Annotated in this window: 49 protein-coding genes and 1 pseudogene (1 of these 50 only partly in view); 24 read left to right on the forward strand and 26 right to left on the reverse strand. The window is 61.6% G+C overall.

Going from position 1 to position 57,414, the window contains the following annotated elements:
- Positions 1–409 precede the first annotated feature (409 nt).
- Genes AACW30_RS17835 through AACW30_RS17845 form a run of 3 tightly spaced genes read right to left on the reverse strand, consistent with a single transcriptional unit; the run spans position 410 to position 1,840 of the window.
- On the reverse strand, positions 410–1,147 hold the full coding sequence (locus AACW30_RS17835; RefSeq protein ID WP_106578993.1) for a CPBP family intramembrane glutamic endopeptidase: 738 nt from the start codon (positions 1,145–1,147) through the stop codon (positions 410–412).
- Positions 1,148–1,154: 7 nt separating this feature from the next.
- The gene (locus AACW30_RS17840; protein WP_119740019.1) at positions 1,155–1,625 is read right to left on the reverse strand and encodes a RidA family protein; all 471 of its coding nucleotides are present in this window, start codon (positions 1,623–1,625) and stop codon (positions 1,155–1,157) included.
- A gap of 5 nt (positions 1,626–1,630) precedes the next feature.
- Positions 1,631–1,840: a DUF6434 domain-containing protein gene (locus tag AACW30_RS17845; protein WP_200625534.1), complete on the reverse strand. Its 210-nt coding sequence runs from the start codon at positions 1,838–1,840 to the stop codon at positions 1,631–1,633.
- A 258-nt stretch (positions 1,841–2,098) separates the two neighbouring features.
- Between AACW30_RS17845 and AACW30_RS17850 the strand changes: the two genes are divergently transcribed.
- Positions 2,099–2,530 carry a nuclear transport factor 2 family protein gene (locus AACW30_RS17850; RefSeq protein WP_106578990.1) on the forward strand — a complete coding sequence of 144 codons (432 nt, stop codon included), beginning with the start codon at positions 2,099–2,101 and terminating at the stop codon, positions 2,528–2,530.
- 29 nt (positions 2,531–2,559) lie between these two features.
- Here AACW30_RS17850 and AACW30_RS17855 read toward each other — a convergent pair whose 3' ends face one another.
- On the reverse strand, positions 2,560–3,885 hold the full coding sequence (locus AACW30_RS17855) for an aminotransferase-like domain-containing protein (protein ID WP_200625535.1): 1,326 nt from the start codon (positions 3,883–3,885) through the stop codon (positions 2,560–2,562).
- Between the two features lie 89 nt (positions 3,886–3,974).
- Between AACW30_RS17855 and AACW30_RS17860 the strand changes: the two genes are divergently transcribed.
- The gene (locus tag AACW30_RS17860) at positions 3,975–4,865 is read left to right on the forward strand and encodes a DMT family transporter (RefSeq protein WP_200625536.1); all 891 of its coding nucleotides are present in this window, start codon (positions 3,975–3,977) and stop codon (positions 4,863–4,865) included.
- Here AACW30_RS17860 and AACW30_RS17865 read toward each other — a convergent pair.
- The gene (locus AACW30_RS17865) at positions 4,862–5,428 is read right to left on the reverse strand and encodes a YceI family protein (protein WP_200625537.1); all 567 of its coding nucleotides are present in this window, start codon (positions 5,426–5,428) and stop codon (positions 4,862–4,864) included. The genes AACW30_RS17860 and AACW30_RS17865 overlap by 4 nt on opposite strands.
- A 121-nt stretch (positions 5,429–5,549) precedes the next feature.
- Between AACW30_RS17865 and AACW30_RS17870 the strand changes: the two genes are divergently transcribed.
- Both AACW30_RS17870 and yghX read left to right on the forward strand, forming a co-directional pair.
- Positions 5,550–6,044, forward strand: coding sequence for a PaaI family thioesterase (locus AACW30_RS17870; protein WP_200625538.1), 495 nt, complete (start codon positions 5,550–5,552; stop codon positions 6,042–6,044).
- Between the two features lie 44 nt (positions 6,045–6,088).
- On the forward strand, positions 6,089–6,976 hold the full coding sequence (gene yghX / locus AACW30_RS17875) for a YghX family hydrolase (RefSeq protein ID WP_106578985.1): 888 nt from the start codon (positions 6,089–6,091) through the stop codon (positions 6,974–6,976).
- 497 nt (positions 6,977–7,473) lie between these two features.
- On the opposite strand, the gene AACW30_RS17880 is transcribed toward yghX, so the two are convergent.
- Together AACW30_RS17880 and AACW30_RS17885 are read right to left on the reverse strand one after the other, a co-directional pair.
- Positions 7,474–8,658 carry a DUF2252 domain-containing protein gene (locus tag AACW30_RS17880; RefSeq protein WP_106578984.1) on the reverse strand — a complete coding sequence of 395 codons (1,185 nt, stop codon included), beginning with the start codon at positions 8,656–8,658 and terminating at the stop codon, positions 7,474–7,476.
- A 75-nt stretch (positions 8,659–8,733) separates the two neighbouring features.
- Positions 8,734–9,624, reverse strand: coding sequence for a LysR family transcriptional regulator (locus tag AACW30_RS17885; protein WP_200625539.1), 891 nt, complete (start codon positions 9,622–9,624; stop codon positions 8,734–8,736).
- A gap of 128 nt (positions 9,625–9,752) precedes the next feature.
- On the opposite strand from AACW30_RS17885, the gene ampC reads away from it, so the two are divergent.
- Complete coding sequence (gene ampC / locus AACW30_RS17890) at positions 9,753–10,907, forward strand: class C beta-lactamase (protein ID WP_200625540.1); 1,155 nt, start codon at positions 9,753–9,755, stop codon at positions 10,905–10,907.
- Positions 10,908–11,027: 120 nt separating this feature from the next.
- Here the strand turns inward: ampC and dctM are convergent, their stop codons facing one another.
- The 8 genes from dctM to AACW30_RS17930 all read right to left on the reverse strand — a co-directional run bounded on the left by dctM (position 11,028) and on the right by AACW30_RS17930 (position 19,761).
- Entirely contained in the window at positions 11,028–12,308 is a 1,281-nt protein-coding gene (dctM, locus tag AACW30_RS17895; RefSeq protein WP_106578981.1) for a C4-dicarboxylate TRAP transporter large permease protein DctM, read from the reverse strand.
- A complete protein-coding gene (locus AACW30_RS17900) occupies positions 12,308–12,940 on the reverse strand; it encodes a TRAP transporter small permease (protein WP_169366918.1) in 633 nt (210 codons plus the stop codon). Before AACW30_RS17900 ends, dctM begins: the two co-directional genes overlap by 1 nt.
- 193 nt (positions 12,941–13,133) lie before the next feature.
- Complete coding sequence (locus tag AACW30_RS17905) at positions 13,134–14,117, reverse strand: TRAP transporter substrate-binding protein (protein ID WP_119739998.1); 984 nt, start codon at positions 14,115–14,117, stop codon at positions 13,134–13,136.
- A 239-nt stretch (positions 14,118–14,356) separates the two neighbouring features.
- Positions 14,357–15,172 (reverse strand): HpcH/HpaI aldolase/citrate lyase family protein, encoded by an 816-nt coding sequence (locus AACW30_RS17910; RefSeq protein WP_119739996.1) that lies wholly within the window; start codon positions 15,170–15,172, stop codon positions 14,357–14,359.
- 15 nt (positions 15,173–15,187) lie between these two features.
- Positions 15,188–16,381 (reverse strand): CaiB/BaiF CoA transferase family protein, encoded by a 1,194-nt coding sequence (locus AACW30_RS17915; RefSeq protein WP_234452746.1) that lies wholly within the window; start codon positions 16,379–16,381, stop codon positions 15,188–15,190.
- A 9-nt stretch (positions 16,382–16,390) separates the two neighbouring features.
- On the reverse strand, positions 16,391–17,740 hold the full coding sequence (locus tag AACW30_RS17920) for an MmgE/PrpD family protein (protein ID WP_200625541.1): 1,350 nt from the start codon (positions 17,738–17,740) through the stop codon (positions 16,391–16,393).
- 10 nt (positions 17,741–17,750) lie between these two features.
- Positions 17,751–18,914, reverse strand: coding sequence for an acyl-CoA dehydrogenase family protein (locus tag AACW30_RS17925; RefSeq protein ID WP_179677312.1), 1,164 nt, complete (start codon positions 18,912–18,914; stop codon positions 17,751–17,753).
- Between the two features lie 28 nt (positions 18,915–18,942).
- Entirely contained in the window at positions 18,943–19,761 is an 819-nt protein-coding gene (locus AACW30_RS17930; RefSeq protein ID WP_106578974.1) for an FAS1-like dehydratase domain-containing protein, read from the reverse strand.
- A 258-nt stretch (positions 19,762–20,019) separates the two neighbouring features.
- Here AACW30_RS17930 and AACW30_RS17935 point away from each other — a divergent pair, with 258 nt between their 5' ends.
- The 4 genes from AACW30_RS17935 to AACW30_RS17950 all read left to right on the forward strand — a co-directional run bounded on the left by AACW30_RS17935 (position 20,020) and on the right by AACW30_RS17950 (position 24,158).
- A complete protein-coding gene (locus tag AACW30_RS17935) occupies positions 20,020–20,910 on the forward strand; it encodes a LysR family transcriptional regulator (protein WP_106578973.1) in 891 nt (296 codons plus the stop codon).
- Between the two features lie 32 nt (positions 20,911–20,942).
- The gene (locus AACW30_RS17940) at positions 20,943–21,431 is read left to right on the forward strand and encodes a GFA family protein (protein ID WP_106578972.1); all 489 of its coding nucleotides are present in this window, start codon (positions 20,943–20,945) and stop codon (positions 21,429–21,431) included.
- 94 nt (positions 21,432–21,525) lie between these two features.
- The gene (locus AACW30_RS17945; protein WP_200625542.1) at positions 21,526–23,349 is read left to right on the forward strand and encodes a serine hydrolase domain-containing protein; all 1,824 of its coding nucleotides are present in this window, start codon (positions 21,526–21,528) and stop codon (positions 23,347–23,349) included.
- Positions 23,350–23,366: 17 nt separating this feature from the next.
- On the forward strand, positions 23,367–24,158 hold the full coding sequence (locus AACW30_RS17950) for a MipA/OmpV family protein (RefSeq protein ID WP_200625543.1): 792 nt from the start codon (positions 23,367–23,369) through the stop codon (positions 24,156–24,158).
- Between the two features lie 1,506 nt (positions 24,159–25,664).
- Here the strand turns inward: AACW30_RS17950 and AACW30_RS17955 are convergent.
- Entirely contained in the window at positions 25,665–26,942 is a 1,278-nt protein-coding gene (locus AACW30_RS17955) for an ATP-binding protein (protein ID WP_200625544.1), read from the reverse strand.
- Entirely contained in the window at positions 26,943–27,650 is a 708-nt protein-coding gene (locus tag AACW30_RS17960) for a winged helix-turn-helix domain-containing protein (protein WP_106580465.1), read from the reverse strand. It abuts the gene before it with no gap.
- 157 nt (positions 27,651–27,807) lie between these two features.
- Here AACW30_RS17960 and AACW30_RS17965 point away from each other — a divergent pair, with 157 nt between their 5' ends.
- Positions 27,808–29,007 (forward strand): MFS transporter, encoded by a 1,200-nt coding sequence (locus tag AACW30_RS17965; RefSeq protein WP_169366926.1) that lies wholly within the window; start codon positions 27,808–27,810, stop codon positions 29,005–29,007.
- On the opposite strand, the gene AACW30_RS17970 is transcribed toward AACW30_RS17965, so the two are convergent.
- The gene (locus AACW30_RS17970) at positions 28,963–29,565 is read right to left on the reverse strand and encodes a tRNA-(ms[2]io[6]A)-hydroxylase (RefSeq protein WP_106580467.1); all 603 of its coding nucleotides are present in this window, start codon (positions 29,563–29,565) and stop codon (positions 28,963–28,965) included. The genes AACW30_RS17965 and AACW30_RS17970 overlap by 45 nt on opposite strands.
- 157 nt (positions 29,566–29,722) lie before the next feature.
- Between AACW30_RS17970 and AACW30_RS17975 the strand changes: the two genes are divergently transcribed.
- The gene (locus AACW30_RS17975; RefSeq protein ID WP_119739965.1) at positions 29,723–30,586 is read left to right on the forward strand and encodes a universal stress protein; all 864 of its coding nucleotides are present in this window, start codon (positions 29,723–29,725) and stop codon (positions 30,584–30,586) included.
- A gap of 122 nt (positions 30,587–30,708) precedes the next feature.
- Here AACW30_RS17975 and AACW30_RS17980 read toward each other — a convergent pair whose 3' ends face one another.
- Positions 30,709–31,179, reverse strand: a complete 471-nt coding sequence (locus AACW30_RS17980) for a DUF1289 domain-containing protein (RefSeq protein ID WP_106580469.1) — start codon at positions 31,177–31,179, stop codon at positions 30,709–30,711.
- A 396-nt stretch (positions 31,180–31,575) separates the two neighbouring features.
- Here AACW30_RS17980 and acnB point away from each other — a divergent pair, with 396 nt between their 5' ends.
- A complete protein-coding gene (gene acnB / locus AACW30_RS17985) occupies positions 31,576–34,185 on the forward strand; it encodes a bifunctional aconitate hydratase 2/2-methylisocitrate dehydratase (protein WP_106580470.1) in 2,610 nt (869 codons plus the stop codon).
- A 140-nt stretch (positions 34,186–34,325) separates the two neighbouring features.
- Here acnB and AACW30_RS17990 read toward each other — a convergent pair whose 3' ends face one another.
- The 3 genes from AACW30_RS17990 to AACW30_RS18000 form a co-directional block, all read right to left on the reverse strand.
- A complete protein-coding gene (locus tag AACW30_RS17990) occupies positions 34,326–35,972 on the reverse strand; it encodes a SulP family inorganic anion transporter (RefSeq protein ID WP_200625545.1) in 1,647 nt (548 codons plus the stop codon).
- A complete protein-coding gene (locus tag AACW30_RS17995) occupies positions 35,962–36,579 on the reverse strand; it encodes a ParB-like protein (RefSeq protein ID WP_179608362.1) in 618 nt (205 codons plus the stop codon). The genes AACW30_RS17990 and AACW30_RS17995 overlap by 11 nt, the downstream gene beginning before the upstream one ends.
- Before the next feature lie 141 nt (positions 36,580–36,720).
- A complete protein-coding gene (locus AACW30_RS18000) occupies positions 36,721–37,998 on the reverse strand; it encodes a serine/threonine transporter (protein ID WP_106580473.1) in 1,278 nt (425 codons plus the stop codon).
- Between the two features lie 283 nt (positions 37,999–38,281).
- Here AACW30_RS18000 and AACW30_RS18005 point away from each other — a divergent pair, with 283 nt between their 5' ends.
- The 6 genes and pseudogenes from AACW30_RS18005 to AACW30_RS18035 all read left to right on the forward strand — a co-directional run bounded on the left by AACW30_RS18005 (position 38,282) and on the right by AACW30_RS18035 (position 44,619).
- Positions 38,282–38,896 carry a TetR/AcrR family transcriptional regulator gene (locus AACW30_RS18005; RefSeq protein ID WP_106580474.1) on the forward strand — a complete coding sequence of 205 codons (615 nt, stop codon included), beginning with the start codon at positions 38,282–38,284 and terminating at the stop codon, positions 38,894–38,896.
- A 181-nt stretch (positions 38,897–39,077) separates the two neighbouring features.
- Positions 39,078–39,602, forward strand: a complete 525-nt coding sequence (locus AACW30_RS18010; RefSeq protein ID WP_200625546.1) for a cysteine hydrolase family protein — start codon at positions 39,078–39,080, stop codon at positions 39,600–39,602.
- A gap of 94 nt (positions 39,603–39,696) precedes the next feature.
- Positions 39,697–40,647, forward strand: coding sequence for a 2-hydroxyacid dehydrogenase (locus AACW30_RS18015; RefSeq protein ID WP_200625547.1), 951 nt, complete (start codon positions 39,697–39,699; stop codon positions 40,645–40,647).
- A gap of 91 nt (positions 40,648–40,738) precedes the next feature.
- Positions 40,739–42,631: pseudogene (locus tag AACW30_RS31580) on the forward strand (pilus assembly protein TadG-related protein).
- A 130-nt stretch (positions 42,632–42,761) separates the two neighbouring features.
- Positions 42,762–43,829, forward strand: coding sequence for a phosphotransferase family protein (locus tag AACW30_RS18030; RefSeq protein WP_119739951.1), 1,068 nt, complete (start codon positions 42,762–42,764; stop codon positions 43,827–43,829).
- Positions 43,830–43,851: 22 nt separating this feature from the next.
- Entirely contained in the window at positions 43,852–44,619 is a 768-nt protein-coding gene (locus AACW30_RS18035; protein ID WP_056860254.1) for an SDR family oxidoreductase, read from the forward strand.
- Here the strand turns inward: AACW30_RS18035 and AACW30_RS18040 are convergent, their stop codons facing one another.
- The gene (locus AACW30_RS18040; protein ID WP_106580479.1) at positions 44,620–45,063 is read right to left on the reverse strand and encodes a carboxymuconolactone decarboxylase family protein; all 444 of its coding nucleotides are present in this window, start codon (positions 45,061–45,063) and stop codon (positions 44,620–44,622) included.
- Between the two features lie 153 nt (positions 45,064–45,216).
- On the opposite strand from AACW30_RS18040, the gene pdxR reads away from it, so the two are divergent.
- Positions 45,217–46,650 carry a MocR-like pyridoxine biosynthesis transcription factor PdxR gene (pdxR, locus tag AACW30_RS18045; protein WP_169366934.1) on the forward strand — a complete coding sequence of 478 codons (1,434 nt, stop codon included), beginning with the start codon at positions 45,217–45,219 and terminating at the stop codon, positions 46,648–46,650.
- An 84-nt stretch (positions 46,651–46,734) separates the two neighbouring features.
- Complete coding sequence (locus AACW30_RS18050; RefSeq protein ID WP_200625548.1) at positions 46,735–47,136, forward strand: cupin domain-containing protein; 402 nt, start codon at positions 46,735–46,737, stop codon at positions 47,134–47,136.
- A gap of 136 nt (positions 47,137–47,272) precedes the next feature.
- Here AACW30_RS18050 and AACW30_RS18055 read toward each other — a convergent pair whose 3' ends face one another.
- Positions 47,273–47,902, reverse strand: a complete 630-nt coding sequence (locus tag AACW30_RS18055; RefSeq protein ID WP_200625549.1) for a DNA-3-methyladenine glycosylase I — start codon at positions 47,900–47,902, stop codon at positions 47,273–47,275.
- A gap of 217 nt (positions 47,903–48,119) precedes the next feature.
- Between AACW30_RS18055 and AACW30_RS18060 the strand changes: the two genes are divergently transcribed.
- The 3 genes from AACW30_RS18060 to AACW30_RS18070 all read left to right on the forward strand — a co-directional run bounded on the left by AACW30_RS18060 (position 48,120) and on the right by AACW30_RS18070 (position 51,022).
- Positions 48,120–49,445, forward strand: a complete 1,326-nt coding sequence (locus AACW30_RS18060) for a C4-dicarboxylate transporter DctA (RefSeq protein ID WP_177410144.1) — start codon at positions 48,120–48,122, stop codon at positions 49,443–49,445.
- A 171-nt stretch (positions 49,446–49,616) separates the two neighbouring features.
- Entirely contained in the window at positions 49,617–50,318 is a 702-nt protein-coding gene (locus tag AACW30_RS18065; protein ID WP_106580484.1) for a FadR/GntR family transcriptional regulator, read from the forward strand.
- Positions 50,319–50,335: 17 nt separating this feature from the next.
- On the forward strand, positions 50,336–51,022 hold the full coding sequence (locus AACW30_RS18070; protein ID WP_106580485.1) for a GntR family transcriptional regulator: 687 nt from the start codon (positions 50,336–50,338) through the stop codon (positions 51,020–51,022).
- 30 nt (positions 51,023–51,052) lie between these two features.
- Here AACW30_RS18070 and AACW30_RS18075 read toward each other — a convergent pair whose 3' ends face one another.
- Together AACW30_RS18075 and AACW30_RS18080 are read right to left on the reverse strand one after the other, a co-directional pair.
- Positions 51,053–51,631, reverse strand: coding sequence for an LOG family protein (locus AACW30_RS18075; protein ID WP_106580486.1), 579 nt, complete (start codon positions 51,629–51,631; stop codon positions 51,053–51,055).
- A gap of 298 nt (positions 51,632–51,929) precedes the next feature.
- A complete protein-coding gene (locus tag AACW30_RS18080; protein ID WP_119739935.1) occupies positions 51,930–56,798 on the reverse strand; it encodes an NAD-glutamate dehydrogenase in 4,869 nt (1,622 codons plus the stop codon).
- 480 nt (positions 56,799–57,278) lie between these two features.
- Here AACW30_RS18080 and AACW30_RS18085 point away from each other — a divergent pair, with 480 nt between their 5' ends.
- On the forward strand, positions 57,279–57,414 hold the start of the coding sequence (locus AACW30_RS18085) for a hypothetical protein (protein ID WP_200625550.1). Its footprint extends 218 nt past the window's final position; the window shows 136 of its 354 coding nt (coding positions 1–136); the start codon lies at positions 57,279–57,281; the stop codon falls past the right edge of the window.

The raw sequence follows: 57,414 nt of genomic DNA on the forward strand, positions 1-57,414 counted from the left end.
TGTTTTTCACTGACAGACCGCCTTCGCGAGCAAGCCCGCTCCCACAGTGTTGACTGCATTTCAGGCCGGGCCGGTCAGCAGCTGGCTAATCACGCTGCAAATGTGGGAGCTGGCTTGCCTGCGATAGCGGTGGGTCAGCCAACCTGTTTTTCACTGACAGACCGCCTTCGCGAGCAAGCCCGCTCCCACAGTGTTGACTGCATTTCAGGCCGGGCCGGTCAGCAGCTGGCTAATCACGCTGCAAATGTGGGAGCTGGCTTGCCTGCGATAGGGGCGGATCAGCCAACCTGTTTTTCACTGACAGACCGCCTTCGCGAGCAAGCCCGCTCCCACAGTGTTGACTGCATTTCAGGCCAGGCCGGTCAGCAGCTGGCTAAACACGCTCCCACAAGTTTTACTGCATTTCACATCAAGTCAGGTAGGGCACGGCAATCAACAGGATGGCCGTGCCATGGGCCACGGTTGCCGGCAACACGCCATAGCGCATGCGCACCAGCGCGCAGGCCAGGCCTTCGATCAGGGTGAACAGCAATACCGGCCAGCCCAACTGGGTGACACTCAAGGCCAGAAACGCGTGGCAGGCCGCAAAGGCTACGCCGCTGATCAATGCCGCGCGCAATGGCGTCACCTGCTGTTCGAGGTAGCCCTGCAAAAAACCGCGAAACAGCACCTCCTCCAACGCATTCGCGCCATAGGCCAGCACCACCATCCCCGGCAGCCAGACCCAGTAGCCGTGAATCTCGAACGCCTCGATGCCCTGGTAAACCCGCAGCGGCACACCGAGCAGACAGCCCACCACAAGCCCCACGGCCAAACCCAGCGCAGGATTGCCGATGGTCCAGCGCATCAGCCGCCATAACTCCGGCGCCGTGCGTGCAAGCACCATAATCAGCAGCACTGACATCCCACCCAGCGCCGCCAACACAAAGGCATTCGCGCTGAACGCGATCTGCACTTCGCTGCTGAGCGACCACATCCCGAGCGGCGTCATCGCGTCACGCATCAACACAAATGCCGTCAGCAGGATCAGGATGCGCATCGCCAGCATCGCCCTGGGCGTCAGCGCAAACCACAGCCCAAACAGCACCAGCCCCGGCGCCAGGTGAACGCCGTAGTTGGTCAGTACGCCCATGCCTTGGGTGATCATGCCGGCCTCAACCGTGGGCAACAGCAATCATGTCGATCTCGACCGCTGCCGATTTCGGCAACTGCATCACCCCCACCGACGTGCGGGTGTGCGTGCCGGCGCTGCCGAGAATTTCATGCAACAGGTCCGACGCACCGTTGGCCACCTCGCTTTGCTGATCAAAGTCTTCGGCGCTGCGCACGTACACGGTGATACGTGCGATGGCCTTGACTTGATCCAGCGAGCCCAATGCCTGCTTGAGCAAGCCCAGGCAACGCAGCGCGCTGATGCCGGCGGCGATTTGCGCCTGGGCCAGGGTTAGGCTTTCGCCGACTTTGCCGGGCAGCACGATCGTGTCGCCGACCCGGGGGATCTGGCCGCTGATGTACAGGTGGTGACCATCGCGCACCAAGGGTGTGTAGTTGCCACCGATTTTGAACTCGTCCAGTTGATAGCCGAGGCGCTGCTGGGCTGCCTGGTATTTTTCGTCTGCTGTCATGCTCGTCAAACCTCGTTGCGATGTTGCCACTCATCCACCACATCGCCCAGGGTCTTGGGGATGTCGCTGCGAATCCAGGCCATGAAGGGCCGGTCGAACTTGAACCCCGGGCCGCAGTGTTCAAGCATGAAACGGCGAACGTTCTGGGTAGTTTTGTAGTGTGGGGTGACGGGGGTGGCGCGGGTAATAACGTCGCTGTGCCAGTTAAAATCCATTTTTCCCTCGGGGGTTCTTGTTGTGTCGGCAGTAGCATAGCGATGTGCTACTTGAGCAGGAAGCGGCACGGAAAAACTCACACCCCTACACTATGTGTTGAGATGTCGTACAAGACTCTAAAGCGCTTATAACGCGTCATCGCCTAACCTTTTCAAGATATTTCAAAATTTCACTTTCCTTCCCCATCAGAAATATTGCATGGTTGTACGACGACTTAAATAATCGTGCCCGACCCTAACAACAATAAGGAAACACCCATGCAAAACGTCAAAGTGCTGATCGGTTTTCTGTGCCTGTTCACCGGCTACGTCGCAGCAGCGCCTGCCCCCGCCGAAAAGGATGTGGCCCAAGCGGTCGACCAACTGACCCAAGCCATGTTGCACCTGGACCTCAAGCAGCTTCATGCGTTGACCTCCGACAAACTCACCTACGGCCACTCCAGCGGCAAGGTGCAGAACAAAGCGCAATTCATTGCTGATCTGGAAACCCACACCAGCGCGTTCAAGACCCTTGAAATGCAGAACCAGACCATTACCCTCGACGGCGACACGGCCCTGGTGCGTAACCACTTTCACGCGCTGGCGGTGAACAGTGGCGTAGACACGCCGACCGACATCGACAACTTCCAGGTTTGGCAGAAGCAAAAAGGCAAGTGGCTGCTGATCGGGCGCCAGGCTTACAAATACTGATGACCGGTGGTGAGCTGGCGCGCGTCAGCTCACCATTGCACCACCTCGCGGACCTTCACCAGCGCCTCGCGCAGCGCCGACATGCTCACCGAGCCCAATGCCAAACGCAGCGCGTGGGGCACGGTTGCCGAAACCGCAAACGGCTCGGCGGTGGACACCGAAATACCTTCGCGCTGCAAGGCCATGGCGATTTGATCGGCCCTGGCCTCTTCACCCAGCGGCAACCACAGAAAATACGATGACGGGTGGCTGATGTAATGCACGCCCTTGAGCACGTGCGCCGCCAAAGCCTGTCGCGCTTTGGCATCCTGGCGCTTTTGCGCTTCCAGCTGGTCGACCGTGCCGTCCTCGATCCAGGCCACGGCCATCGCACTCATGACGCCGGGTACGTTCCAGGTGGTGGCCATGATGGTGCGTTCCAGTTTCTTTACCCAGGCCGGGGGCGCGGCAATAAAGCCGACCCGCAACCCGGTCGCGACGCTCTTGGAAAACCCGCCGACGTACACCGTGCGCTCAGGCGCCAGGGTTGCCAATGGGGGCCGCGCCTCCTGCGCCAGAAACGCGTAGGCCGCGTCCTCGATGATCATCAGATTGTGTTGTCGGGCAATGCCGACTAATCCCTCGCGCTGTTCCAGGCTCATCACCCAACCCAACGGGTTATGTAAGGTCGGAATGCTGTACACCGCGCGCACCGGCCGCTTGCTGCACAGGCGTTGCAGGGCGTCCAGGTCCGGGCCACTGGCGGTGACCGGGATCGCGACGATTTCCAGGTGCAGGGTTTCGGCCAGCACTTTAAAGCCTGAATACGTCAGGGCATCGACGGCAATCACATCCCCCGGCTTGAGCAATGCCATCATCGTCACCGCCAAGCCGTGCTGGGCACCGCTGACCACCAGCACTTGCTCGGCCTCCACCACCAGCCCTCGGCTCAACAGATGCCGCGCCACCGCTGCCCGCTCGTGCAGGCGGCCGGCATGGGGCTGGTAGCGCAGAAGCGCCTCCAGGTCGCCCGACAGCGCCAGTTGGCGCAACGCCGTACGCAGCAAATCGGCCTGGCCCGGCAGCGACGGGTAGTTGAAATTGAGGTCGAGCATGCCCGTCGCTACCGTCATCTGCCCACTGCCCTGCCCCGGCGGCAACGAGATTTCGCGCACGAACGTGCCGCGCCCGGTTTCGCCACTGACCAGGCCCATCGCCTCAAGCTCGCTGTACACACGGCTGGCCGTGACCAGCGCCAGGCCATGGTCGGCGGCCAATTGGCGGTGGGTGGGCAGACGCGTGCCGGGTGGCAGCGCACCGCTGCGGATATCCCCGGCAAACGCATCGACCAGCGACTTGTAGCGAGCACGTGGCATAAGCGATGTATCCATGACAATTTTTTGATTGTCTTAATCTTCGACCCTAGGATGGCCGAACGCAACTTATCCTTTTCAGGCACGCCCTCATGGAACGCACCTTTGGCCTCAACAGGCTCGACAGCAGCACTCAAGGTTGGATCAACGGTTTTATCGGCGTGCTCATTTTCAGCGGTTCACTGCCGGCCACGCGCCTGGCGGTGATGGAGTTCAACCCGGTGTTCCTGACCATGATCCGCGCCACCCTCGCCGCCGCGCTGGGGCTGTGCCTGCTGAGACTGTTCAAGGAGAAACGCCCATCGCGCGCGCAATGGTTGCCGCTGGCAATCGTCGCGCTCGGCGTGGTGATTGGCTTTCCGCTGCTCACGGCACTGGCGCTGCAATACGTCACCTCGGCGCACTCCATCGTCTTCATCGGCCTGCTGCCACTGGCCACGGCGGTGTTCGGCGTGCTGCGTGGCGGCGAGCGGCCGCGCCCGGTGTTCTGGCTGTTTTCGATACTCGGCAGCCTGTTGGTGATGGGCTACGCCGTCGCCCAAGGCTTGAGCGCCGCGCCCGTGGGTGACGTGCTGATGCTGTTGGCGGTGCTGGCATGCGGTTTGGGCTATGCCGAGGGCGCCAAATTGTCACGCACCCTGGGCGGGTGGCAGGTGATCTGCTGGGCACTGGTGGTGTCGCTGCCGGTGGTGGCGCCGCTGAGTCTGATCCTCGCCCCCGCGACCTTCAGCGGCATCAGCCTGCCGGCCTGGCTGAGCCTGGGCTATGTGGCGTTGTTCAGCATGCTCATCGGCTTTGTGTTCTGGTACCGCGGCCTGGCTCAGGGTGGCATCGCCGCCGTCGGCCAGTTGCAGTTGCTGCAACCCTTCTTCGGCCTGGCGCTGGCGGCGGGCCTGCTGCATGAGCAGGTCAGCCTGGGCATGGTGCTGGTAACGGTTGCGGTGATCGGCTGCGTGGCCGGCGCGAAACGGTTTGCACGTTAACGCTGCGGCGCGACCATCTTGAACTTGATGGTGATGTCGTTGGACACCACGCTGTTGCCCGCCCACTCACCTTCGCCAATCTTGAAGTCATCGCGCTTGAGCACGAACTCACCGTCGAACACGCCGATGCCGCTTTGCTCCTTGAGCAGCACAGTGATGTCCACCGGCCGCGTGATGCCCTTGATCGTCAGGTTGCCGGCGATCGTGTAGCGGTTGTCGCCCAGTGCGGTGGCGCCGTTGGATTCATACACGCCGACCGGATAGGCCGTGGTGTCGAACCACGCGGGCTGTTGCAGTTGGGTATTGGCGTCCGGGCTGCCGGCGTCGATGCTGGCGAGCTGGATTTTGAGCAACGCATGCGCCGCCTCGGGCTTTTGCGTATCGAACGTCAGGGTGCCTTCAAAGTCGCTGAAGGTGCCATACACTTGCTGCCCGAACTGTTGGAAGGTAAAGCTGATCTGGCTGGCGGTGCGGTTGACGTCTTTGTATTCCACAGCCTGCGCGCTGGAAAACCAACCGAAGACGAGGGCCAGCAAGAACACCTTGGACATTCGACGCTTCATGAAACGCTCCGCGAGAGAAAAGGACACACGTGCTGAGCTAACACGCCATGGCATGGATTTATTCCCATCGGGCGCGCGTCCTGCTAAACAGAGTAGTCGCGAAAAACAATAAGGACTTTTCATGCCCATCCCTTCTCTGCAGGACACCACCGCCCCCGAAGGCATCTGCTACGGCTGCGGCGGCAGCAACCCGCATGGCCTGCACATCAAAAGCCGTTGGGACGCCGATGGCATCCACGTCATCGCCGAGCATCAGCCCGAGGCCAAATACAGCGGCTGGCCCGACCTGGTCTACGGCGGCCTGATCGCCATGCTGGTGGACTGCCATTCCAACTGGACGGCCATGGCTTATCACTACCGCGCCGAGCAACGTGAACCCGGCAGCTCGCCGCGCATCGATTGCGTCACCGGCAACCTCGGCATCAAATTCATCAAGCCCACGCCCATGGGCGTCACGCTGAGCCTGCGCGCGCGGGTTGAGGGCGAGGTGGGGCGCAAGAGCCGCGTGGTCTGCGAGGTGTACGCCGGTGAGGTGCTCACCGCCATCGGTGACTCGGTGTTCGTGCGCGTCGATACCGGCCAACTGGCGGCTGCCGCCCATGGTCGCGCGGGCTGATCCTGGTCTACATTGATTGCCACCGCTAATCGAGGAATGCACCGATGACTCGTCTCACCGCGAAAGACTTTGCCCCCGAACTGCTGGAACTCTACGACGGCTACGCCCATGGCAAGCTCAACCGCCGCGAATTTCTCGACCGCGCCGCACTGTTCACCTTTGGCGGCCTCACCGCCTCTGCGCTGCTGGCGGCCCTGAGCCCCAACTACGCGCTGGCCGAACAGGTCAAGTTTACCGACCCGGAGATCATCGCCGACTACATCACCTACCCCTCGCCCAAAGGCAACGGCACGGTGCGCGGCTACCTGGTACGCCCGGCCAAGGCCAGCGGCAAGGTGCCGGCGGTGGTGGTGGTTCACGAAAACCGTGGCCTGAACCCCTACATCGAAGACGTCGCCCGCCGCCTGGCCAAAGCCGGCTTCATCGCCCTGGCGCCAGACGGCCTGACCTCGATGGGCGGCTACCCCGGCAACGATGAAAAAGGCGTGGAACTGCAACAGAAAGTCGACCCCGAAAAACTCATGAACGACTTCTTCGCCGCCATCGAATGGCTGATGCACCACGACAACAGCACCGGCAAAGTCGGGATTACCGGCTTCTGCTATGGCGGCGGCGTGACCAATGCGGCGGCGGTAGCCTATCCGGAGTTGGGCGCGGCGGTGTCGTTCTACGGCAAGCAGCCGGAGGCCAAAGATGTGCCGCGCATCAAGGCGCCGATCATGCTGCACTACGGCGAGCTGGATACGCGCATCAACGAAGGCTGGCCGGCGTATGAAAAGGCGTTGAAGGCGGCGGGCACAACGTACGAGGCGTACATCTACAAGGGTGCCAACCACGGGTTTCACAATGACTCAACGCCCCGGTATGACGAGGCGGCGGCGAATCTGGCGTGGGAAAGAACCCTAGGCTGGTTCCACAAATACCTGGCCTAGCCCCGATCTGAATGTGGAAGCTGGCTCGCCACAACAAGTCAGCGCTCAGCTTGGAAATAACCCCACTTCTCCTGTCACGACACAGAACCCACGTGGGAGCCGGCTTGCCCGCGAACGCGGTGGGTCAGCGCCCAATCAGCCGGCTGGCACACCGCCTTCGCGAGCAAGCCCGCTCCCACATGGAGTAGTCGCTGTTTTCCAGATTAGTGTTCGAGGGTAGAAATAAGGGACATAAGAGGGACATAAGGGTCAGACCACGGTTAATGCTAGAACCGGGGCCTGACCCCGCCTCTCCCAGCCCAACGCGGGGCAAGCCCGCTCGCCACAACAAGTCAGCGCTCAGCTTGGAAATAACCCCGCTTCTCCTGTCACAACACAGAACCCATGTGGGAGCGGGCTTGCCCGCGAATGCGGTGGGTCAGCGCCCAATCAGCCGGCTGGCACACCGCCTTCGCGAGCAAGCCCGCTCCCACATGGAGTAGTCGCTGTTTTCCAGATCAGTGTTCGAGGGCATACCGTCGGCAATGGTTGAGATAACCCTGCTCATGACTCCCCACCAACTGCACCACACTGGTCCATAACCACGACGGCGCATCCAGCTGTTTGGAGCGGTTTTCCTGCAGCACCGCCATCCACTGCTTGCGCGTGTCACGGTCCATCTGCCGGGCATGGGCGATGCCGACCACGCGGGCCAGGTAACCGGCGGCGTGCATGGCGTCGGTTTCGCTGAGTTCATCCAGTTCCAGCTTCATGTCCTGGGGCAGCAATTCACGGATAAAAAAACCATGGTCGAGAAAACGCGTCGCCAGCATGCGTTCTCCCAGGCCCGGTGACAGCTGACGCGCGCCCTCCACCACCCGCCGCCCATTGTCGCGGGGCATCTTCGCGCGCGGTGTACGCGGTGCAGCCGCGCCAACCGCCTCCTTGATATCGATCAGGCAATATTCCTGATCATCCTTGTCACCAACGCCCAGCAGTGCTGCATAGCGCAGCAAGCCGAGGGAACTGCAGCCCTTGACCCAATAGGCTGAGTCCAGCAGTTCGACCTTGGCGTCTTTGGGCCGGCCTTTGAGCGAGGTGACCAACTGGTGGATTTCATCCGAGGCGCAGAGGGTTTGCAGGGCGCCCTTTTCAGCCCGCGACAAAGCCCAGAAGTGCTTGCCCAGTGGAATCGTCGGCCGCACGTTTTCAATGCGTTCACGCGCCAGGTTTTTCCAGGTGCGCTCCACCGCGCTGCGCATGCCGGCCTTGACCTGGGAGGGACGTGGCGGTGCTTCGTCGGGCTTGTCTTTGAAGGCTTGTTCGTAGCCGCCGATCATCTCTTCGAGCATGCGCGCGGTGGTCACCCCCGGCAGGTCCGAGCCGCGGGCGGCGGTGGCCAACGACAAGGCCAGGCGCACCAGGTCGTGCGCCGGATTGCCGATCACGGTCTGGTCAAGGTCGCGGATGTGCATGTCGATACGGCCCTTGATATCGCCGGTCGGGCCCAGATTGCCTGCGTGGCAGTCGCCGCAAATCCAAATCGCTGGGCCATGCGGCAAGCGACGGCCGGGCTGGCTGTGCAGCCATTCATAAAACTGCACCGTGCTGCCGCGCACATAGGCGTGGGCAGAGCGCGCCATTTTCAAATTGCGCAGTTGCGTGAGGTGGGGCATGCGGTCGGCGGGGCGCGGGGTCTTCATGGATGAACTCAGTGCGGGAGATACAGTAGAGCTTCGCCGCCAAGAGATGTTTCATTTTGTTTCAAGATAGTGGCATTAAGACAGTTTTCCCGGCTGTGCACACACGTCCTGCAGCCACGCCTTGAACGCCAGCATCGCCGAGGTTTCGGCCCGCGACTGCAAGCGCGTCAGCCAATAACTGCCGGTGGTGATGCCGATGCCGAACGGCTGGCGGATCACATCGCTTTCCAGTTGCCGCGAAAACATCATCGCCGGCGCCAGCGCTACACCGATGCCTTGCAGCGCTGCCTCCATCATCGCCAGTGAAGAGTCGAACACAATGCTGCGCGGTATCAGGGTATCGGCGGGCAAACCGGCGGCCTGGAGCCACAGGCTCCATTCATCGGCGCGGTAGGAGCGCAGCAAGGTGTGTTTCAACAAATCGACGGGCGTGCGCAACTGCTCGGCAATGCTTGGCGTACACAGCACGGTCAACGGCGCCGCCAGCAGTTCGCAGGCGTCGGTGCCATGCCAGGCGCCGGCACCAAAGCGGACCGCGTAATCCAGGCCTTCGGCGGCCACGTCGACGCGGTTATTGTGGGTGGACAGGCGCAGGTCGATAAACGGGTAGCGCGCGTGGAAGTCCGGCAAGCGCGGCAGCAGCCAGCCCACGGTAAAGGTGCCGACGGCCCCCACCGTGAGCACTTCGCGGTAATGCCCGCCTTCGAACTGGCTGAGGGTCTGGGCAATACGATCAAACGACTCACGCACCACCGGCAGCAACGTTTCGCCTTCACGGGTCAGCATCAAGCCGCGTGGCAGTCGCTTGAACAAGACTACATTGAGTTGGGCCTCCAGGCTTTTGACCTGGTGACTGACCGCCGCCTGGGTTACGCACAGCTCAATGGCCGCGCGAGTAAAACTCAAATGGCGGGCCGACGCCTCGAAGGCGCGCAAGGCATTGAGCGGCAGATGGGAACGCAGCATGCTTGACCCCAGATTTTCTAATGGCTGGTGCGAGATATCATCGGTTGTTCGCGGTGGGCAAACTGCCTACATTTGCGGCGCCTGCGCAGGCTATCTATTCAATCGATCATTCTCATGGAAGCCACATCATGCCCCAACTGTCTCTGTTTGGAGTGCGTAATTTAACCGCGCTGGCCGTATTGGCGGCGGCCGGCAACTGCCTGGCCGCCGCCGACCTGCAGGCCGTGGTAGATGCCAACGTAAAACCGTTGATGCAACAACAGGCCATTCCGGGCCTGGCGGTTGCCGTGGTCCAGGACGGCAAGGTGCAATACTTTAACTACGGCACTGCGTCAAAGGAAGCCAAGCAGCCGGTCAGCGAAAACACCCTGTTTGAAGTCGGCTCGGTGAGTAAAACCTTCACCGCCACCCTCGGCGGCTACGCCCAGGCGACCGGCAAGCTCAAGCTTTCGGACACCGCCAGCCAGCACCTGCCGGCATTGGCCGGCAGCGCCTTCGACAAGATCAGCCTGCTGCAACTGGCAACCTACACCCCCGGCGGCCTGCCCCTGCAATTTCCCGACGCTGCCGACAGCGCCGAGGCCATGCTCGGCTACTTTCAGCACTGGAAGCCCACTTACGCACCGGGCGCACAACGCCTGTATTCCAACCCAAGCATCGGGCTGTTCGGCTATCTGGCGGCGCAAAGCCTGGGCCAGCCGTTCAACGTGGCCATGGAAAAAACCCTGCTGCCCAAGCTGGGCTTGACCAACACCCACGTCAGCGTGCCCGCCGACAAATCCAGCCTGTACGCCCAAGGTTATGACAAGAACCTGAAGCCCATACGCGTCAGCCCCGGCGCGCTGGACAGCGAAGCCTACGGCATCAAGACCAGCGCCCAGGACCTGGCTCACTACGTGATGGTGAACATGCACCCACAAGCCCTGGAAAAACCCCTGCAACAGGCGATTGCCACCACCCACGCGGGCTATTACACCGTGAACGGCATGACCCAGGGCCTGGGCTGGGAACGCTACCCCTACCCGGTCACGCTGCAAGCCTTGCTGGAGGGCAACTCCACGCCTATGGCGATGGAGCCCCACAAGGTCAACTGGCTGACGCCCGCACAGCCGCAACCGGCCAACGTGCTGTACAACAAAACCGGCTCGACCGGCGGTTTCGGGGCGTACGTGGTGTACGTGCCGAGCAAGGACATGGGCGTGGTGATGCTGGCGAACAAGAATTACCCCAACGCTGAACGAGTCAAAGTGGCACACGCGATCTTGAGCGCGATAGATCACTAAGGCCTCGCACACATCAACTGTGGGCGCGGGCTTGCTCGCGAAGGCGCAGTGTCAGTCGGTGAAAATGTTGCCTGACACACCGCTTTCGCGAGCAAGCCCGCGTCCACATTTTTGACCGTGCTACATCCCCAGCCAGTGCGGCAGCGCCAGCGAGATAAACGGCAAGTAAGTCACCATGATCAGGAACACCAGCAAGATCATCAGCCACGGCAATGCCGCGCGGATGGTCTGCCCCAAGGTCAGGCCAGTCACCGCCGAGGTCACGAACAGGTTCAACCCCACGGGTGGGTGCACCAGGCCGATTTCCATATTCACCACCATCACGATCCCCAGGTGAATCGGGTCGATGCCCAACTTCATGGCAATCGGGAAGAAGATCGGCGCCAGGATCAGCACAATGGCCGACGGCTCCATAAAGCTGCCCGCCACCAGCAACACGATATTGACCATGATCAGAAAGCCGATCGGCGTGAGGCCTTCAGAGATCACCCAGGCCGTGATTTCCTGTGGGATCTGTTCAGTGGTCAGCACGTGGGCGAACAGCATGGCGTTGGCGATGATAAACATCAGCATGATCGCCAGGCGCCCGGACTCCAGCAACACCTTGGGGCAGTCACGCAACTTCATGTCCTTGTAGATGAACAAGGCCACGAACGCCGAGTACACCGCCGCCACCGCTGCGGCTTCGGTCGGGGTGAACATGCCGCTGTAAATGCCGCCGAGGATGATCACCAGCAACAGCAAGCCCCAGAAGGCGCGACGCGCACAGGTCAGCCATTCACGAAAGGTGGCACGCGGTTGCGCCGGCAGCTTCTTGATGCGCGCGACGATGTAGATCGCGACCATCAACATCAAGCCCAGCAGCAAACCTGGAATGACACCGGCCATAAACAGCTTGCCCACCGAGGTTTCGGTGGCCGCCGAGTACACCACCATCACTATCGAGGGCGGAATCAGAATGCCCAGGGTGCCGGCATTGCAGATAATCCCCGCGCCGAATTCCTTCGGGTAACCGGAGCGCACCATGCCCGCCACGGCAATCGAGCCCACCGCAGCTACCGTCGCCGGCGATGAGCCCGACAGCGCGGCAAACAGCATGCACGCCAACACCGCCGCAATCGCCAGGCCGCCACGGATGTGGCCGACACAGGCGTTGGCAAAGTCGATCAAGCGCTGCGCCACGCCGCCGGTGGTCATGAACGCACCGGACAGCAGGAAGAACGGAATCGCCAGAAAGGTGTAGGCGTCGGAGGTTTCAAACAGCTTGATCGCCAGCGAACTCACCGAGTCCTGGCTGAACATCAAGATCGACACCGCGCCGGACAGCCCGAGGGAAATCGCAATCGGCACGCCCAGGAACATGAACACAAACAACAGCAAAAACAGACAGAGCACGGCCATCAGTGACGCTCCTCATGGCTGCCGGCCAACTTGCTGGCCTCGCCGGCCTCATCGGCAAGGCCCAACCCGACCTGACGGTGGGTGAAAATGCGGTAGAAAATTTCCAGGTAGCGGATGAACACCAGGGCAAAACCAATCGGCACGATGATCACGATATCGCCGACGTCCACGCCGTATTGGTCGAGGTCTTCGGCGCCGATATGGGCGCTCATCACCGCGCTCACCCACTTGTAGCTGGCGACCATGAACAGCCCCGCGTAGGCCAGGCAGCACAGGCACGCGAGCATGCCGAGCAAGCGTTGCACCGGGCGCCTGGTCAGCTTGACCAGCGCGTCCACGCCAAGGTGGCCGGCAGTGCGCACACCGTAGGAGATGCCGAAGAAAATCAACCAGCCGAACATGGCCTTGGTCAGCGCCACGCTCCAGGTCATGTCCTGGGCCCAGGTCATGGTGTGATCGCCCAGGGCATTGAAGAAATTGCTGCTCCACGCCCACTTGTCCGCCAGGGAAAAGAACAGCGTGTAGATGTTGTTGAGCATGACGTAGACAAATGTCACCAGGGTCATGGCGGCCAGCAGGAAGGCGATAAAACCTTCCTCCAGGTGCTCCCAGACGCGCCTTAGCGTTTGCATGGCAAAACCTCGCGAAGCGGGAATGATGTCGGGGTGGAAACCGGATCAACAGGTGTGAGCGAACCACTGTGGGAGCCGGGCTTGCCCGCGATGGGATCAACCCGGTTCCACAGATCCACCGAGTCGCCTGCATCGCAGGCAAGCCAGCGCCCACATAAAGCCGTTTCCACAGTAGGTTTGGGGGCTCGCCCAACTACTGGTTGGACGCGTCCGCCGCCTTGATCAGGTCAGCGCCAATCTCGCCCTCAAACTTCTGCCACACCGGGCGCATGGCTTCGCGCCAGAGCTGGCGTTGCTCGGGGGTCAGTTCGATGATTTCGCTGGTCTTGGCGTCGATGATCTTCTGCTTGGCCGACTGGTTCAGCGCCTCGGCCTGCTTGTTCACCTCCACAGTGACCTCAAGCATGATCTGGTCCAGGGTGGCGCGGATGTCCGGCGGCAGGCCGTTCCAGAACGTGGCGTTGGTGATCACCATGTAGTCGATCAGGCCGTGGTTGGACTCGGTGAAGTACTTCTGCACCTCGTTGACCTTCTGGCTTTCATAGTTCGACCAGGTGTTCTCGGTGCCGTTGACGGTGCCGGTCTGCAGGCCTTGGTAGACCTCGGCAAAGCTCATCTTGCGCGGGTTGGCACGAATCGCCTTGAACTGCTCCTCAAGCACGCTGGAAGCCTGCACGCGGAACTTCAGGCCACGGGCGTCCTTGGGTTCGTGCAGGGCTTTGTTGGAGGACAGTTGCTTGAGGCCGTTGTGCCAATACGCCAGGCCGAGGATGTTCTTGTCCTGCATCGAGGTCAGCAGGTCCTTGCCCTGGGCGGCCTGGAAGCGGTCGACGGCGGCCAGGTCGTTGAACAAAAACGGCAGGTCGTAAATCTGCACTTGCTTGGTGTACTGCTCGAACTTGGCCAGGGACGGCGCCAGCATCTGCACATCGCCCAGCAACAGCGCTTCCATCTCCTTGCCATCGCCGAACAGCGACGAGTTGGGGTACACCTCAACCTTGACGCGGCCCGGCAGGCGCTCTTCGGCGAGCTTCTTGAACAGCAGCGCGCCCTGGCCTTTGGGGGTGTTTTCGGCGACTACGTGGGCGAACTTGATCACAATCGGGTCCGCCGCCTGGGCCAGGCCCGCGGCAAACAAAGTGGCGGCGCACAGCAGCGCCCGAGAAAGCTTGAGCATGGACAATCACCTTCTTATTGTTGTGTTGTAGGGCAAGGTGCCTGATGTCACGTGTGTAGTGAATTTCGAATTTTAGATACCTGCGTTCGGCGTGGGCGAACGCCGATCTTCAGAACAGTGAAGATCAAGTGTGGGAGCTGGCTTGCCTGCGATAGCGGTGTGTCAGGCAGTAGATTTGTTAGCTGAGCCACCGCAATCGCAGGCAAGCCCGCTCCCACATTTTGATTCGGTTTCGCCAGTCAGCGTCGGGCCGCCAGCAACCTCTGTGCGCGCAACAGCACCGGCGCATCCACCATCTGCCCATCAATTTGATAGGCCCCTGCCCCATGCGCGCCGGCATCCACCACGCGTTTGGCCCACGCCAGGTCTTCAGCACTCGGCGCCAGGGCCGCGTGGATCACCGCAACCTGCTTGGGATGAATACACAACGCGCCGGCAAAGCCCATCTCGTAGGCGTGCCGGATCGAACGCCGTAAACCTTCCGGGTCATCGATAGCCGGGTGCACGCCATCCAGCGGCGCAACCAGCCCTGCCGCACGCGAATGCACGATCAACGCCAGGCGTGCCTGGTCGAGGGCGAACTGTGCGGCCGCGGAATGGCTGCTCAGGTTCAAATCCAGCGCCAGGTCCAGGCCCCCAAACGACAGGCGCTCCACCTGCGGCGCACGAGCGATTTCAGCCACCGCCAACAACCCCCGTGCACTTTCGATAATCGGCCAGATCAGTTTGCCGGTGGCCGCGACCACGGCGACCTGCGCCGCGCTCTCGACCTTGGGCAGCAGCACGCCTGCCACATTTGCATGGGCTTTGCAGAACGCCACGTCCGCAACATGCTCGGCATGCTCCGGCGCGTTGATACGCACCCACACCTGGGCCTGAAGATGGCCTTGCAGAAACGCCCCGAGGTTATCCCGCGCCTGGCGTTTGAGCGGCTCTTCGACCGCGTCTTCAAAATCGACAATAACCGCATCGGCGCCACTGGCCAACGCTTTGGCAAACCGCTCCGGGCGACTGCCGGGCACAAACAAGGCCGAACGAACCAAAGGCTTTGGCATCACTTGAATTCCTTATTAGATAACGCCGCGCGCACGCAAAGTATCGATGGCTTCACCCGAGTAGCCGAGCTGTTCGAGGATGCCCTGGCTGTGCTGCCCCAGCGCCGGTACGGCATCCATTCGCGGGCTAAACGCGGCATTGCGCGCCGGTGGCAGCAGCGACGGCAATGGCCCGGCCGGGCTCTGGACTTCGCGCCAGCTGCCTCGCGCCTTGAGCTGCGGGTGGTCCCACACGCCCTGCATGTCGTTGACGCGCGCACTGGCAATCTGCGCGTCTTCCAAACGCTGGATCACCGCCTCGGCGTTCAGCTGCGCGAAGCTGTCGACGATGATCTGGCGCAGCACCTCACGGTTGGCCGAACGCTTGAAGTTGGCCGAGAAACGCGCATCGGTGGCCAATTCAGGCGTGAGCAGCACCTTGTCGCAGAACGCCGCCCATTCGCGCTCGTTCTGCAAACCGAGCATCACCGTGCCGCCGTCGCCGGTGGGAAACGGCCCATACGGGTAAATCGTCGAATGCGCCGCGCCGGCGCGCGGGGGTTGCGGCGCGCCGTCGAACGCGTAGTACATCGGGTAGCCCATCCACTCCACCAGGCTTTCCAGCATGCTCACGTCGATGCGGCTGCCCTTGCCCGTTTTGCCGCGCAGCAGCAGCGCCGAGAGGATGCCGCTGTAGGCGTACATGCCTGCAGAGATATCGGCGATGGAACATCCGGCCTTGGCCATTTGGTCGTCACCGGGGCCGCCGGTCACCGACAGGAAGCCGCCCTCGCTCTGGATCAGCAAGTCATAGGCCTTCTTCTTCTCGTAAGGCCCGCCCTCGCCATAGCCGGAAATATCGCAGACGATCAGCCGCGGGAAACGCGCGTGCAGCGCCTCGAACGACAAGCCCATGCGCGCGGCCGCGCCGGGTGCGAGGTTCTGCACCAGTACGTCGGCGTCGGCCAGCAAGGTGTCGAGGATGGCGCCCGCCTCGTCCTGCTTGAGGTCCAGGGTCAGACTTTCCTTGGAGCGGTTGGTCCACACAAAATGCGAGGCCAGGCCGCGCACGCGCTCGTCGTAGCCGCGGGCAAAATCACCAGCGCCAGGGCGTTCGATCTTGATGACGCGGGCGCCCAAATCGGCCAGTTGCCGCGTGCAGAATGGCGCGGCAATCGCGTGTTCCAGGCTGACGACAGTGATGCCGTCCAGCGGTCGTTGATGAGTCATCACAATTCCTCAAAGCCAGTGGGCCATGGACGCGGCGTTACGCAGGTTCCAGGCCTTATCGATCAGTGCATCCGCCTGGGCCGGCGTGCGGGCGCCGCTGAAGTGGGTCAGGCGCTGGAATTTGTCCGCCAGCGCCTCACGGTTCAAGGTGTTGCCCGGGTCGCCCTTGGGTTCATCGATGGCGCCGTGCAGCGTGCGCCCGTCGGTGGTGGTGACGCTGACACGGCCCAGCCAGCGTTGCGGGTAGGCGCCGTCCACTTCTGGGTCCAGCGTCATGCTGACCTTGTCGCGAAAGCTCGCAACGGCGGGATCGGTCAGCGCCAGGTGGTGAAACTCGGTGAGCCCGGCCTTGCCATGCACGGCGATCAGGCCGAGCACCGTGCCCATGGAGAACTTGGCCTGGTGCACGGTCGTGGGCACTGCCACGCGGCCCAGTACATCAATGGCGCCCTGATGCACACGGGTTTCCACGCGCGCAATGTGATCGGCGCCCAGCCCTTCGCGCTGCATCAAATCCAACAGCGCATCGGCGGCAGGATGGGTGTGGCGGCACGAGGCGTGAAACTTGAACGAGGTTTCCAGCAGCGCCCAGCGCGTGCCCAGGCCGGCCGACAATTGGCTCGGCTGCGCATCACTGGACATGCCCGCGGCCAACCCTTGGTCGCCTTCAAGAATATTGCGCGCACCGGTCAGGCCGTCCGCGGTCAGGTACGCGGCGAGCAAGCCATCGGCGGCAGCCTTGGCGGTGTGCAGTTGCTTGGAGTCGGCAGCGTCGCGCAGGAATTCCCAAAGCCCAGCGGCCTGTGTGCCGGCGCTGCCGAGCAGATTGATGAATTGTTCTTCGTTGAAATCCAGCAGCTTGCCCACCGCAACGGCCGCCGCCAGGGTGCCGACAGTCGCCGTGGTGTGGAAGATGCGGTAGTGAGAACGCCCCATGAATTCGCCGATGCGAATCCCGGCCTCATAACCGGCCACCGACGCCAGCAGCAACTCGCGACCGGATTTGCCGAGGTCTTGCGCGGCGGCCAAGGCTGCTGGAAACACCACCGTGGCCGGGTGCAGCACCGAGCTGTTGTGCAGGTCATCCTGCTCCACCAGATGGGACGAAGCGCCGTTTACCAGCGCGGCGAAATACGCGCTGCTGCTGGCGCCACTGACGATAATCTGCGCCGGGCCGCTGCTCGGGCCCATCTTGTGCGCATAGCGCTCGAACAAAGGAATCGGGTGCGCGCCCTTGCTCGCCAATGCGCAGGCGAGCCAATCCAGGTAAAGGTCTTCGGTGCGCGCCAGCACGTTTTCGGGCAACTGTTCGTAGTTCAACTCGGCGAGGAATCGACACAGGGCTTGGGTATGGCTCATGGTCGGGCCCTCAGAAACTGCGTGGCAGTTCGAGCAAATGCTCGGCCACGTAAGACAGGATCAGGTTGGTGGAAATCGGCGCCACCTGGTACAGGCGGGTTTCGCGAAATTTGCGTTCCACGTCGTACTCGCAGGCAAACCCGAAACCGCCGTGGGTTTGCAGGCAGGCGTTGGCCGCTTCCCACGACGCCTTGGCTGCCAGGTACTTGGCCATGTTGGCGCTGGCCCCGGCATTCTGGCCGCTGTCGTACTCCTCGCACGCGCGCCAGCGCATCAGGTCCGCTGCCTCAATCTCGATGTGCGCTTCGGCAATCGGGAACTGCACGCCCTGGTTCTGCCCGATAGGTCGGCCAAATACCACGCGGTCGCGGGCATAAGCGCTGGCCTTTTCGATAAACCAACGGCCGTCGCCGATGCATTCGGCGGCAATCAGCGTGCGCTCGGCATTCAGGCCGTCGAGGATGTATTTGAAGCCCTTGCCCTCCTCGCCGATCAGGCTGTCGAGCGGCAGCTCCAGGTTGTCGAAGAACAGCTCGTTGGTTTCGTGGTTGACCATGTTGGCGATGGGCTGCACGGTCAGGCCGTTGCCGATGGCTTCGCGCAGGTCCACCAGGAAGATCGACATGCCCTCGGACTTTTTCTTCACCTCAGCCAGTGGCGTGGTGCGCGCCAGCAGGATCATCAGGTCGGAATGCTGCACCCGCGAGATCCAGACTTTCTGGCCGTTGATCACGTATTTGTCGCCGCGCTGAATCGCGGTGGTCTTGATCTTGGTGGTGTCGGTGCCGGTGGTGGGCTCGGTGACACCCATCGATTGCAGACGCAGTTCGCCGCTGGCGAGCTTGGGCAGGTAGAAGCTTTTCTGTGCGTCGCTGCCATGGCGCAGCAAGGTGAACATGTTGTACATCTGGCCGTGAACCGTGCCGGAATTGCCGCCGCAGCGGTTCACTTCTTCAAGAATCACCGAGGCTTCGGCCAGGCCCAGGCCGGAGCCGCCGTATTCTTCCGGGATCATCGCCGACAGCCAGCCGGCGTCGGTCAGGGCTTTGACGAAGGCTTCGGGGAAGCCTTTTTGTTCGTCGATCCTGCGCCAGTAAGCGGCATCGAATTCGGCGCACAGGGCGCGCACGCCTTCGCGGATGGCATTGAGTTCTTCGTTGTCATTAGGGTTCATTAACGGCTCTCCGCCTGTTGTTCTGGTTTTATTCGAAATGCAGTTCGGCTGTTTGCGCCACGCCCTCGGCATTGCCGGCCCACAACTGCGCCACGCCGGGTGCCGTCACGCGCCCGCTCAGTGCAAACGGCTGCGGCGCGATCAAAGGGCGCACGCCGCGATAGGCAAACCGGCGCAGGGTGGCTTCGGGATGGGCACGGCAAAACGCGCGCAGGCTCAAGGTGGCGATCAACGGCCCGTGCACCACCAGGCCCGAATAGCCTTCGGTGCCGGTAACGTAGGGGTAGTCGTAATGGATGCGGTGGCCGTTGAAGGTCACGGCGCTGTAACGAAACAGCAGGGTTGGCGTGGGGTCGACCGTCTCCTGCCATTGACCCTGGGCCAGTGCCTCGCCGCTGCCCTGCTTGGGCGGCGTGGGTTCGCGGTAGACAATGTCCTGTTCTTCGCGAATCGCCAGGCGGCCGCCCTGGGAATAGTCATGGCGCACGGTGACAAACAGCAGCGAGCCGGTGCGGCCGGTCTTTTCTTCGACGTGGGTGATGGTCGATTCTCGGGTGGCCGCCTCACCGGCGCGCAAGGCCTGCAGGAACTCGATGCGCCCACCGGCCCACATGCGATTGCGGTTATCCGCCGGCGGCAGGAAGCCGCCACGCGCTGGATGGCCGTCGGTGCCCAGCGCCGATTCCGGCAGTGGGTCTTGAAAGAAGCACCACTGCCACAACGGTGGAACGGCCTCGCCCTCCTGAGGCACCGCTTCGCCGAAGGTCGCGGCGATGCGCTTGAGCAGGTTGTGGCTCAGGTGGTCGTGGGCGGTTTCACTTCGGCCGATCCAATCGGTGGCGCTCATGGGGTAAAAATCCTCGGGCAGTGGCTGTCTGCCCCGGATCATGCAAGCGCCTGCCCGTTCTGAGAATTTGCATTTCAATAAACCAGCGTTCGGTTATGCTGAACGCCGACTAACCGATGCACACCCTATATCCCTGTGGGAGCTGGCTTGCCTGCGATGGCGGTGTGTCAGCTAGCACATGCATTGCCTGCTCCACCGCTATCGCAGGCAAGCCAGCTCCCACAGTTGATCTTCCCCGTTGCCGAATAGGTGTTCTGCATGCACTTCGATCTCGCTGACCTGCGCCTGTTTATCCATATCGCCGAATCCCCCAGCCTGACCCAAGGCGCCAAGCGCGCGTTTCTCTCGCCGGCCGCCGCCAGTGCGCGGATCAAGGCGCTGGAAGGCCAACTCGACACGCGACTGCTGTACCGCGACAGTCGGGGCGTGGAAATCACCCCGGCGGGCGAACGTTTGCTGCACCATGCGCGGCTGATCATGCGCCAGGTGGATTACCTGAAAAGCGAGTTCACCCAATACGGCGTGGATTCGGCCGGGCACATCCGCATCTTCGCCAACACCACGGCGGTCACCGAGTTTTTGCCGGAGGTGTTGGCGGGCTTCCTGTCCCAGCGCCCTGGCGTGACCGTCGACCTGCAGGAGCGCCTGTCGCGCGACATCGTGCGTGGCGTGCTCGATGGCACCAGCGACATGGGCATCATCGCCGGGCCGGTTGAAGCAGCGGGGTTGCAAGTGCTGCACTTCAGCACCGATGAACTGGTGCTGATGGTGCCCGTGGGTCATCCGTTGGCCGACCAGCCTTCAGTGACGCTGGACCAAACCCTCGCCTACCAACATATCGGCCTGCACGAAGGCAGCACGCTGTTGAGCTTTTTGCGTGAACACGTGGAACGGCTCGGCAAACATTTGTCGTTGCGTATCCAGGTGTCGAGCTTCGAGGCGATTTGCCGGATGGTCGAGGCCGGCGTGGGCATCGGCATCATCCCCGAGTCGGCCGCTGTGCGGCACAGCCGGACCATGCAGTTGGTGGCGGTGAAACTCGATGAGCCGTGGGCGATTCGCGAGCGCAGTATTCTGGTGCGCGAACTGGAAGCGCTGCCGGGCACCATTCGGGCGCTGATCGCGACCTTGATGCCGCAAAGCGCCTAAGCTCAACAGTCACTTTGCCAGAGGAGATTGCCATGCAACTCGAAGGATCCTGCCATTGCGGCGCCGTAACATTCAGCCTGAGCAGCCAGCACCCGTACCCCTATCAGCGTTGCTACTGCTCGATCTGTCGCAAAACCCAAGGCGGCGGCGGTTATGCGATCAACCTTGCCGGCGATACGCAAAGTCTGAAGGTGCAGGGACGCAAGCACATCTCGATCTACCACGCCAGGCTCAAGCCCGAGGGCGCCAGCCGTGCACATGCGAGCACCGCCGAACGGCATTTTTGCTCGCAGTGCGGCAGCGCCTTGTGGCTGTTCAGCCCGGAGTGGCCGGAGCTGATTCACCCGTTTGCCTCGGCCATCGACACGCCGTTGCCGGTGCCGCCGGAGCACACGCACCTGATGCTCGGCTCCAAGGCGCCGTGGGTGGAAGTCAGCGTGCGCAAAGGCGACCTGCAGTTCGACGAATACCCCGAAGAATCCATCGCCCAATGGCATGAGCGCCTCGGGTTGACCCGTTAACAGTCTTTGACAGTTTCCCGACAAAGCTCCCAAAGATTGTTGGCCCGCGCCGCCCTAGCATTCGAGCATCCAACTCACCATTCGGGTGCTCTTCATGTTTCGCACATTGCGCGGTATTCCGCTGTTGGGTTGCCTGCTGGGTACGCTTGGTTGCCACGGGCAATCGCCAGCCCCGCCGCCGATTCCCAAGGGCGATTACGGCGCGATCATCCGTTACCTGCAAGCGCGTATTCCGCGTGAAATGGGCCGGGAAAATGTGCCGGGCCTGTCCATTGCGCTGGTCAATGGCCAGGAGCTGATCTGGGCGCGCGGCTTCGGCATGGCCGACAAAGCCCAGGGCGTGCCGGTGACAGCCAATACGGCGTTTCGCGCTGGCGGCATCTCCAAACTGCTCACGGCCACGGCGGCCTTGCAGTTGGTCGAGCAACAGCGTCTGTCGCTGGATGCGCCGATCCAGCAGACCCTGCGCGAGTTCCATGTCCGCTCACGCTTTCACGACGACCCGGCGGCAGCGGACCGCGCGATCACCTTGCGCCGCTTGCTCAGTCACCAGTCCGGCTTGCCCAGCGAACACTTGCGCGACCTGCGCAGCACCTTCGCCATGGGCCAGATGCCGATGCGCGTATCCGGTGTGTGGCTGAGCAGCCCACCGGGTGCCCAGGTGGCCTACTCCAACCTGGGTTATTCGTTGGTCGGCGCCGCCATCGAACGCAGCAGCGGCAAAGCTTTTGAAGCGCAGTTGCAAGGCAGCCTGCTCAAGCCACTGGAGATGAACCAGTCGAGTTTTGTCGGTACCGGTGCGCAGATGAGTTACCGCGCGCTGGGCTACGAAGACGGCGTCGCCAGTGCCGATGCGCAAGTGCGCGACCTCGCTGCCGGCGGTTTGTGGGCAAGCCCGAAAGACCTCAGCCGCTACGTGCAGATGCTGTTTGCGCATGGGCTCTACAAAGGCAACCGGGTCATCGGCAGCGCGTCGATCGATGAGATGTTCACCCAGCAAAACACCGGCAATGCGCTGGACTTCGATTGCCAGGTGGGCCTTGGCTGGTTCCTGGCACCCTGTGGCGATGAACCGGTTGCCCCGGGGATACGCACGTATCAGCACAGCGGGGGTGGCGACGATTTTGCCGCGCAACTGAGCGTGCTGCCCGATCAGCAAATGGCCGTGATCATCATGGCCAATGACAGTAACGCCGAAGACCTGGTGGCCAGCCTTGCCACCGACACGCTGCGCTTGATGCTGCAGGCACAGACCGGCCAAGCGGTCTGCGCCGACGACTGCCAGGCACCCAGTCACGGGCTCAAATTGCGTCACGTGCCGGCTGCCATCGACCGCAAGCGCCTGGCCGGCTTTTATGCCACGGCCTGGGGCGTGTTCCGGATCAAGGATGAGCCTCATCAGTTGTCGGGCGAGTTGGCCGGTTTGAGCTTCGAGTTGTTACGCGACGATCAGGGCTGGCTGCGCGCACAGAAAAAAATCTTCGGTTTCTGGCTCAAGGACCTCGGCGACCTGGGCCGCGTGCAGCTTGATGTGGTGAAGGTGCAGGGGCGCCAGATGCTCACTGCGCGCACTCACGGCCAACGCATCGCCATCGGCGAGCGCATCGACCCGACGCCGCTGCCCCTGGCCTGGGCCGACACCATCGGCACGTATCAAGTGCTCAACACCCACGAGCCCGATGCGCCGTTGAGCGGCATCAGCGTGCGCCTGGAACAAGGATTTCTGGTGATTCGCGGCCAGTTGCGCGACGAGCCGCTGACCGACTACATCCTGCTCCCCGTCGACAACGCCCACGCGGTGCTGGCCGGCAACGGCTATGGCCTGGGCGACACCGTGAGCCGCCAGGTCAATGGCCTCAGCGCGTCGGGCTACGCCTTCAAACGCACGAATTCTCCCCACAACCGCTTGAATTTCTGACACGGACAAATACCCTGATGCGCTCAAAACATTTCTGCCTGTCGTTCACCTCGGTGTGCCTGCTCGCCGCTGCCGACACCGCGTTTGCCGAAGACTGGCAATACAGCCTCAAGGCCGGCGTGGCCAACGCGCCGCGCTACAGCGGCAGCGACGAACGCATGACCGCGCCGCTGCTGGGCGGCGCCATCGTCAGCCCGTGGGGTATTTTTCTCGACACTGACAAGGGGCTTGGCTGGGGTTACGAAGGCCACGCCCTGAGCGTGAGCGCGTATGTGGGCGCCAGCGGCGCGCGCAGGGACAAAAACCAGAGCTTGCATGCCGGCTCCAAGCGCCTCAAAGGCATGGGCGAGATCAAGGCGCGTCCGCAACTGGGGGTGAGCGCCAGCTATAACCTGGGTGGCGTGATTGTTGGCGCGACCCTGGAACATGCGCTCAAGGAAGACGACCACACGGACACCGGCAGGGCTTACACCCACCTGGAGCTGAGCCTGGGCACCAACCTGTATGAAGGCCGTTACGGTTCGGTCGAGGCCAGCTTGAGCAGTCACTTTGGTGATCGAGCGTACTTGCAGACGTGGTACGGCGTGACTACCGGGCAGGCGGCGCGGAGCCGCTTCAAGGCCTACAAGGCGGGCGCGGGCAATATCAGTAATGGCATGAACCTGGTGTGGAGCGTGCCGATCAGCGAGCACACGCAGTTCTCGACTTTGCTGGATGTGCAGTATCTGGCGGATGAGGCGGGCAAGAGCCCGATTGTGGAGCGGCGGTTGCAGGCGTCGGTGGTGGGGATGGTTGAGTACGCGTTTTGATGGGGTAATGGATGGGTGGGGGGCGGCGGGTGTTGGTGATGCGTCTCTGTTGGGGGGCATATCCGCTGTTTGGGAGATGGCGGCTTATGGTTCCGCCCTTACGGCGGGTCACTTTGGAAAAGCCCCAAAGTAACCAAAGGGCTCTTGCCCCACCACTCGGCACCTCGCCTGGGCTCGGTGTGCCCTCACTCCGGTACTACGCAGTGGGCCGCCGCGACGGGCCGTCCCTGCCCCGTCGCGGCTAAACCGGCGTCCTGCCGGTTTACCCGCTCCGTACTACCTGCGTTCGGCCAGCGTGGTTTAACGGGGCGCCTGAGATCAAAATCAAAAGCAAAGCACGGCGGCCTAGTAGCCGACCTGAGTGGTAGAAGCAAAAGCGAAGCCGAGGCGGCCTGACAGCCGACCTGACCTTGAAGGCTGAACACAATCAAAGGTGGGAGCTGGCTTGCCTGCGATGGCATCAACCCGGTGTACCTGATACACCGAGGTGCCTGCATCGCAGGCAAGCCAGCTCCCACAGAAAAGCCAAGCAGTGCGCTACTGGCAGCTGAACGCGGTCAACTTGTGGGAGCGGGCTTGCTCGCGAAAGCGGTATGTCAGTGACACATGAGCTGACTGACACACCGCCTTCGCGAGCAAGCCCGCTCCCACAGTTGGATCGCAGTGCATCAGGTAGATGGGTGTCGTTTGTACTCGGTCAAAGGTGGGAGCTGGCTTGCCTGCGATGGCATCAACCCGGTGTACCTGACACACCGAGGTGCCTGCATCACAGGCAAGCCAGCTCCCACAAAAAAGCCAAGCAGTGCGGTGCTGGCAGCTGAACGCGGTCAACTTGTGGGAGCGGGCTTGCTCGCGAAAGCGGTGTGTCAGCGACACATGAGCTGACTGAACCACCGCCTTCGCGAGCAAGCCCGCTCCCACAGTTGCATCTCAATGCATCAGGTAGATGGGTGCTGCTCGTTTGTACTCGGTCAAAGGTGGGAGCGGGCTTGCTCGCGAAAGCGGTATGTCAGTGACACATGAGCTGACTGACACACCGCCTTCGCGAGCAAGCCCGCTCCCACAGTTGGATCGCAGTGCATCAGGTAGATGGGTGTCGTTTGTACTCGATCAAAGGTGGGAGCTGGCTTGCCTGCGATGGCATCAACCCGGTGTACCTGACACACCGAGGTGCCTGCATCACAGGCAAGCCAGCTCCCACAAAAAAGCCAAGCAGTGCGGTGCTGGCAGCTGAACGCGGTCAACTTGTGGGAGCGGGCTTGCTCGCGAAAGCGGTATGTCAGTGACACATGAGCTGACTGAACCACCGCCTTCGCCAGCAAGCCCGCTCCCACAGTTGGATCGCAGTGCATCAGGTAGATGGGTGCTGCTCGTTGGTGCTCGATCAAAGGTGGGAGCGGGCTTGCTCGCGAAAGCGGTGTGTCAGTGACACATGAGCTGACTGAACCACCGCCTTCGCGAGCAAGCCCGCTCCCCTCCTGTGCATCGCTGATTCCAAGCCAAGTCTTACTCGGCATACGCCCAGGTCATTCGAAACGACGCTCCGCCCCACTCCGAATCCAGCACTTCCACTTGTCCGCCATGCCACTGGCTGACCCGTTTTACCAATGCCAGGCCCAGGCCGAAACCGCCGGTGCGGCGGTCGCGGCTGGCGTCGAGGCGCAGGAAGGGTTCAAAGATCTTTGCCCTCCCGTCCATCGGCACACCAGGGCCGTCGTCATTGACGCGCACTTCGTAACCGCTGCCAAAACTGATCAACGACACTTCAACACGGCGCTCGGCGTAGCGAATGGCGTTGCGCAGCAGATTGATCACGGCACGCGCCATAAAGCGTGGTTCGATTTGGATAAAGTCGACCTCACAGGTACGCAATGACAGCTGCACACCCGCCGCTTCAGCCTCCAGGGCCACGCTGCCGATCACGCTGTCGAGCCAACTGTGGGCCTCGATGTTTTCGCGGGTGACCTGGGTGGCGCCACGTTCCAGGCTGGCGTAGGTCAACAGTTCGGAAACCATTTCCTCCAGTTCGCCCAGGTCGGCGTACATGTCGGCGATCAACTCACGGCTCTGTCGCGGGTCGGCCTGTTGCCTGAGTTGATCAAGCTCGAACGACAAGCGCGCAATCGGTGTGCGCAGTTCGTGGGAAACGGCGTTGGTCAGTTCGCGCTGGTTGGCGATCAGGCTTTCGATGCGCTCGGCCATCTGGTTGAAGTGCCCCGCCAGCTCGCGCACGGTGGAACGGCGCGGCAGCAGGATGCGCGACGCCAGGTCGTTGTCGCCAAAGCGTTGCGCGGCCAGCCGGATATGCTCCAGGTCGCGCCAGTGCGGTCGTACCCAGAAATACAGGACGATGGCCAGGCACAAGCCGAGAAAACCATAGGCCCACAGGTACAGCCACTTGGGCTCTTCCGGCAGTTTGATCTCCAGCAGTTGCGGCCCGCCGTCGATATTGGTCAGGAATTCCATGAAATCCCCGCGCACCACCAGCAAGCCGTCGGCCAGCAGCTGCTGTTCGCGCTCGGTCAGCGCCTCGGTGTCGCTCTGCACCAGCTTGAGGCGCAAACCATAATGGGGCTGCAGTTCGTCCAGTCGCGCCTGCCGGGCCTCGCCGTGCAAGGGTCGCAACTGCTCCACCAGGCCGTAGGCCGGACCGCGCAGCGCCTCACGGTTATAGGTTTCGTTGGCCTCGGGCAGTAACTCGTCGAAGGTGTAGTTGACCAGCCAGATTGCACCCGCCAACCCCAGCGCCAGGATCACGTACAGGCGCAGAAACAGCCGCAGCATCTAAACCTCCCACGCAAATGGATTGAACAGATAGCCCTTGCCCCAGATGGTCTTGATGCACACCGGCTCACGCGGGTTGTCATTGAGTTTGCTGCGCAGTTTGCTGATGTACACGTCGACGCTGCGGTTCAGGCCATCGAAGGCAATGCCGCGCATGCGGTTGAGGATGTCATCGCGCGAGAGGATCTTGCCCGCGCTGCTGGCCAGCAGCCAGAGCAGTTCGAATTCCATGGTGGTGAGGTCGATCTTGTCACCGCCCAGGCTGACCACCCGGCAACTGCGGTCAATCGCCAGCCGGCCAAACTCCAGCGAGCCGCGCACGGTGGGCTCGGGTACCTGGCGACGTTGCAGCGCACGCAATCGCGCCAGCAGCACCGGAGGTTTTATGGGTTTGATGACGTAGTCGTCGGCACCGGACTCAAGGCCGAGGATATGGTCCAGGTCGTCTTCCTTGGCGGTCAGGATCACGATGGGGGTGTCTGACAGGTTACGAATCCCGCGACACACGTGCAGGCCGCTCTGGCCGGGCAGCATCAGGTCGAGCACGACGATTTTCGGCTTGAAGTCGAGAAATGCGGCCAGGGCTTCGTCACCGCGGTGAACCACCCGCACCTCGAAACCGTGTTGCGACAGGAAGTGCGCGATCAGCCCTGCCAGCTTTTCATCGTCCTCAACGAGCAGGACCTTGCCCAGACCCAGGTTTTCCATAAATTCTCAGTGTGGCTGCGCGGATTGAAGTGCAGGCATTATAGGTGGCAAGCTGCTCAACAGAAGCCGCTGGCCATCAGTGATCGACCAAGCTTCATGCTTTTAAGAGTTTTTAACAAATAGCCTGCAATCTTTAACGCCATTCACAGGGAGTTGTATGCGCAAGGATTACCTGGCGTTCTTTGTTTCGCTGTTTCTGTCGCGGCTGGCGGACCAGATTCTGCTGTTTATCGTGCCTCTGATCGTGTTCCAGACCACTCGGAGTGTGTCCTGGGCGGGCCTGGCGTTTTTTGTCGAGTCACTGCCGCGTTACCTGGCCTTCCCGGTGTGCGGCGCGGTGTGCGACAAACTCTCACCGGTGCGCATCCTGCATATCAGCCAGGTCTACCGGGCGCTGGCCTGCGTGGTGGCCGTGGCCTTGTACGGCGTGTTCGACGGCATTTACTGGATCGTCATGCTCTCGGCGCTGTGCGGTGTGCTGACCACCCAGGGCATCATGGCGCGCGAAGTGTTGATGCCGCATATTTTCAAGCAGTACACCTACGCCAAGACCCTTTCCTATTCACAAATCGCCGACCAGAGTGGCCTGGTGCTCGGCCCGCTGCTGGCGGCGCTGATGCTTGAAGTCTGGGCCTGGCATTGGGTGGTGCTGGGGGTTGCCGGGCTGTTTGTGCTGGCGGACCTGGCCATGCTGCTGTGGCAGCGCACCAGCGCGGTGAGCCTGCCAACCTTTGAGCAGCACCGGGACATCTGGCTGCAACCGCTGCGCATTGCCTTCGGGCATATCCGCACGCTCGCCGACTTGAAACGGATCATCACCCTGGCGGTGGGCGTGAATCTGATTATTGGTGTGACGCTGGCCACGTCGGCGGCGATGGTCACCGGCCACTATGGCGCTGGCAAGGACACTTACGCCCTGCTGCAAGCCGCGGGCGCCGTGGTGACGATCGGGATTCTGTTTTACCTGGCGCGCGCAACCTTGCCGTTGAAGGTACTGGGCGGCCTGTCGTATTCGATGATCGGCGTGGGTGCGCTGATCACGGCCATCAGCCCCGGCGTGTGGGCCTATACCCTCGGGTTCCTGTTGATCACCGGCTTCGACAAGATGTTTAACGTGTACCTGCGCAGCACCCGTCAGCGCGTGATTCCGGTACAGGATTTTGGCAAAACCGTGGGCGTGATCACGCTGCTCAACAACCTGTCGCAGCCATTGGCGGGTTTGCTGATTGGCGTGCTGGCGGCGCCGCTGGGCACACAAACGGTGATCCTGCTGCTGACCGGGATCACCGCACTGCTGGGCGTGGCCGTCGCCTCAGGCTGGCACGCCACTGTGAAAGCGGAACTCGATGTCGGGTGATTCGATCAGTTCCTGCTCGGTCGCCCTGACCCGCTCGATCACCTGGGCGATGTCTTTGGCGTCGCCGTACTGGTAGGCCAGTTTCAAGTACCCCTGGAAGTGCCGCGCCTCGCTTTTGAGCAGACCGAAATAAAACTTGCCGAGTTCTTCGTCCAAATGCGGCACCAGCGCTTCGAAACGCTCGCAACTGCGCGCTTCAATGAAGGCGCCGACCACCAGGGTGTCCACCAGTTTGACCGGTTCATGGCTGCGCACCACTTTGCGCAAACCCGAGGCATAACGGCCGGCGTGCAGTTGGCGCAGCTCGACTTTGCGCTTTTTGATCAGGCGCATGACTTGCTCGTGGTGCACCAGCTCTTCGCGCGCCAGGCGCGACATCATGTTGATCAGGTCAACATGCGCGTGGTACTTGGCAATCAGGCTCAAGGCGGTGCTGGCAGCTTTGAATTCGCAGTTCTTGTGGTCGATCAGCAGGGTTGCCTGATCGGCCAAGGCAGCCTGGACCCAGGCGTCGGGGGTGCGGCAGCCGAGGAATTCGTGGATTTCGGGCAGGTTCATCGGGCTCACGGGCAAATAGATCACAAAAGGGCGCCGATTATACCGACCCCGCCGCAGACCACCAGCCACTGGCTTTGATGTGCATCAACATGACGTCTGGCGGGCAGCAACTATAGTTGTGCAAGGCCCCTTTTATTGCGTCTCTGGAGATCCGTCCATGCAAGCTATCCGCAGCATCCTGGTGGTCATCGAGCCCGAGCACTCGGAAAGCCTGGCGCTCAAGCGCGCCAAGCTGATCGCCGGGGTCACCGGCGCGCATCTGCATTTGCTGGTCTGCGACAAAAAACACGAGCATTCGGCGCTGCTGAGCCTGCTCAAGTCCGGCCTGCATGAAGACGGCTACAGCGTGACCACCGAGCAGGCGTGGAATGAGAGCCTGCATGAAACCATCATTGATGTGCAGCAAGCCGAGGGCTGTGGGTTGGTGATCAAGCAGCATTTCGCCGACAGCCCGCTGAAAAAGGCCTTGTTGACGCCGGCCGACTGGAAGCTGCTGCGCTATTGCCCAACGCCTGTGCTGCTGGTGAAAACCTCGACGCCCTGGGCCGACAAGGTGGTGCTGGCGGCAATCGATGTGGGCAACAACGACACTGAGCACCAGGCGCTGCACAACACCATCATTGATCACGGCTTCGAAATTGCGAGCCTGGCCAAGGCGCAATTGCACGTGATCAGCGCCCATCCCTCGCCCATGCTGTCGGCCAGTGACCCGACGTTTCAGCTCAAGGAAACCATCGAGGCGCGCTATCGCGAGCAGTGCAAGACGTTCCAGGCCGAGTTCGATATCGACGACACCCATTTGCACATCGAAGAAGGCCCGGCAGATGTATTGATTCCCCATGCGGCGCATAAGTGGCAGGCGGCGGTGACGATTATCGGCACCGTGGCGCGCACCGGGATTTCCGGAGCATTGATCGGGAATACGGCGGAGGTGGTGCTCGACGAGGTACAGAGCGATGTGCTGGTGCTCAAGCCGCAGGAACTGATGGATCATCTGGAAGCGCTGGCGACCAAGGCGTGACCCACTGAAAATCCCCTGTGGGAGCGGGCTTGCTCGCGAAAGCGGCGGATCAGTCAATTAATTGATTGGCTGACACTCCCTCTTCGCGAGCAAGCCCGCTCCCACATTTTTGCTGTGCGGTGTCAGCCAGCAAATGCATCGTTGAGGAACCCCGGGGCGATGTAGCGCTGGTAGTGCGCCTCCGAGAGGATAAAAAACTCCCGATCAATCGCATCGCGCAGCTCCGGCAGCGCCCAGTCGCGAAACTCTGGCAGCAGCACCATGCCATAGGCTTCCAGGTTGGAAATCACCCGTGCGCCCCGGGCGATCAATTGGTAGGCCCAGCAGTACTCGGACTGGTGCGGCACAAAGCGAATCTTGCGCTGCTCCAACTGCCCGCGCAGCCTCTTGGGATCGAACACTTCGAGTTTACCGGCCATCACCTGCACCAGCAGTTGCTCGAGCCGCAGCCATACCGCGCGTTTTTCTTCCTCGTTATAGCCATTCCACAGGATCACTTCGTGGTGGAAGCGCTTGCAGCCACGGCACACGAGATCGCCGTAAACCGTGGAGCACAGGCCGACGCAGGGGGTCTTGATGGTTTGGTTGGGCATAGGCAACGACACACAAATCCGCGAAACAATGCCGCATGTTAGCCCTTTGTCTAAGGTTGATCACCCAGCAAACTTGGTTAGGCAACTTACCTTTAGATTTTTTTTGCCGTAGAATCATCCGGCCTTGTAAGGCGCCAATAATCCGCTGGAAGCTGTTTTCAAAGCGTCACGAGCACAGTCGTTCCTTCAGAACGGTGTTGGCGATGGTTATTACCCGGTAGGTAATTGCCAGCGCCAACCCTCATCAGCTCCGTTCTGCAGGCGTAAAACTTTGAAAGCAGCTTCTGTGAGGAATGCCGGCAGCGCTGGCTTTGCGGCCCAAAAAGCCCCCGAGCGCATGCGTGCCGTTCATTTCTGGATGAGCGTCCCGTGGGACCACTGATGAGGGTAATAACTGTGCTTGAAGCCTACCGCAAACATATCGAAGAGCGTGCAGCACTGGGTATCGTTCCCCAGCCGCTTAACGCCGAACAAACCGCAGGCCTGGTCGAGCTGCTGAAAAATCCCCCGGCTGGCGAAGAAGAATTCCTCGTTGACCTGATCACCAACCGCATTCCACCAGGCGTTGACGAAGCTGCCTACGTCAAGGCCGGTTTCCTGTCTGCCCTGGCCAAGGGCGAAGCCACTTCCCCCCTGATCGACAAAAAGCGCGCTGTTGAATTGCTTGGCACCATGCAAGGCGGCTACAACATCGTGACGTTGGTCGAGCTGCTGGACGACGCCGAGTTGGCGCCTGTCGCTGCCGCCCAACTCAAGCACACCCTGCTGATGTTCGATGCGTTCCACGACGTGGCTGAAAAAGCCAAGAACGGCAACGAGCACGCCAAAGCCGTGCTGCAATCCTGGGCTGATGGCGAGTGGTTCAAGAACCGCCCTACCCTGGCCGACAAGATCAGCCTGCGCGTGTTCAAGGTCACCGGCGAAACCAACACCGACGACCTGTCCCCTGCCCCTGACGCCTGGTCCCGCCCTGACATCCCGCTGCACGCCCTGGCCATGCTGAAAATGGCTCGCGAAGGCATCGTGCCGGACGAGCAAGGCAAGACCGGCCCGATGAAGCAGATCGAAGAGATGCGTGGCCAAGGCTTCCCGATCGCCTACGTCGGTGACGTGGTCGGTACCGGTTCGTCGCGTAAATCGGCGACCAACTCCGTGCTGTGGTTCTTCGGCGACGACGTTCCTTACGTGCCGAACAAGCGCGCTGGCGGCTTCTGCTTCGGCAGCAAGATCGCTCCCATCTTCTACAACACCATGGAAGATGCCGGCGCACTGCCAATCGAATTCGACGTCACCAACATGAACATGGGCGACGTAATCGACCTGTACCCGCATGCTGGCAAAGTCTGCAAACACGGCACCGATGAAGTCCTGACCACCTTCGAAATGAAGACCCCGGTGCTGTTGGACGAAGTCCGCGCCGGCGGCCGTATCCCGTTGATCATCGGCCGTGGCCTGACCGAGAAGGCACGTGCCGAACTCGGCCTGCCGCCTTCGACGCTGTTCAAGCTGCCGGAAGCACCGGCTGAAAGCGACAAGGGCTTCACCCTGGCGCAAAAAATGGTGGGTCGCGCCTGCGGTCTGGCAGAAGGCAAAGGCGTTCGTCCTGGCACCTACTGCGAACCGAAGATGACCACCGTGGGTTCCCAGGACACCACCGGTCCGATGACCCGTGACGAACTCAAAGACCTGGCGTGCCTGGGCTTCTCGACCGATCTGGTGATGCAGTCGTTCTGCCACACCGCGGCTTACCCTAAGCCGATCGACGTGACCACCCACCACACCCTGCCTGACTTCATCATGACCCGTGGTGGTGTATCGCTGCGTCCAGGCGACGGCATCATCCACAGCTGGCTGAACCGCATGCTGCTGCCGGACACCGTCGGCACCGGTGGCGACTCCCATACCCGTTTCCCGATGGGCATCTCGTTCCCGGCCGGTTCCGGTCTGGTCGCGTTCGCCGCAGCCACTGGCGTCATGCCACTGGACATGCCGGAATCGATCCTGGTGCGCTTCAAAGGCAAAATGCAACCGGGCATCACCCTGCGTGACCTGGTTCACGCCATTCCTTACTACGCGATCCAGGCTGGCCTGCTGACCGTAGAGAAGAAAGGCAAGAAGAACGCCTTCTCCGGTCGCATCCTGGAGATCGAAGGCCTGAACGACCTGACGCTGGAACAGGCTTTCGAGCTGTCCGACGCCTCGGCCGAACGTTCGGCTGCCGGTTGCACCATCAAGCTGTCGAAAGACTCGGTCACCGAGTACCTGAACTCCAACATCACCCTGCTGCGCTGGATGATCGGCGAAGGCTACGGCGATGCACGTACCCTGGAACGTCGTGCTCAAGCGATGGAAGCCTGGGTTGCCAACCCTGAGTTGATGGAAGCCGATGCCGACGCGGAATACGCCGAAATCATCGAAATCGACCTGGCTGAAATCAACGAGCCGATCCTCTGCGCACCTAACGACCCGGACGATGCCCGTCTGTTGTCCAGCGTTGCCGGCGAGAAGATCGACGAAGTGTTCATCGGCTCGTGCATGACCAACATCGGTCACTTCCGCGCTGCCGGTAAGTTGCTGGAACAGGTCAAGGGTCAGCTGCCAACCCGTCTGTGGCTGTCGCCGCCGACCAAGATGGACGCTCACCAACTGACCGAAGAAGGCTACTACGGCATCTACGGCAAGGCTGGCGCGCGCATGGAAATGCCGGGCTGCTCGCTGTGCATGGGTAACCAGGCACGCGTAGAACCGAACTCGACCGTTGTGTCGACCTCGACCCGTAACTTCCCGAACCGTCTGGGTGATGGTGCCAACGTCTACCTGGCCTCGGCTGAGCTGGCGGCAGTGGCTTCCACGCTGGGTCGCCTGCCGACCGTCGAAGAGTACATGGGCTACGCGGCCAAACTGGACACCATGGCCAGTGACGTCTACCGCTACCTGAACTTCGACCAGATCGCCGAGTTCCGCAAAATCGCAGCAAGCGCCAACATCCCGGTGATTCAAGCCTAAGGTGTGTTGATGTAGCTACACCGGGTAAATCAGCGCCGCGTATCGCAAGGTACGCGGCGTTTTTTATGCCGGGCATACAGCCATCACAAAACACCTGTGGGAGCTGGCTTGCCGGCTCCCACACTTGACGCTTTGCACACTCAGGACGGGTGCCGCAGCGCCAATTGCACAGCGCCATCAACGCTCAGACCACTGAGCAAGACCTGTGGCGCAAGCGCCTCCGGCAAGCCTTGCAGCACGTCCAACGCCTCATGCCGCACACGCGCCAGCACCAAACGCTTGCCCTCCCCGCGCACCTGCGCAAAAAACGCCGCCAGCGCTTCGATACTGGTGCCATCCAAATCCGGAGATTCTTCCAGGCTCAGCACCACCGCCTCCACCGGCGACTGGCGCATCAGGCGCAATGCCGCACCCAGGATGCGCTCGGCATTCGCGAAAAACAGCGCCTCGCTGGGCCGTACGATCAGTAGACCCGGCACTTGCACGGCATCGGCGTGGTGCTCACGATCAACAAAGTCATGATTGTCACCCAAGCGCCCCAGCACCTGGATATCAGCCGCCGACATCTGCCGCAGCATCAGCACCACGCTGATCGCTACCGACACCAGCAAGCCATCCAGCACGCCCAACACCAGCACCGCCGCCACGGCACAGATCACCAGCAGACGATCGCGCCGCCAGAGAAAATAACGCCCCAGCGGCTGCAGGCTCAAACCACGGCCCAGCGCGTAGATGACGATGGCGGCAAGCACCGGCTCCGGGGTCAGCGCGACATAAGGCAGCACCGTCAGCACAATCACCAGCACCACTAGCGCGGCTACGATTCCGGCCAGGCGCGAACCGGCACCGGCGGCCTCATTGGCCGAAGTCGCGGAATAACCGGCACCGGCTGGCATGCCGTGAAACAACCCAGAGATCAGGTTGGCCGCACCCAGCGCGAGCAAGTCGCGGTTGGATGACACGCGATCGCCGTGTTTAAGCGCGAACGAGCTGATAGAGCCGTAGGACTCCGCATACAGGATCATCACCAAAGCAAACGCCAACTCCCCCAGGCGCAGCCAGTCGGCAAACGGCAGCACCGGCAAATGCCCCAACTCAAGACGCAGGTCGATCAGGCCGATCAGCGCCACGCCATGGGCCTGCAAATCCAGGTACTGCCCGGCGACGATTCCCAGAATCACCACCAGCAGCCCACCCGGCAGACGCGGAATACGCGCGCACAACCACAACACCATCAACGCAACCGCCGCGACCATTGCTGCCGGCCAGTTCCATCCAGGCAGTTGCTCTATCAGTTGCGGCAGGAAGCGGATCAGGTTGTTATCGGTCAGGTGCACGCCGACGACGCTGGCCAACTGCTTGAGAATGATGGTCAGCGCCAGGCCGAAGGCAAACCCGCGCAACACCGGCTTAGCGATAAACGAAGTCACGCCACCGAGCTTGAACAGCCCGGCCAACAAGAACAGCACGCCAGTGATCAACACCAGCCCGAATGCCAGGGCCAGCCTCAGCGCCGGATCACCACCCGCCAGACTGGCGGTGGCGGCCGCGAGGACGGCTGCCGAGGACGATGTCGCCGAGACAATCGCAAACCGGCTGGTGCCGAACAGGCCGTAGCACACCAGCCCGGCAAACAGCGCAATGACCCCGGCCTGGGGCGGTAGCGCGGCGATACTGGAATAAGCCACGGCCTCCGGCAGCAGCAAACCGGCAATGGATAACCCGGCGAGCAGGTCCTGGGTGCGATTGGGTGGCGCGGCAACCGGGTCAACTGTTTCAGTTTTCAATCGGCCCGACCCATCCCGGCAAATAACGTGCTTCCTGGCTGCGCGCCAGGCCCATGGCCTTGCTCAACAGCTTGGCGTTCGGCTGGCTGACCACGTCGCTGCCGATGCGGCTGCGAAAGAAGTCGGCCCACAGAAATTCGCTGAACGGCGTCGCGTCCTTGGCGTAGCCACCCGCCATGCGCAACAGGCCCGCCAGGCTGCGGTAGGGATCGTCCTGCAGGTCGGTAATCTTGCGCGGAATGGCTTCGTAGGTTCGACGCAAGCCACGCGCGTCGTAGGGATGCACCCACTGATTGAACGCCATGACATTCCAGAAAGTGCTGCGCTCCACAAACGACAAGTCCTTGAGCATCAGCAACGAAACACTCTTGACCTCTTCCAGCAGCAGCGCCAGGCCGAAATGGTGGTGATCGGTGATGTAATAACGCTCGTCCGGCCCCAGCACGCAAGGAAACCAGTGCTTGTCGAGCGCGGCGGCGCGTTCCTTGCGTTTGAGCTTGGTCCAGGCTTCGCGCTTGGTAGCGACTTCAGCCATGCCGACGGTCAATTGCGTCGGATGCAGTTTTTCCAGTTTGCAGGTAATCAGTTGCGGGCGCGGCCGTGCCATGAATCTCTCCACAGGAAATGACTATGCCGACAGCTTAGTCCTCATTGCCTGCCCGGGGTCGAGACTCGACAGGTTTTCCAAGGCCAAAAAAAGACCGATTCGCGGAGTGCGCGAATCGGCCTTGGGCAGCGCAGCTCGGTGTCAGGACAGCAGCGAGTAGACCAGCGCGGTAATCGCGACCAGACCAACAGCAGTGACAAACACATTGGACGCCTGCCCGCGGTACTTGGCCATGGCGGGCACTTTGCGGATCGCATACATCGGCATCAGGAACAGGATCGACGCAATGATCGGCCCGCCCAGCGTCTCGATCATGCCGAGGATGCTCGGGTTCAGCGTGGCGACGATCCAGCACACCACCAGCATGAAGGCGGCGGTCATGCGGTCCAATGACTTGGCCGCCGGGCGGCGACCGGTCTTGAGCACCAGGCCCTTGAGGCCTTCACTGGCGCCGATGTAGTGGCCCAGGAACGACTTGGCAATCGCCACGAACGCAATCAACGGCGCGGCGAAGGCGATGGTCGGGTTGTCGAAGTGGTTGGCCAGGTACGACAGGATCGACAGGTTCTGTGCTTTCGCTTCGGCCAGTTGCGCCGGCGTCAGGGTCAGTACACAGCTGAACACGAAGAACAGCACCATCACCACCATCAACAGGTGTGCGCGGCACAGGATCTGCGAGCTGCGCTCATCCGCGTTGGCACCGTACTGGCGCTTCTGGTCCACCGCAAAGGCCGAGATGATCGGCGAATGGTTGAACGAGAACACCATCACCGGAATCGCCAGCCACAGTGTGTTGAGCAACGCCGACGGCGCCGGCACTTCACTGGCGGTGCTGAGAATGCCGCCGGTCCAGTGCGGGATCAGGTACACGGCCAGAAACAGCAACGCGACGATAAACGGATACACCATCAGGCTCATGGCCTTGACGATCACTTGCTCGCCGCACCGCACCACGGCCAACAGGCCAAGGATCAGCACAAACGCCAGGATCGCGCGCGGCGGCGGCATGATGTGCAGCTGGTGTTCCATGAAACTGCTGACGGTGTTGGTCAGGGCCACGCTGTAGATCAGCAGGATCGGGAAGATCGCGAAAAAGTACAGCAAGGTGATCAGTGCGCCGGCCTTGAGACCGAAATGCTCTTCGACCACGTCGGTAATGTCCGAACCTTCACGGCCGGACAGGACGAAACGAGTCAGGCCACGGTGGGCAAAGAACGTCATCGGGAATGCCAGCAGCGCCAGGATCACCAGCGGCCAGAAGCCCCCGAGGCCCGCGTTGATAGGCAAAAACAAAGTACCGGCGCCGATGGCGGTGCCGAACAGGCCAAGCATCCAGGTGGTGTCCTGGCGGCTCCAGCGCGTGAGGGTTGCAGGTGTCGTTGCATAGCGTTCGTCGACGCTATTGGCCTGATCATTCATCCGGTCGGATCTCCGCATTTCCACAGCCGGGACGAGTCAGAAAAACCTGACAGGCAGCGCCCCGACCATAACAAGCGCGCGATTGTCCGGGATTCTCCTGAATAAGCAAAGACTTAGCTGAGGAACGGTGGCCTTGGACAGATCAGTCGGGGTCGCTGCAGGCAGCGGTTCCAGAGGGCTGCAGCGCCGTCGAGATAATACATGCCCAAACAAATCTATTTTAGAATCGCGGGCTTTGCTGTACTTTTCAGGCAACGCCCGCCTTTATTCTGAGAGCCCTGTCATGCCTCGCGTGTCCCGCAAACAAGCCGAACTCAACCGTGAAATCATCGTGGAGGCCGCCACGCACCTGTTTCGCGAGCGCGGCCTGCACGGCATCAGCCTGGCGGACGTGATGGCCGCCGCCGGGCTGACCCACGGTGGTTTCTACGGGCATTTCGCGTCCAAGGAAGCCTTGGCCAACGAAGCCTGCCAGAAGGCCTTTGAGCATTCGAACCAGGGTTGGCAGGACAAAGTCGAGCGCAGTGAAGACCCGCAATCGGCATGCGAGGCCATCTTGCGCCACTATTTTTCGGCCACCCACCGCGACAATCCCGGTGATGGCTGCCCGATATCGGCCTTTACCCCGGACATGTGCCATGAGCCCGCCAACACGCAATTACAGCGCACCTTCATTGCCGGTGTTGAACGGTCGCTGGAGATCTTTGCGCAGTTTCAGGCCCAAGACCGCCAGGCCATGCTGGCCAACTACGCGATGATGATCGGCGCCGTCACGCTCGCTCGTGCGACGCGCGGCAGTAGCTTGTCGGACGAATTCCTGGAGGCAGCACGAAATACGCTGCTACCCGAGGCGAAATCGACCGCGTCCGTTGACAGCCCTGCGCCCGTCCCAGCATGATCGGGCCATGAAGCCTATTGAGCTGCACCTCACCTGCACCACCACCACGACCGCTTATGGCGGGTCGTGCGGTTGCTGTGGGTGCTTGAGCTAAAACACCCGGATTCAACCCAAGGCCCCGCCAGCAATGGACGGGGCCTTTTTATTGCCCCGCCCTCTGGCCACTGCAAGGAGCAAGACCATGGCAAACGCCCTGCTGATCGTCGATATGCAAACCGGTTTATACGATGGCCCGGACAAACCTTTCCAGCGCGAACGGGTACTGGAGAACATCAACCAGCTGATTCAGCGCGCCCGCGCAGTCAACGCGCCGATCTTCGTCGCCCGCCACACCGGCCCGGCGGGCTCGCCGATTGAAGCCGGCAGCGCGCTCTGGCAGCTGTGGCCCGGCCTGGCTGTCGACGAAGCCCGCGACCACCTGTTCAATAAAACCCGCCCCAGCTGCTTTTTGGGCACTGACCTCGCCCGGCAACTGGCGGCGGCGCAGGTAAATGAACTGGTGATCGTGGGGATGAAAACCCAGTTCTGCATCGACACCACCTGCCGAGTCGCCGTGGAACTCGGGTTTTCGGTGATCTTGCCGGAAGACAGCCACACCTGCATGGACACCCCGGCGTTGTCGGCCGAGGCGATCATCGCGCATCACAATGCGACCCTGGCCGGGGCGTTTGTGAAACGGGTGAAAGCGCACAGCATCGCGTTCTAACGGCGTCTATGTGGGATTTTTCTGGCCGAACAAAACGTTCTGTCTTACAAATCCCGCATACTCACCTCTCAAACCCTTCAGGAAGAGCCTTCCGATGTCCACCACTGTTCTGGTCCTGGTTGAAACCATCAACGAATACCTGCAAATCATCGAGAGCAACGACTTTCACGTGATTCTGGCGCCGACGCCGGCCGAACGCGCCCAGGCGATCAAGGCGCATGGCGGGCAGATCAAGGCCGTGCTGACCCGTGGCCCGCTGGGGCTGTATGCCGAGGAAATCGCCGCATTGCCCCTGCTCGAGATCATCTGCGTGATCGGTGCCGGTTACGAGCATGTGGACCTGCAGGCGGCCAGCAACCGCGGGATCGTCGTCACTAACGGCGCCGGGGTGAATGCGCCGTCGGTGGCCGACCACGCCATGGCCTTGCTGCTGTCGCTGGTGCGCGGCGTCCCCCAGACCGACGCGGCAGTGCGTCGCGGCGAATGGCCGAAGGTGATGCGCCCGTCCCTGGGCGGCAAGCAATTGGGCATCCTCGGGCTCGGCGCAGTGGGCATGGAAATCGCCAAGCGCGCGGCACTCGGCTTCGGCATGGAGGTGAGCTATCACAACCGCCAGCCCCGCGATGACGTGGACTACACCTATTGCGCCACCGCCGTGGAACTGGCGCGCATCTCGGACTTCCTGATCCTGGCCACCCCCGGCGGTGCAAGCACCCGTCACCTGATTGATCGCCACGCCCTGGATGCGCTGGGGCCGAACGGCTACCTGGTGAACATCGGGCGCGGCAGCGTGGTAGTCACGGCGGACCTGGTGGCGGCCCTCGAGCAACGGCGAATCGGCGGCGCGGCACTGGATGTGTTCGACGACGAACCCAAAGTGCCGGACGCCCTCAAGCGCCTGAGCAATACCGTACTCACCTCCCACGTGGCCGGCCTGTCTCCCGAAGCCGCCCACGATACGGTGCAGCGCGTGGCCGATAACCTGGTGGAGTACTTTGCCGGCCGCCCGGTGCTTACCCCGGTGACGCTGCCGCCGCGCAACTAGTAGCGAATAGCCAGCGCCGACGTGAAACCTGACTACACTGCTTTGCGGGGATGCTCAGGACGTCGGTGCATGACCGGCGAAGGATCGCAGAATGTTTGGCCACGGACTCGGCCCGGCCCGCCAGCGCGGTGCCATCGGTTTGATCGGCGCGGTGACCCTTGGGGTTGCGCTGTTGTTTCTATTGCTGGTGGTCGACAGCGGTCGCTTGTACCTGGAGAAGCGCAAGTTACAGCGTGTGGTCGACACAGCAGCGCTCGAAGCGGTCAGCCGCAGCGGCACGTGCGCGGCGCCCAATAACAATGCGGCCCTGTTTGCGACTCAAAGCGCCGCGCGCAACCACTTCAACATTGACGACAATCGCACCCTGGCAGTTGCCTGCGGCACCCTGGCCACGGGTGCTGACTTCATGCGCACCTTCAACGCCGACCCGGCCAAAACCGATGCTATCCGTGTCATCGCCACCCACCGTGTGCACACTAGCCTGGCCCATGGCTTACTCACGCTGTTCTCGGCTCAACCCCTCAACATGATGACGCTCTTGAGCGCCACGGCGGTCGCTGCCGCGCCAGCCCCGACAGTGGCGTCACTCACCGTGCGCAGCACCTTGTTGACCGTCGACAGCACCAAATCCGTGGCCCTCAACGCCTTGATCGGCGGCTTGCTGGGCGGCAAATTGCAGCTCGACGCGGTGGGCTGGAACGGTTTGATCAATACCAATATCAGTCTGCTCAAGTACCTGGATGCCTTGGCCATCCGCCTGAACGTCAGCGCCGGCAATTACGATCAGTTGCTCAAGACCGACGCCACCGTCGGCCAACTGATCCAGGCCGCCATCGACGTGCTCAAGCTCGGTGGTGACGCGGTCACCCTCGTCATCAACAACCTCGAAGCCATCAAGCTGATTGCGCCGGGTACGCAAATCCTGCACTTGGGCGACCTGATCAATATCTAGAACGGCACGGACAAAAGTGCGCTGGATGTGAACCTGCAACTGTTCAACCTGATCCAGGGCTTTGTGCAGTTGTCGAACAAGGCCAGCGCCGTTGCCGTTGAGCTGCCGGTGGATGTGCTGGGGCTGCTGGGCGTCACTGTCTCGACCAAAGTGATCGAGCCTGGGCAACTCTCAAGCATCGGCGACCCGAAGAACATCGCCACACAGCCTATTTATGTGCGAACCGCGCAAGTGCGCACATTGATTTCGGTCAGGCTGCCGATCGTCACGCTGGTCAATAACGCGCTGGGGGGCGTGGTGCAGGCGTTGAATGAGGTACTGAGCGGCTTGTTGGGGCTGCTTGACCCCAATTGTTGCCTGGTCACCAGCCTTGAGATCGGCGACACACTCGACATTGCCCTGGAGGCCGCCGGTGGCAGCGCCAAGGTCACGGATTACAGGTGCGACAGCGGCAAAAAATCATTGTCGGTGCTCGGCGAAACCTCGGCCCTGCACGTGATGATTGGGCAGGTTGATCCGAAAAACCTGTTTTCATCCACCCAAACGCTGCACGTCGACGAGTACCCGGTGGTGGATATCGGTACCAAGACCTGCAAGCGCGGCACCGGCGTCTGTGGCGACCGGCAAGCCTTCGCGGCAGGCGGGCTGGGCGTGCGCGTCGACAGCGATGTGGCCCGGACCGAACGCGCGCACACCTACACCAACCCGCCGGCGGTCAATCTGCCCCCGACGTATTATCAATTCGCTGCCTCGAACGTCGTCAGCAGCCTCAAAGAAACGCTCACCGGCATCCAACTGATCAACCATCCACCGAAAATCGCCAGCCTGTTGGGCGCCGTGCTGGGCCTGGTCACGGGCCTGCTCAATGGCTTGCTGTCAATGCTTGGAGGCGTGATTGGCGGGGTACTCGGGCCGCTTCTCGACCCCATCGTCAATAACCTGCTCGCCGGCCTTGGCATTGACCTGGCAAAAGTCGAAATCGGTGCCAACCTGTCCTGCAACCCCGCTGGCCGGGCGATGCTGGTGATTTGAGCGCATCAGGCCCGCTGATCATCATCCAACACGCTAACCTATTAAGCCGCCCCGACCTTGTCGCTGGACGGCGGTGCGCATTAGATTAGCCAATAGTCCAAGGCCTTTAGAATAAGCAGAAGGGATAAGCATGGCGCTTAACGACCAATCGACCCAGATTCGCCCAGGCGAAGAACTTGATGCCAGCCTCATCGATCCCTACCTCAAGGCGCATATTGCGGGCCTGCACGGCGCGGTCAAAATCAGCCAGTTCCCCGGTGGCGCGTCCAACCTGACTTACTTGCTGGAATACCCGGACCGGGAATTCGTGCTACGCCGCCCGCCCTTTGGCCACAAGGCCAAGTCCGCCCACGACATGGGCCGCGAATACCGCATTCTCAACCAGTTGAAAGATGGCTTCCCGTATTGCCCCAAGGCCTACGTGCATTGCACCGATGAGTCGGTGATCGGCGCCGAGTTCTACGTGATGGAGCGCGTCAACGGCATCATCCTGCGCTCCGACTTGCCCGCCGAACTGGGCCTGGACGCCACCAAGACCGAGGCGCTGTGCAAAAGCTTTATCGACAAGTTCGTCGAACTGCACCAGGTGGATTACGCCGCCTGCGGCCTGGCCGACCTGGGCAAGCCCGAAGGGTATGTAGCGCGTCAGATTCGCGGCTGGAGTGATCGCTACGAGAAAGCCCTGACCCCAGATGCCCCAAGCTGGGAGAAAGTGCGCGCCTGGCTCAACGACAAGATGCCGGCCGACCATCCAACCTCCAGCATCGTGCACAACGACTACCGCTTCGACAACGTGATCCTCGACCCGCAAAACCCGATGCAGATCATTGGTGTGCTGGACTGGGAACTCACTACGTTGGGCGACCCGCTGATGGACTTGGGCAACACCCTCGCCTACTGGATCGAAGCCGCCGACCCGGCACCGGTGCAACTGATGCGTCGCCAGCCAAGCAACGCCCCCGGCATGCTGACCCGCCGCCAGTTCGTCGATTATTACGCCGAGCGCTCGGGCATTCAGATCGACAATTTCGACTTCTACTACACCTATGGCCTGTTCCGCCTGGCCGGCATCGTGCAACAGATCTACTACCGCTTCTTCCACGGCCAGACCCAGGACAAACGCTTTGCGCAGTTCATCCACATGAACAAGCTGCTGGAGCAAATGAGCCTGAACGTCATCGCCAAATCAGCCCTCTGACTGCAAGAACAAGGAACCCTTCATGTCCAAGACCCACCTGTTCGACCTCGACGGCAAGATTGCTTTTGTGTCCGGCGCCAGCCGCGGTATCGGTGAAGCCATCGCCAAGCTGCTGGCCCAGCAAGGCGCCCATGTGATCGTCTCCAGCCGCAAACTGGAAGGCTGCCAGCACGTGGCGGATGCAATCATCGCCGCCGGCGGCAAGGCCACGGCCGTGGCCTGCCACATCGGTGAAATGGAGCAGATCACCCAAGTGTTTGCCGGTATCCGTGAACAGTTCGGCCGCCTGGATATCCTCGTCAACAACGCCGCCACCAACCCGCAGTTCTGCAACGTGCTGGACACCGACCTCGGCGCCTTCCAGAAGACTGTGGACGTGAACATTCGCGGCTACTTCTTCATGTCGGTGGAAGCCGGCAAGCTGATGCGCGACAACGGGGGCGGCAGCATCATCAACGTGGCGTCGATCAACGGCATTTCCCCTGGCGTGTTCCAGGGCATCTACTCGGTGACCAAGGCCGCCGTGATCAACATGACCAAGGTATTCGCCAAGGAATGCGCAGCGTTCGGCATTCGTTGCAACGCCCTGCTGCCGGGCCTGACCGACACCAAGTTCGCCTCGGCGCTGGTGAAGAATGATTCGATCCTGAAAATGGCGCTGGCGCAGATCCCGCTCAAGCGCGTGGCCGACCCGAGCGAAATGGCCGGCGCGGTGCTGTTTCTGGCCAGCGACGCCTCCAGCTACACCACCGGCGTGTCGCTGAATGTGGACGGCGGCTTCCTGTCCTGATTAAGCATTCGGCGGTTGCTGGCGAAAGCTCACCGCCAGGCGGTTCCAGCCACTGATGCTGGACACCGCCATGGTCAGGTCCACCAATTCCTGTTCGCTGAACTCCACGCGCACTGCCGTGTAGAGTTCATCCGAGACACTTGACGTCGGCAGTGTCGCCACCGACTCGCTCCAGGCCAACGCGGCCTTCTCCCGCGCGCTGAAAAACGGCGAATCACGCCATACGCACAGTGCAAACAGGCGTCGCTCGCTCTCGCCACGCTGACGCGCTGCCATCGAATGCATGTCGGTGCAAAACCCACAGTGGTTGAGCTGCGAGACGCGGACCTTGATCAACTCCAGCAGCGGCTTTTCGATGGACAGCTCAAAGGTCGCCGCCTCCAGCATCAACATGCCTTTAAGCGCTTGCGGTGAGGCGGTGTAGTAATCCAGACGGCGTTCCATGGGCGGCTCTCGGGCGGGCAAGTCATTGTGCGCTAGCCTAGAGCCCGCGCCCCATAAGCCCTATAGCCAATCGAGCGGTTTATGCGCAGACCATTTTGAGCGCGCTGCGCGAGCGAGTAGTCTTGGCCCAGAGCGACTGCCTTGGGATGAAACATGGAACTGCACGTGGTGATCAACGGCCGCAAAGACCTGGCCGAACAGCTGTACCGGCAGTTGCGTGAAGCCATTGCGTCCGGACGCCTGGCTGTCGGCGCGCAACTGCCGCCCAGCCGCCTGTTGGCCGAGCAAATCGGCGTGTCGCGCAAAACCGTGTCTGACACCTATGCCACCCTGACGTACGAAGGCCTGCTGGTGGGCAAGACCGGCCGCGGCACTTTCGTCAATGCCCATCCAGTGCAGACTGAGCGCGTGCAAACCGCCGCCGACCTGGCCTGTGCCGCCAACCTGGGCAAATGGGCGGCGCTGCCCTCGCCCATGCGCCACCCCACGCGCGACAGCACGCTGCGCTATGAATTTATCGGAGGCGCCACCACCCGCAATCAGTTCCCCCAGGATGAATGGCGGCGTTGTACCCAGGATGCGTTGCGGCGTATCGCCCGGGACAGCGGCTTTTACAGTCAACCGGAAGGTTTGCCCGCGCTGCGCGAGGCCATCGCCGGGCACGTCGCATTTTCACGCGGGGTGAAATGCCGCGCCGACGACATCGTGGTGACCAATGGCGCGCAGCAGGCACTGGACCTGATCGCCCGCGTGGTGCTCGAACCGGGCACCACGGTCGCCATGGAAGACCCCGGCTACAGCCCGGCGCGCCAGCTGTTCATGGCCATGGGCGCCCACGTTGCCGGCGTGCCGGTCGACGCGCAAGGCATTCAGGTCGACCTGATCCCGGACGGCACACGGCTGATCTACGTGACCCCTTCCCACCAGTTTCCCCTGGGCATGCCCATGAGCCTGGCGCGCCGCGAAGCTTTGCTGGCGCGCGCGTTCGAGCTGGGCGCGATCATCATTGAAGACGACTACGACAGCGAATTTCGCTACGAAGGCCGCCCCACCGATTCCCTGCAAAGCATGGACAGCCGTGGCGTGGTCACGTACGTCGGGACCTTCTCGAAAACTCTGCTGCCGGAGTTACGCCTGGGCTATGCGGTGCTGCCGCCGGCCATTTACGGCGCGGTGCTCAAGGCCAAGCAACTGACCGATCAACACAGTTCCACCCTGCCGCAATGGGCACTGGCCAAGTTCATCAGCGAAGGCTACTTGCTCAAGCACATTCGCCGCTGCCACACGGTGTACGCCGGGCGCCGCGAACGCATCCTGCAGCGCCTGGCAGGTGACTTGGCGCCCTGGTTTGAAGCGGTACCCAGCGTGGCGGGGTTTCACATGGCGGCGCTGTGCAAGGTGCCGGTGAATATCCCGTTGCTGATGGAACTGGCGCGGCGCGTGGAAGTGGGGGTGTACCCGGTGGATGTGTTCTTCCATGACACCCCCGTGCGCCAAGGTTTGATCATCGGCTTCGGCGCCATCGAGCTGCTCGACATCGACCCGGCGCTGGACCGGCTGCGCGATATTCTGCAGCAGATTGGCTAGCGGGTTTTCCCGCGCATTGGTCATTGGTCCGGTGCGCTCGGCGGCGTAGGGTGAAGAGGTCTCGAACTTCTCGGAAACCTCATCATGAAACGACTGCTCGCTGCCACCCTGATGCTCGCCTCGCTCAGCGCCCTCGCCCACGAGCCGGTTTACAACCAGGAATCCATCAAGGTGCTGCAGGAACACGCCTTGACCAATGTGCCCGGCAAGAAAACCATCATGCTCACCGTCGATTACGCCCCCGGCCAGGCCACCGTGCCGCACAGCCACACCGGCACTGCCGTGGCGTATGTGCTGGAGGGTGAGATCACCTCGCGAGTCAACGATGAAAAGGCGATTACCTACAAGGTCGGTGAGTCGTTCTATGAACCGGCCGGCTCGCGGCACTTTGAATCAAGCAATGCCAGCCAGACCCAGCCGGCCAAGCTGCTGGTGGTGATGGTGCTGGATGACAAGGCCGAGGTGCTGACGCCGCTGCCACAGTAATCAGCTACGCCACAACCCCCCTGTGGGAGCGGGCTTGCTCGCGAAGACGGCGGTTCAGCCTCCACAGCTGGAGACTGACACAGCGCCTTCGCGGGCAAGCCCGCTCCCACACTTTGGATTGGCTTGGGCCAGAGGCTCAGGGGCGTTTGAACTGGCGGCGCAGCTGCTCGATCTGCGGTCGGCAGGCACAGCCTTCCAAGTGATCATTGACCATGCCCATCGCCTGCATCAACGCATACATCGTGGTCGGGCCGACAAAGGTCCAGCCGCGTTTTTTCAAGGCTTTGGATAAGCGCACCGAAGCTGGTGACGTTGGGTTGCCGGTCCAGTAAGCCATGTCTACCACGGCCGGGCGCTCCGCCTCGGCTGGCTCGAACGCCCATATCCAATGGGCCAGCGAGCCGGTTTCATCCACCAGTTCGCACGCCCTGCGCGCGTTGTTGATGGTGGAGACGATCTTGGCCCGATTGCGCACGATGCCGGGGTCATTCATCAGGCGGGCGATATCCGCCTCGCCATACTGCGCGACGCGGCGAAAATCAAAGCCCTCGAAGGCAGCCCGAAACTGCTCGCGCTTGCGCAGGATGGTGATCCACGCCATGCCGGCCTGAAAGCCTTCCAGGCAAATCTTCTCGTACAGTTGAATATCATCCGCCACCGGCACGCCCCACTCGTGGTCGTGATAGCGCGGGTACTCCGGCGCCGCCGTGCGCCAGGTGCAGTGGGTCTGCCCTGTGGCGTCCGTGGTCAGTCCTGATGCATCCATCAATCACCTCGCGATTCAAGCCGCGGATGATAAGCGAATTTTTTTCCAGCCCGCCAACCGCTCAAGCGCCACGCTTGCCGACCAGCTGGTCAGACCGGGACCTGTCAACCGCTGATTATTTACTTGTGATTTCAAAAAAACCCGGCGTAGACTGGCCGCGCACTGGACTTACCGGTAAGACCACAACAATTAAGCCCTGGAACCACCAGGGCACCGAATAGAGATCCCTCCCATGCTCAGATGGTGCTCGCGTTCGATTTTCCTGCAAGTCGTGATAGGCCTGATGCTGGGCATTATCTGCGGCCTGGCCCTTCCCGAATTCTCCTCGCAACTCAAACCCCTGGGTGACGGCTTTATCAAGCTGATCAAAATGCTGATTGGCCTGATCGTATTCTGCGTGGTGGTCAGCGGTATTTCCGGCGCCGGCGACTTGAAGAAAGTCGGGCGCATCGGCCTCAAGTCAGTGATCTACTTTGAAGTGCTGACCACCGTCGCACTGGTGATCGGCCTGATCATGGCGTTCAGCACCGGTATCGGCCAAGGCGCGAATATTCATCTGGAACAGCTTTCGTCCGCCGGGTTGAATGAACTGGCCGACAAAGGCCAACACATCCGCGGCACCAGCCAGTTCCTGATGGACCTGATCCCCAACTCGGTGATCGGCGCCTTCGCCGACAACAACGTGCTGCAAGTGTTGCTGTTCTCGGTGCTGTTCGGCAGCGCGCTGAACCTGGTGGGCGAAGCCGCCTCGGGCATTTCGCGGTTGATCAACGAGCTGAGCCACGTGATATTCCGCATCATGGGCATGATCGTGCGCCTGGCGCCGATCGGCGTGTTCGGCGCCATTGCGTTCACCACCAGCACCTATGGCCTGGATTCGCTGCAACACCTGGGCAGCCTGGTGGGTTTGTTCTACCTGACCTGCTTTGTCTTTGTCGCGGTGGTGCTTGGCCTGGTGATGCGCGTGTCCGGCCTGCGCATGCTGCCGTTGCTCAAGTACCTGCGCGAAGAACTGCTGATCGTGATGGGCACCGCCTCCTCCGATGCGGTACTGCCACAGATCATGCGCAAACTCGAGCACCTGGGCATTGGCAGCTCGACCGTAGGCCTGGTGATTCCGACGGGCTACTCGTTCAACCTCGACGGCTTTTCGATTTACCTGACCCTGGCCATCGTGTTTATTGCCAATGCCACCGGCACGCCGCTGTCGATGACCGACTTGCTGACCATCCTGCTGGTGTCGTTGATTACCTCCAAGGGCGCCCACGGGATTCCCGGCTCGGCACTGGTGATTCTGGCGGCGACCCTCACCGCTATCCCGGCGATTCCCGTCGTAGGGCTGGTGCTGGTGTTGGCGGTCGACTGGTTCATGGGCATTGGGCGCGCATTGACTAACCTGATCGGCAACTGCGTCGCCACGGTGGCCATTGCTCGCTGGGAAAAAGACATCGATATCCAACGCGCCAACAAGGTGCTCAACGGCCAGCAAGGCTATGCCTTCCAGGCCAAGAAGCCGGTGCTGCCGGCGCATCAGGAGTTCTGACCCATTCTATGAGCGACACAGGTCAGCTGTGGGAGCGGGCTGGCTCGCGAAGGTGCAGGTTCAGCTTGCACATGGGGTGACTGACATCGCGCATTCGCGAGCCAGCCCGCTCCCACCTTTTGACCGTCGCCAGTTTGGCCATTGTATTCGCACCATCAAGGAGACGTAGACGTGATCAGCACCTCAACCGTCGTCAATTCAGTCGTAGAAAAACTGCGCGCCGCACTCAAGCGTGGCCAGTGGCGGCGTGGCGAAATGCTGCCCGGCCAGCGTGAACTGGCCGAGCAGATGGGCATCAGCCGCCCGAGCCTGCGCGAAGCGGTAATCGTGCTGGAAACCCTCGGCCTGGTGCGCTCGATGCCCGGCAAGGGCGTGGTGGTATTGGAAACCAGCGTCAGCGAGCCGCACGCCAGCGACGCCGTGGCCGACGCCAGCCTCGAAGACATCCTGCAACTGCGCTACACCCTCGAGCCCTTCATCGTCGGCCTGGTCGCCCAGTCCATCAGCAGTAAAGAAGTCGGGCAACTGCGGCTCACCTTGATGGACATGCGTGAAGCCCTGGATGCCGGCGATGCCGAAGCGGGCATGAATGCCTACATCGGCTTTCACGAAGAACTGTTCGCCCTCACCTCCAACCCGATCTTTCAAAACGTGGTGCAACAGACCAGCAACGCCCTCAAGCAAAGTGCCCAGGTGCTGCGCAACTCGCCCGAACATTTGGCCGAACGCCTGCAGGAAAACGAAGCCGTGGTGCGCGCCATCCGCAACAAGAACAGCGCCCTGGCAAGTGCCGAGATGCGTCGGCACATCCTCCAGGAAGGCCTGCGCATGGGCATCCGCTTGAACATCCCGGACGACCATCTGGGCAGCTGAATTTTTGGAGACCGGCCATGACCGCCCACGCGCTGCAACGCGATCCCATTCTCCCGGCCCTGCGCCTTGTGGCCGGTAAAAAGCCCTCGGTGGACGACATCTACCCGCGCTTGTTTGATGCCATCCTCGAACAGCGCATCGCCCCCGCCAGCCGGTTTACCGAAGAAGGCCTGGGCGAAACCTTTGGTGTGAGCCGCAGCGTGATTCGGCGCGTACTGGCCAAGCTGTCCCATCAGCAAGTGATCATCCTGCGTCCCAACCAGCGCGCCCAAGTGGCCGCGCCGGACGCCCAGCAGACGCGGCAGATTCTGGAAGCGCGGCGAATGACGGAAGTGACCGTGGTGCAGCTGGCCTGCGCCCAGGCCACGCCCGCGCATATTCGGCAGCTACGTGAGCTGATCGCCCGTGAACGTGATTGCATCGACCGCGACCAGCGCGCAACGGCGATTCGACTGTCCGGGGAGTTCCACCTGCAATTGGCCGCGATGGCGCACAACGCGCCCCTGGCGCAGTTCCTCAATAGCCTGGTGCCGTTGACCTCATTGATCATTGCCCAATACGAGGCACACGCCTGCACGTACTGCGCGTGGCAGGAGCATGTGGCGATTGTGGATGCGCTGGAACAACGCGATGTGAACCGCGCAATCGGCCTGATGACCCAGCACCTGGATCATCTGGAGGCGAAATTGCTCACACTCGACTGACGCTCGCCACCGCGTCGGTTGCCTGCGGCATCAGGTGTCTTCTCGCGTGATCCACTTGGGCACCTTGGGCGCCTGGTAACTCAACACGGCGGCCAGCAAACGCTCCACGTTCGGTTCCACGATCAGCATGTTGCGGTGTACGGGTTTTAGAAACGCCTCACTGACAACCGAGTCGAGAAACGTGGCCAGGCCGTCGTAAAAGCCGTTGATGTTCAGCAGAGCGCACGGTTTTGCGTGCTGGCCAAGTTGCGCCCAGGTCCAGACCTCAAACAACTCTTCAAACGTACCGATGCCGCCGGGCAACGCGATAAAGCCGTCGGAAAGCTCGGCCATCAGCGCTTTGCGCTCGTGCATGGAGCTGACGATCCGCAAGTCTTTGAGGCCGGTGTGCGCCAGTTCCTTCTCGGCCAGAAACGCTGGCATGACCCCGATCACTTCACCGCCATTGGCCAGCGCGGCGTCAGCCACCGCCCCCATCAAGCCGACCGAGGCGCCACCGTAGACCACGCCGATACCCGCCTTGGCCAGTGCCTCACCCAATTGAGCCGCCATTTGCGCATACACCGGCAATCGGCCCGGGCTTGAACCCGAGAAAATACAAAGTCGCATACACCCTCACTTGATCTGATTGTGTTGAGCACAGCGCTCATTTAACCACGCCACATCCCACGAGCAGAATCAGCGTTACCGGCCACCTTAAGCATTACCCTGTAGATCGATCGCACAACGATCCATCGTAGGAGCTGGCTTGCCTGCGATAGCGGTGGGTCAGTTTGCACATCTTTCACTGAAAGACCGCCATCGCAGGCAAGCCGCCCCCACGTGTGGCCAAGGGTGTTTGGTCAATCGTGGCGAAACAAAAAGCCCCCGTCTCTCACGAGACGGGGGCTTTTGTTTTACCGCAGGATCAAGCCGGTTGCAGCACCGACTGACCGCTCAACGCCAGGTCCAGCAGTTCACGGTTGGCGACTGCATACATGGCGTAGTCCGTGCCGACCGCAGCACGAATTTCCACCATCATGGCGCGCCAGCGATCAGCCATGTCCTGATGCTGCTCAAGCCACAGGGCCACACGGGCTTCCATGTCGTGTGGCGCGTCGGCCATTTGCAGAACAGCGATGGTGATCGCGCGTTGCTGCCAGTCCACGTCATCGCGGAAGGCTTCGCGGGCCGCGGCCTGCCAGTTGTTGGCCACCGGCAGATCGCTGATCTGCTGCAGGTACCATGGCAAGTCCAGGGCGCTGCCGACGGCGAAGTAGGCCTTGGCCACTTCGGCGGCGTCATGCCCGGTCACGTCGGCGGCTTCGATGATTGGCAGCAGGGTGTACAGGTGAGTCGTGCCTGCAACCATGCGCGCCAACAACTCTGGCACACCCGCTTCGGTGTAGGCCTGGTAGCGGTTCTGCCAGCCTTCACGGGTCGGGCCTTCCAGCAGTTCGTCGAGCTTGAGGCCCAACGCGGCCAGGTGCGGACCGAAGTGCGCGGTGTCACGGCCAGCATCCTGCTCGTTGCGACGGCTGCGCAGGAACCAGCGCGTGGCACGGCGGCCCAGACGCATCAGCTCGTCCATCAACTCCAGTTGCACGTCAGCGGAAACCTGGTGGTCCAGGGCTTCGATCTGACGGAACCAGTGCGGGAGATGGAAAATGTCACGCACGATCACGTAGGCACCGGCCACGTTCGCCGGGCTCATGCCGGTCGACTCTTTGAGCCGTTGCACGAAGGTGATGCCCATGTGGTTGACCAGGTCGTTGGCGATCTGGGTGCTGACGATCTCGCGCTTGAGGCGGTGGCGACGCATGGCTTCGCCGAACTTGGCGACCAGGCTCGGCGGGAACGCGGTCTCCATGTCACGGGTCAGGTAGTCGTCATCCGGTACCAGCGACTTGAGCAGGGCTTCCTTGAGGTCGATCTTGCTGTAGGAGATCAACACCGACAGCTCCGGACGGGTCAGGCCCTTGCCGTTGGAGGCGCGCTCGGTGAGCTGCTCCTCGGTCGGCAGGTACTCGATGGCGCGGTCCAGCTTGCCACGGCCTTCCAGGTCGCTCATCAGACGCTTGTACTCGGCAGCACGCTCGTAGGCACGGCGCGCAGCCAGGGACAGGGCCTGGGTCTGCTTGTAGTTGTTGCCCAACACCAGGTTGCCGACTTCGTCGGTCATGCTCGCCAGCAGCTGGTTGCGCTGCTTGTCGGTCATGTCACCGGCCTGCACCACTTCGTTGAGCAGGATCTTGATGTTCACTTCGTGGTCGGAGCAGTCCACGCCACCGGCGTTGTCGATGAAGTCGGTGTTGGAACCGCCGCCATTGAGGCCGAATTCCACACGGCCCAGTTGGGTCATGCCGAGGTTGCCGCCCTCGCCCACTACTTTGCAGCGCAGCTCGTTGCCGTTGACACGCAAGGCGTCGTTGGCCTTGTCGCCCACGTCGGCATGGCTTTCGGTGCTGGCCTTGACGTAAGTGCCGATGCCGCCGTTCCACAACAGGTCTACCGGCGCCTTGAGCAAGGCGTTCAGCAGCTCGGTCGGGGTCAGCTTGTCGGCCTGGATGTCGAAGCGTTCTTTCATCTGTGGCGAGATGGCAATGCTTTTCGCGCTGCGCGAGAAGATACCGCCGCCTTCGGACATGATGCTGGTGTCGTAGTCGGTCCAGGCCGAACGCGGCAGCTCGAACAAACGCTTGCGCTCGACGAAGCTGGTCGCCGGGTTCGGGTTTGGATCGATGAAGATGTGCAGGTGGTTGAAGGCCGCGACCAGTTGCAGCTTGTCGGACATGAGCAAGCCGTTACCGAACACGTCACCGGCCATGTCGCCGACGCCGACCACCGTGATGCTATCTTCCTGCACGTTGATGCCGCGCTCACGGAAGTGACGCTGCACACCCACCCACGCGCCCTTGGCGGTGATGCCCATTTTCTTGTGGTCGTAACCGGCCGAACCACCGGAAGCGAACGCGTCGCCCAGCCAGAAGCCGTAGTCGATGGCGATGCCGTTGGCGATGTCGGAGAAGGTCGCAGTGCCCTTGTCCGCTGCCACGACCAGGTACGGGTCATCGTCGTCATGACGCACGACGTTGGCCGGCGGCACCAGGGCGCCGTCTTTCAGGTTGTCGGTGATGTCCAACAGGCCCGAGATGAAGATGCGGTAGCAGGCGATGCCCTCGGCCGCGATTTCGTCGCGGGTGCCGCCCAATGGCAGGCGACGCGGCAGGAAGCCGCCCTTCGCGCCCACGGGCACGATCACCGAGTTTTTCACTTGCTGGGCTTTTACCAGGCCGAGCACTTCGGTACGGAAGTCTTCTTCACGGTCGGACCAGCGCAGGCCGCCACGTGCCACGTTGCCAAAGCGCAGGTGCACGCCTTCAACACGCGGCGAGTACACGAAGATTTCAAACTTCGGCACCGGCTTGGGCAGCTCAGGAATCGCGCGCGGGTCGAACTTGAAGCTGAAGTACGACTTGTTCTGGCCGTTGGCGTCGGTCTGGTAGAAGTTGGTCCGCAGGGTGGCCTTGATCAGGTCCAGGTAGCGACGCAGGATGCGGTCTTCGTTGAGCACCTGAACGTCGTCCAGGGCAGTGAGGATCGCTTGTTCAAGGCGTTGCTGCTTGTCTTCCAGGTCATCGGCGGTGAGCTTGCGCGCCAGGTAGAAGCGCGTCTTGAACAACCGGGTCAACTCGCGGGCGATGTCGGTGTGGTTATTCAGGGTGCTGGCGATGTAACCCAGGTCGAAGCCCAGGCGGATCTGCTTCAAGTAACGCGCATAGGCACGCAGCAGCGCCACGTCGCGCCATGGCAGGCCGGCAGTCAGTACCAGGCGGTTGAACGCATCGTTTTCGGCATCGCCGTGCACGATGTGCACAAACGCGTCCTGCAGGGTGTCGTTGAGTTGCTGGATATCGAGGTTCACGCCTTCGGCGGCGATAAAGGCGAAATCGTGAATCCAGAACTCGCGGCCATTGGCATGGCGCAGGCGGTACGGGAATTCACCCAGCACGCGCAGGCCAAGGTTTTCCAGGATCGGCAGCACGTCGGACAGTGCCAGCGGCGTGTCAGCGTGGTAGAGCTTGCAATGCAGCTCGCGCTGGCCGGAGACCTGGCCCAGCGGCTGGTAGAAGCTCATCACCAGCGGGTTGGCTTCGGTCAGGCTGTTCAGGTGCTGCATGTCGACCACGGCCGAATGCGCGGCAAAACGCTCGCGGTAGCCGGCCGGGAAGCCTTTCGGGAAGTCCGCCAGCACGTTGGTGCCCTGGGCTTCGCCGAAGCTTTCGACCACAAGGCTGGAGTAGTCGTCCTGCCAGCTGCGGCAGGCTTGCACCACTTCTTTTTCCAGTTGCAGCGGGTCGATGTCCAGGCGGTTCTTGGGGTCAACCCGCAGAATCAGCTGTACGCGGGCCAGCACGGACTCGGAGAAGAAGGTCCAGAATTCGCAGTCCGAGGCTTTCAAGCGATCCATCAGCACTTGCTGGATCTTCTGGCGCACTTCGGTGGAATAGATGTCGCGCGGCACGTAGGCCAGGCAGTAGCAGAAACGGCCGTACGGGTCTTTGCGCAGGAACACGCGGATCTTGTTGCGTTCCTGGATCTGCACGATCGACATCACGGTGCTGAACAGTTCGTCGACCGGGGTCTGGAACAGGTCGTCACGCGGCAGCACTTCAACCACTTGAGCAAGCTCTTTGCCCAGGTGAGCCTTGGGTTGGAAACCCGAACGGCGTTCGATTTCCGCGACCTTGCGACGGATGTACGGAATCACTCGCACGCTTTCGCCGTACACCGAGGAGGTGTAGAGGCCCATGAAGCGGTGTTCCTTGATGACCTTGCCGTCAGCGTCGATCTCGCGGATCGACACGTAGTCCGGGTACGCCGGGCGATGCACGCGGCTTGGGTGCGCGGCCTTGGCGAACGACAGCACGGTCGGTTCACGCAGGTAGGCCACGGCGTAGTCTTCGATGCGCAGGTCTTCGGCGGTGAGGCCGGCACGCAGCAGCTTGGTCAGACCGAGGAAGGAATTGGCGTCATATTCGATATGACCGCCGTCCGCCTCGTCACGTACCACGAACTCTTCATAGCCCAGGAAGGTGAAGTGGTTGCCCACCAGCCATTCGAGGAAGTTCTTGATCTCGGCTTTTTCTTCGCCGTCGATGCTGAACTGGCTGGCGTCAATACCGGCCAGCAGGTCCTGGACCTTGGCTTTCATCGGTTCGAAATCAGCCACGGCCACGCGCACTTCACCCAGCACCTGCTCAAGCTCTTTGCTCAGCACGTTGAGTTCGGCGGCATTGGCGCAGCGGTCGATTTCCAGGTACATCAGCGATTCTTGCTGAATGCCTTCGCCCTGGGTGCCTTTAGGCAGGATTTCCAGCAACTCGCCCTTGTTGCCACGGCGCACGCTGAGCACGGTGGTTTGCAGGGTGTGAATGCTGTAGCCACGACGGTTCAGCTCGGTACGCACCGAGTCGACCAGGAAGGGCAAGTCATGGTGCAGCACTTCGACCGCGGTGTGCGTCGATTGCCAGCCATGACGTTCGTAATCGGGGTTGTAGACCCGCACCTGTGGTTGGGTGTGATCAAAGCGCTCAAGCAGGCGCCAGGCAGACAAGGTGCAACCGGCCAGGTCGGAAAGGCGACGCTGGGTCAGTTCGTCCAGGGAAATGATGCCGAAAAATTGTTCAGCAAACAGCGCCACTTGTGGCAGTGCCTGTTCACTGATGTGCTGCGCCAGTGCCGCTTGCAGTTGATGCTGGAAGTCGGCCTTGCTGGCTGCGGTGAAGAACGCCATCTGTGGTACTCCGCTTGGGCTTGTTATTGATGGAAGCGTCGCGTGTTATCCCCTTGCGGGGAGACCGTCAGCTCTGTTCGCGGTCTACAGTAACGAATTCAGAGTGACAGGTGGGTGAAGCTGGACAAGACAATGAGGTCACATACAACTTCCATAAGATGTACATCGTGCAGGGCGACGGTACGACGGGCAGGTCAGACTCCCGGCACAGGGCACATCCGTTGCGCAGCTTAACGAGTGTAGGAAGACAGCTGCTTGCGACGCTGCGACATATTCGGTCATCGGTACGCAGGCTTGGGGTTGCGACTTGAGCAACCCGGGTTTTTCCGAAGAAAAACCGCCTGTTTTCAAGCCTTCGAGTACCGAAAATGACTGGTATTGCCCGTCAGGTCATGCACTGGGTCTGACACACGATGCAGCACAAAATTCGCGGCGATGGCACAATTGGCGCGCTGCGCCCTCCCCCAGACAGGATTTCCCATGCTGCAACTGAACACTGACGCACTGATGGCCACCCCGTGCGACGAAGAAGAAGACAACATGGCCATGCTCTGCTGCCACGGCAAAAACGGCGAGATGTTCATGCTCACCCGTTACCCGGATGAAGAGGAAGTAG

Origin of the sequence: Pseudomonas sp. MF6747, from assembly GCF_963890955.1 — a bacterium.
GTDB lineage: Bacteria > Pseudomonadota > Gammaproteobacteria > Pseudomonadales > Pseudomonadaceae > Aquipseudomonas.

What these genes read in the sequence shown, in the direction of transcription:
- AACW30_RS18015 (WP_200625547.1), top strand. Translation starts at nt 39,697, where the DNA reads ATGTCCACCACTGTTCTGGTCCTGGTTGAAACCATCAACGAATACCTG.
- AACW30_RS17980 (WP_106580469.1), bottom strand. Translation starts at nt 31,179, where the DNA reads ATGCCCAACCAAACCATCAAGACCCCCTGCGTCGGCCTGTGCTCCACG.
- AACW30_RS17965 (WP_169366926.1), top strand. Translation starts at nt 27,808, where the DNA reads ATGCGCAAGGATTACCTGGCGTTCTTTGTTTCGCTGTTTCTGTCGCGG.
- AACW30_RS17930 (WP_106578974.1), bottom strand. Translation starts at nt 19,761, where the DNA reads ATGAGCGCCACCGATTGGATCGGCCGAAGTGAAACCGCCCACGACCAC.
- AACW30_RS17935 (WP_106578973.1), top strand. Translation starts at nt 20,020, where the DNA reads ATGCACTTCGATCTCGCTGACCTGCGCCTGTTTATCCATATCGCCGAA.
- dctM (WP_106578981.1), bottom strand. Translation starts at nt 12,308, where the DNA reads ATGGCCGTGCTCTGTCTGTTTTTGCTGTTGTTTGTGTTCATGTTCCTG.
- AACW30_RS17840 (WP_119740019.1), bottom strand. Translation starts at nt 1,625, where the DNA reads ATGACAGCAGACGAAAAATACCAGGCAGCCCAGCAGCGCCTCGGCTAT.
- AACW30_RS17845 (WP_200625534.1), bottom strand. Translation starts at nt 1,840, where the DNA reads ATGGATTTTAACTGGCACAGCGACGTTATTACCCGCGCCACCCCCGTC.
- AACW30_RS17915 (WP_234452746.1), bottom strand. Translation starts at nt 16,381, where the DNA reads ATGACTCATCAACGACCGCTGGACGGCATCACTGTCGTCAGCCTGGAA.
- AACW30_RS17865 (WP_200625537.1), bottom strand. Translation starts at nt 5,428, where the DNA reads ATGAAGCGTCGAATGTCCAAGGTGTTCTTGCTGGCCCTCGTCTTCGGT.
- AACW30_RS17950 (WP_200625543.1), top strand. Translation starts at nt 23,367, where the DNA reads ATGCGCTCAAAACATTTCTGCCTGTCGTTCACCTCGGTGTGCCTGCTC.
- AACW30_RS17995 (WP_179608362.1), bottom strand. Translation starts at nt 36,579, where the DNA reads ATGGCACGGCCGCGCCCGCAACTGATTACCTGCAAACTGGAAAAACTG.
- AACW30_RS18070 (WP_106580485.1), top strand. Translation starts at nt 50,336, where the DNA reads ATGACCGCCCACGCGCTGCAACGCGATCCCATTCTCCCGGCCCTGCGC.
- AACW30_RS17835 (WP_106578993.1), bottom strand. Translation starts at nt 1,147, where the DNA reads ATGATCACCCAAGGCATGGGCGTACTGACCAACTACGGCGTTCACCTG.
- AACW30_RS17925 (WP_179677312.1), bottom strand. Translation starts at nt 18,914, where the DNA reads ATGAACCCTAATGACAACGAAGAACTCAATGCCATCCGCGAAGGCGTG.
- ampC (WP_200625540.1), top strand. Translation starts at nt 9,753, where the DNA reads ATGCCCCAACTGTCTCTGTTTGGAGTGCGTAATTTAACCGCGCTGGCC.
- yghX (WP_106578985.1), top strand. Translation starts at nt 6,089, where the DNA reads ATGACTCGTCTCACCGCGAAAGACTTTGCCCCCGAACTGCTGGAACTC.
- AACW30_RS17850 (WP_106578990.1), top strand. Translation starts at nt 2,099, where the DNA reads ATGCAAAACGTCAAAGTGCTGATCGGTTTTCTGTGCCTGTTCACCGGC.
- AACW30_RS17955 (WP_200625544.1), bottom strand. Translation starts at nt 26,942, where the DNA reads ATGCTGCGGCTGTTTCTGCGCCTGTACGTGATCCTGGCGCTGGGGTTG.
- AACW30_RS18000 (WP_106580473.1), bottom strand. Translation starts at nt 37,998, where the DNA reads ATGAATGATCAGGCCAATAGCGTCGACGAACGCTATGCAACGACACCT.
- AACW30_RS18075 (WP_106580486.1), bottom strand. Translation starts at nt 51,631, where the DNA reads ATGCGACTTTGTATTTTCTCGGGTTCAAGCCCGGGCCGATTGCCGGTG.
- AACW30_RS17920 (WP_200625541.1), bottom strand. Translation starts at nt 17,740, where the DNA reads ATGAGCCATACCCAAGCCCTGTGTCGATTCCTCGCCGAGTTGAACTAC.
- AACW30_RS17905 (WP_119739998.1), bottom strand. Translation starts at nt 14,117, where the DNA reads ATGCTCAAGCTTTCTCGGGCGCTGCTGTGCGCCGCCACTTTGTTTGCC.
- AACW30_RS18030 (WP_119739951.1), top strand. Translation starts at nt 42,762, where the DNA reads ATGGCGCTTAACGACCAATCGACCCAGATTCGCCCAGGCGAAGAACTT.
- AACW30_RS17970 (WP_106580467.1), bottom strand. Translation starts at nt 29,565, where the DNA reads ATGAACCTGCCCGAAATCCACGAATTCCTCGGCTGCCGCACCCCCGAC.
- AACW30_RS17975 (WP_119739965.1), top strand. Translation starts at nt 29,723, where the DNA reads ATGCAAGCTATCCGCAGCATCCTGGTGGTCATCGAGCCCGAGCACTCG.
- AACW30_RS17870 (WP_200625538.1), top strand. Translation starts at nt 5,550, where the DNA reads ATGCCCATCCCTTCTCTGCAGGACACCACCGCCCCCGAAGGCATCTGC.
- AACW30_RS17945 (WP_200625542.1), top strand. Translation starts at nt 21,526, where the DNA reads ATGTTTCGCACATTGCGCGGTATTCCGCTGTTGGGTTGCCTGCTGGGT.
- AACW30_RS17855 (WP_200625535.1), bottom strand. Translation starts at nt 3,885, where the DNA reads ATGCCACGTGCTCGCTACAAGTCGCTGGTCGATGCGTTTGCCGGGGAT.
- AACW30_RS18080 (WP_119739935.1), bottom strand. Translation starts at nt 56,798, where the DNA reads ATGGCGTTCTTCACCGCAGCCAGCAAGGCCGACTTCCAGCATCAACTG.
- AACW30_RS17960 (WP_106580465.1), bottom strand. Translation starts at nt 27,650, where the DNA reads ATGGAAAACCTGGGTCTGGGCAAGGTCCTGCTCGTTGAGGACGATGAA.
- pdxR (WP_169366934.1), top strand. Translation starts at nt 45,217, where the DNA reads ATGGAACTGCACGTGGTGATCAACGGCCGCAAAGACCTGGCCGAACAG.
- AACW30_RS17910 (WP_119739996.1), bottom strand. Translation starts at nt 15,172, where the DNA reads ATGCCAAAGCCTTTGGTTCGTTCGGCCTTGTTTGTGCCCGGCAGTCGC.
- AACW30_RS18050 (WP_200625548.1), top strand. Translation starts at nt 46,735, where the DNA reads ATGAAACGACTGCTCGCTGCCACCCTGATGCTCGCCTCGCTCAGCGCC.
- AACW30_RS17885 (WP_200625539.1), bottom strand. Translation starts at nt 9,624, where the DNA reads ATGCTGCGTTCCCATCTGCCGCTCAATGCCTTGCGCGCCTTCGAGGCG.
- AACW30_RS18010 (WP_200625546.1), top strand. Translation starts at nt 39,078, where the DNA reads ATGGCAAACGCCCTGCTGATCGTCGATATGCAAACCGGTTTATACGAT.
- AACW30_RS17860 (WP_200625536.1), top strand. Translation starts at nt 3,975, where the DNA reads ATGGAACGCACCTTTGGCCTCAACAGGCTCGACAGCAGCACTCAAGGT.
- AACW30_RS17880 (WP_106578984.1), bottom strand. Translation starts at nt 8,658, where the DNA reads ATGAAGACCCCGCGCCCCGCCGACCGCATGCCCCACCTCACGCAACTG.
- AACW30_RS17940 (WP_106578972.1), top strand. Translation starts at nt 20,943, where the DNA reads ATGCAACTCGAAGGATCCTGCCATTGCGGCGCCGTAACATTCAGCCTG.
- AACW30_RS18005 (WP_106580474.1), top strand. Translation starts at nt 38,282, where the DNA reads ATGCCTCGCGTGTCCCGCAAACAAGCCGAACTCAACCGTGAAATCATC.
- AACW30_RS18055 (WP_200625549.1), bottom strand. Translation starts at nt 47,902, where the DNA reads ATGGATGCATCAGGACTGACCACGGACGCCACAGGGCAGACCCACTGC.
- AACW30_RS18040 (WP_106580479.1), bottom strand. Translation starts at nt 45,063, where the DNA reads ATGGAACGCCGTCTGGATTACTACACCGCCTCACCGCAAGCGCTTAAA.
- AACW30_RS18035 (WP_056860254.1), top strand. Translation starts at nt 43,852, where the DNA reads ATGTCCAAGACCCACCTGTTCGACCTCGACGGCAAGATTGCTTTTGTG.
- AACW30_RS17900 (WP_169366918.1), bottom strand. Translation starts at nt 12,940, where the DNA reads ATGCAAACGCTAAGGCGCGTCTGGGAGCACCTGGAGGAAGGTTTTATC.